The following is a 49,968-nucleotide window of genomic DNA, read 5'->3' as shown; positions in this document are numbered from 1 at the left end:
GAAAAGGATATCCCGTGTCAATGTCCGCAAACGAAGGAATGCAGAGCATTCAGGAAATGGTAGACAGCACGGGGACGCGTCGCGGCCAAGTGCTTTTGCTGATTATGTGCGCGCTTTGTCTTATGTGTGATGGGTTCGATATCCAGGCCATGGGCTATGCCGCACCGGCCATTCGGGATGCCTGGTCGCTGGAAACTGCGGTGTTGGGCCCGGTGTTCAGCGCCGGATTGGCCGGCATTGCCATCGGTGCCTTTGCTCTGGGCTGGCTTGCCGATCGCATTGGGCGCAGGCCGTCCATCATTTCTGCCACGCTCATTTTTGGCGTATTCACCCTGTGTTCTGCCTTCGCCCAGAATGTTAACCAACTGATGGCGTTCCGTTTCCTTGCGGGTATAGCCTTAGGCGGCGTGATGCCCAACTGCATTGCGTTGGTTGTCGAATACAGCCCCTTACGCCAGCGAGCGACCTATATCACTGCGATTACCTGTTTTTTTGCGATCGGCGGCGGTTTGGGTGGCGTTACCGCGGCTTTGCTGATCCCGCTCGTCGGCTGGCAGGCTATTTTTATTCTCGGGGGGCTTTTGCCGATTATCCTGGCGATTTCTATGTGGGCCTACCTGCCGGAGTCGGCACAATGGATGTTGAGATGCGGAAAGGGAGAAGCGGCAATTCGTTCAACCTTGCGAAAAGTGTTTCCGGAGCAGCAGGCCATGAGCGTCGATCTTTCCAACAGCCATGTTGGCATGCAGCGCGCCAAAGCCACGGTGGTTGATCTCTTTCGAGATAACCGCGCCGTGTTCACCTTGCTGCTTTGGCTGGTGAATTTTATGAATCTTATCGATCTCTATTTTTTGGCAAATTGGCTGCCAACCCTGATCAAGGACGCGGGGTTGTCGCTGGAAATCGCTAATTTGGCCACTGGAGCATTACAGTTTGGCGGGGTTCTAGGTACCCTGGCGCTTGGCCGCCTGATTGATAAATTCGGGGCTTACAGCGTGCTTATCACGGGCTTTTCAATCGCGGCCATTTCAATAGCCGCGATAGGTTTTGAGCCGCAAAATCTGCTGATGCTTTTCAGCTCGGTTTTTGTCACGGGCGTTTTCGTCGTCGGGGGCATGCCGGGGGTAAATGCGCTGGCTGCCGGCGGTTACCCGACATTTTTGCGTTCAACCGGATTAGGCTGGGGATTGGGTATCGGGCGGGGCGCTTCGATGCTCGGGCCTCTGTTGGGCGCTGCGTTGATTGCCCGCCATTGGATGGCATCCGATCTGTTGCTGCTTGCGGCTGTGCCGGCGGTGGTGTCTGCGCTGGCCGTATGGGCGATGTGGCTGCAAAAACGCGAAAGTCATTATGATTGATCGGGCGTGATAACCTGATTTCATTGACGTCAGGGAGAGGGCGTTGTTGGCTGGAGTAAAATCGGGATTGGCGGATTTCAGATACAAAAAAACACCCGTTAAGGTGCTTGTCTGTGGTCATTAAGATTGGTTGCGGAGGCCGGATTTGAACCGACGACCTTCGGGTTATGAGCCCGACGAGCTACCAGGCTGCTCCACCCCGCGTCCGTCTTAATGCTTGTATTATCGTAAACCAACTTTCATAAGATACCGCTGGTACAGTATCGGTTGGTTGCGGGGGCCGGATTTGAACCGACGACCTTCGGGTTATGAGCCCGACGAGCTACCAGGCTGCTCCACCCCGCGTCCGTATAATACCTTTTTTTTCATCGAATCCAACCTTTTACTTGATACTGCTGTTGCAGTATCGGTTGGTTGCGGAGGCCGGATTTGAACCGACGACCTTCGGGTTATGAGCCCGACGAGCTACCAGGCTGCTCCACCCCGCGTCCGATGGAAGCGCACTATACTCTCCGTGCGTTTTGTTGCAACCCTTTTTGCATTTTATTGAACTAAAACGGCCTTTCTGACGAATTAGCCCGCAATTTGCGTTCTTTTTCACCATTATCTGACCAGGGGCTTTTTTTATAGGCGGCGATTCCTTTATCTATGGGCGTTTGTTATCGTTCGGCGGGAGATCATATCAGTTGAGAGTGTGCGCGATGAAAGGACGTTGGGGCAAATACCTGCTGGGCGGGTTAATGGTGGCGATACTGGCAGGCTGTTCGTCTAAGCCGACCGATCGGGGACAGCAATATAAGGATGGACGTCTGGATCAGTCGCTGGAGTTGGTGAACCAACCCAACGCGAAAGGGGTTCCGGTTAATGCCAAGGATTATTCAGATCAGCTGATGGAGATCAAATACGCTTCTCCTTCACTTTTTAATCGCAACAACACTACCTATCAGGCAGTACAGAGCTGGATGGCCTCCGGCGCCGATACGCGCAACCTGACCCAGTACGGCCTCAGCGCTTACCAGATGGAAGGCGTAGACAACTACGGCAACGTTCAGTTTACCGGTTACTACACGCCGGTAGTACAGGCGCGCTATACCCAGCAGGGTGAGTTCCGTTATCCGCTGTACCGCATGCCGCCAAAAGGAAAAGGCCGCCTGCCCGATCGCGCGGGCATTTACTCAGGCGCGCTGGATGACCGTTATATCGTGGCGTACACCAACTCCCTGATGGACAACTTTATGATGGAAGTCCAGGGCAGTGGCTATGTGGATTACGGCAACGGCCAGCCGTTGGTGTTCTTCGGCTACGGCGGCAAAAACGGCCATGCTTATCGCAGCATTGGCAAAGTGCTGATCGATCGCGGTGAAGTGGCCAAGGCGGATATGTCGATGCAGGCGATTCGTCAGTGGGCGGATACCCACAGCGCGGCAGAAGTGCGTGAGCTGCTGGAACAGAACCCTTCCTTTGTCTTCTTCCGTCCTGAAGCCTTTGCGCCGGTTCGCGGGGCCAGTGCGGTGCCGTTGATCGCCAAAGCCTCGGTGGCCTCCGACCGTTCACTGATCCCGGCGGGCACCACGCTGCTGGCGGAGGTACCGCTGCTGGACAACAAGGGTAAATTCACGGGAAAATATGAGATGCGTCTGATGGTGGCGCTGGACGTGGGTGGGGCGATCAAAGGCCAGCACTTCGATATGTACCAGGGCATCGGGGCTGACGCCGGCCACTCGGCGGGTTATTACAACCACTATGGCCGCGTTTGGGTGCTCAAAGGCGCCAACGTAAACGCGCCGCTGTTTACCAGCCAGACCCGCTCCGCCTCCGGCGGTTCGCTGCTGGTCACCCGTTAACGGCATCAGGTTTTACCCGATGAATTTCAGTCTGGTCGTCTGATTGTGGCTTGAAAGGCGACGGGTATACCGAAATTGACCCGCAAGGGCCGGGTTTTCCGGTCCTTGCGACTGCTGACAAACTTATAATGTTTGGCGGCAGGCGCTAAAGATTTTGAAAATAAATCTGGAAAATCAATTTATTGATTTTCGGCTGATAACACAAAGGGGGAAAAACCACGCTTTTATCCCCCTTTGTCAATAATCTGAAGGGCCGGATCCTCCGGCCCTTATCATTTGCAAAGTTAAGGTAATAAAAGCGTTATGAGCACAGCCTATTCTGAAGCCTATCTGCAGCGTTTTGGCGGCACGGCACGTTTATACGGTCAGCAGGCGTTGGCGTTGTTTGCCCAGGCGCACATTTGCGTGATTGGCATCGGCGGCGTGGGCTCCTGGGCGGCAGAAGCGCTGGCGCGTACCGGCATCGGCGCTATCACGCTGATTGATATGGACGATGTCTGCGTCACCAACACCAATCGCCAAATCCATGCGCTGCGCCAGCATGTCGGGCAGTCAAAAACGGAAGTGATGGCGGAGCGCATTCTGGCGATCAACCCTGAGTGTCGGGTGACCTGCATTGACGATTTTATTACGGCGGACAACGTTGCCGAGCTGCTCGATAACAATTTCAGCTACGTCATCGACGCGATTGACAGCGTGCGACCGAAGGCGGCACTGCTGGCCTATTGCCGTCGCTACAAGATACCTGTGGTCACCACCGGCGGTGCCGGTGGACAGATAGACCCAACCCAGATTGCGGTGGTGGATTTGGCGAAAACCATTCAGGATCCGCTGGCGGCCAAGCTGCGTGAACGGCTGAAAAATGATTTCAACGTGGTGAAGAACAGCAAGGGCAAGCTGGGCATCGACTGCGTGTTTTCCAGCGAACCCCTGGTTTACCCGCAGCCGGATGGCAGCGTTTGCGCGTCGCGCAGCACTGCTGAAGGGCCAAAAAGAATGGATTGCAGTGCGGGATTCGGTGCGGCAACCATGGTTACCGCGACCTTTGGCTTTGTTGCCGTTTCCCACGCGCTGAAAAAGATGGTGGCGAAAGCCGCGCGTCAGGCGTAGCGGGCGCTTATCGCCTTCACTGCGGCAGCCAGCGCTTCCAGTCCACTGGCTCGGGTGGCGCTGAGCTGGGCGCGTAGCGCCAACCGATCGAACAACCCCAAGGGGTCCATCGCCGCGATTTCTTGCGGCGTTTTTCCTTCTACCGCCGTCAGCAGCACCGCCAACAGCCCGCGTACGATGCGACCTTCGCTGTCACCATAAAAATGCAGCGTCCCGTCCTCCTGCAACTGATGCCCCAGCCAGACCCGGTTTTCACAGCCGCTCAATTCCATTTCCGCTGCGCGTAATGCTTCCGGCAACGGGGGCAGCTGCTTTGCCAGCATGATCAGTTGGCGATAGCGATCTTCCCACTGCTTCAGGGCGGTAAATTTTTCGATTAGCGCCCCGGCGGTGATTTCACGGCCAAAGGGGTGGGGGGCAAGCATAGCGTCTCCGGTGTTCATTCAGTCTAGTCGGCCAGCAGATCGATAGCGTTGATCAGGGCTGTGACCAAAGCATCGACATCTTCCTGGGTGTTATAAGGTGCGAAGGAGGCGCGCAGTGTACCACTGACCCCGAGCGCCGCCATCAGCGGTTGGGCGCAGTGCTGGCCGGCACGCACTGCGATGCCTTGTTCTGCCAGCAGGGTCACGATGTCGCTGTGGTGGATGCCGGCAATATCGAATGCCAGCAGGCTGGAGCCTGAGCAACGGAAGCTGCGAAAGCCCGACAGTGACTCCAACCTTTGCTCGGCGTTATCGGCCAGGTCACGGCTGTAGCGTTCGGCAGCCAACATGTCCTGATTGCCAAGCCACTCCAGTGCGGCGGCTAACCCCAACACGCCGGCGATATTGGGCGTGCCTGCTTCAAAGCAGTGAGGAGGCTTTTGCGGCGTGAACCCCTCGAACGATGCCTGGGTCAGCATCTTGCCGCCGCCCTGCCATGGTGCCATTTGCGCCAATAACTCGCTCTTGCCGTACAGCGCCCCTATGCCGGTTGGGCCATAGAGTTTGTGGCCGGAGAACGCGTAGAAATCAATATCAAGCCGCTGAACATCAGCGGGGCAGTGCACTATGCCCTGCGCACCGTCAATCATCACGCGTGCGCCGGCGCTGTGGGCCAGGCTGATGGCGTGCGCCAAATCCGGGCAACCGCCGGTGACGTTGGACATCTGCCCCAGCGCCAGCAGACGGGTTTTAGCATTGAGCAGCCCTGGCAACAGGGTCAGGTCCGGCAGGCGATCTGCGCCAAGGGGCAGTTTTACCACCCGGGCGCCGGTTTGCTCCGCCACCATCAACCAGGGGATCAGATTGGCGTGATGCTCTGCTTCACTCACCAGGATTTCGTCACCCGGTTGCAGCAGGGGACGAGCATAGCTTTGCGCAACCAGGTTGATCGCTTCGGTGGTACCGCGGGTCCAGATAATGTCATCGGCTGAAGGGGCGTTGATCAGTGTCGCGACCTGTTGGCGCGCCTGCTCGAAACGGACGGTCAGGTCCTGTGCGGCCCTATGCTGGCTACGATGCACCGTAGCCGCATCGTCACGATAAAACTGCTGCGTAGCAGCAATGACCGCCAGAGGTTTTAATGCGGTTGCGGCGCTGTCGAGATAAATGCCCGCCTGCTGCAATGCAGGAAACTGATTACGGAAGTCGATGGGATTAAAAGGTGTCATACCCTGATTGTCACTGGCTGGAGTCAATCATTGATCCTGTCTTATTTTACGGCTGGAGACAAGCTATCCCGACCATTAGGACTTATCGCCTGGAAATCTCGGGAAAGTTTGTTATGCTAATAAGTACGCGCTAAATAATGGCGTTGAATAATAGAAAGGGTTTTTACAGCATTTAAAACTACAAGGAGTCCACAATGAAGAAGACAGCCGCAGTTATCTCTGCTCTGATGCTTACGTTCACCCTGGCAGCTTGCTCCAGCAATTACGTGATGCACACCAATGATGGGCGCACTATTGTCGCCGACGGCAAGCCAAAAGTGGACAACGACACCGGTATGATCAGCTATAAAGATGCCAACGGCGTTGAGCAGCAGATCAACCGTTCCGACGTGAAAGAAATGGTTGAAAGCAACCAGTAAACGTCAGGCAAAAAAAAGCACCGCAAAGCTTGCGGTGCTGCATAAAATCACTATGGACAGACAGGGTAAATGTACAGGAAGTGAAAAAACAGTAGCTTAGCTACCACGTCTGGATTGCCAGACAATTTGCAAACACAACATCACAACCACAAGCCAAAAGTTCATCGGCGTCCTCGACACCCAATCCCTTTTCGTTCCGGCCCGGGAAGTGCCGCCACTATAGGTATTTGCTGGCGCATGCTCAACGGACAATTTATAATGGCTCGGATTAAAAAAACTAATGGTAGTGCTTTGTTGTTCTGTGCCTATAGCACGGCACACAACGCCGCCTGATTTTTTATGCCGAATCACTCGGAATATTGTTACACAAAAGTAGCTAATAAATGTCTAAACGCTTACCACCTCTGAATGCACTGCGGGTCTTTGACGCGGCTGCCCGTCACCTGAGTTTTACCAAAGCGGCTGAAGAACTGTTTGTCACCCAGGCCGCGGTGAGCCACCAGATCAAGTCGCTGGAGGACTTCCTTGGCCTGAAGCTGTTTCGGCGCCGCAACCGCTCGCTGTTGTTGACGGAAGAAGGGCAAAGTTATTATCTGGATATCAAGGAAATCTTCTCCTCGATCAATGAGGCTACGCGCAAGTTACAGGCACGCAGCGCCAAGGGGGCATTGACCGTCAGTTTGCCCCCGAGTTTTGCCATTCAGTGGTTGGTGCCTCGTCTGTCCGGCTTTAACTCAGCTTATCCGGGAATTGACGTGCGTATCCAGGCGGTGGACCGTGAAGAAGACAAGCTGGCGGATGACGTTGACGTGGCTATTTTCTATGGCCGCGGCAACTGGACAGGGTTGCGCGCAGAACGTTTATACGCGGAATACCTGCTGCCGGTATGTTCTCCCAGCCTGCTTACCGGCGAACATGCGTTAAAAATGACGAGCGATCTGGCTTATCACACGCTGCTGCATGATACTTCACGCCGCGACTGGCTGGCCTACACGCGCCAGTTGGGGTTGCAGCACATCAATGTGCAGCAGGGGCCGATTTTCAGCCACAGCGCCATGGTGGTTCAGGCTGCAGTGCATGGACAGGGGATTGCACTGGTCAATAACGTGATGGCGCAGACCGAGATCGAGGCCGGGCGATTGGTATGCCCGTTCAACGACGTCCTGGTCAGTAAAAATGCTTTTTATCTGGTATGTCATGACAGTCAGGCAGAACTGGGTAAAATAGCCGCCTTTCGTCAGTGGATCCTGGCGCGGGCAGCCAGCGAGCAAGAAAAGTTCCGCTTTCGCTACGAACAATGAGGCCGGTCGCCGTTTTGTCGCCGCCGGTTTTTTTCAATAAAGGTAAATAACGATGAGCAGTCGTTCAATGCTGATTTTTGCCGCTATCAGTGGTTTTGTATTTGTTGCTCTGGGCGCGTTTGGCGCACACGTATTAAGTGGCACGCTGGGCGCTAACGAGATGGCCTGGATCCGTACCGGGCTGGACTATCAGGGCTTTCATACCCTGACGATCCTGGCGCTGGCGGTGGCGATGCAACGCCGTGTCAGCCTGTGGTTTTACTGGAGCGGGGCGTTATTGGCGCTCGGCACCGTACTGTTCAGCGGCAGCCTGTACTGTCTGGCGCTGTCGCACCTGAAGGTCTGGGTCTATATCACGCCGATTGGCGGCGTGTGTTTCCTGGCCGGTTGGGTATTGATGTTGATTGGCGCTTTGCGTCTGAGGAAAAAGGCCGAGCGCCATGAATAAGATTGCGTTGTATTGCCGCCAGGGTTTTGAAAAAGAGTGTGCGGCGGAAATTACCGCCAAGGCTGCCGAACTGGAAGTGTTTGGTTTCGCCAGAGTGAAGGACAACAGCGGCTACGTGCTTTTCGAGTGCTATCAGCCGGACGATGCCGATCGCCTGGCGCGGGAAATTCCGTTCCGTGAACTGATTTTTGCCCGCCAGATGTTGGTGGTGGGTGAGCTGCTGCGCGATTTACCGCCGGAAGATCGCGTATCGCCGATCGTCGGCATGCTGATTGGCGTGGTCGACCGTGGTGGTGAGCTGCGAGTAGAAGTGCCGGACACCAACGAAAGCAAAGAGCTGATGAAGTTCTGTCGCAAACTGACGGTGCCGTTGCGCGCTGCGATGCGTGAGCAGAAAGTGTTGATGGCGCGTGAGAATGCAACCCGTCCAGTGGTGCACGTGTTCTTTATCGCGCCGGGTTGCTGTTATGTCGGTTACTCCTTCAGCAACAACAACTCGCCGTTCTATATGGGCATTCCGCGTCTTAAGTTCCCTTCCGACGCGCCAAGCCGTTCTACGCTGAAGCTGGAAGAGGCATTCCACGTGTTTATCCCTGCCGACGAGTGGGACGAGCGTTTGGCCAGCGGCATGCATGCGGTCGATCTGGGCGCCTGTCCTGGAGGTTGGACCTACCAACTGGTGCAACGCAGCATGATGGTGCACGCGGTGGACAATGGCCCGATGGCGCCAAGCCTGATGGATACCGGACAGGTAACCCATCACCGTGCCGACGGTTTCAGGTATGAACCTTCCAGCAGCAAGATTTACTGGCTGGTGTGTGACATGGTGGAAAAACCTGCCAAGGTGACCAGTTTGATGATCCAGTGGTTGGTGAAAGGCTGGTGCCGCGAGGCGATCTTCAACCTGAAGCTGCCGATGAAAAAACGCTACGAAGAGGTTTCGCAGAACCTGCAGTCGATCAAGGAAGCCTTGGATGCGGCGGGTATCAGCTCACAAATTCATGCCAAGCAGCTGTATCACGATCGTGAAGAAGTTACCGTACACGTCCGCCGCATGTGGTCGGCCGTGGGTGGGCGTCGCGACGAGCGTGACTGATTGACAGGGCGCAACCGCGCCCTGGTTTAAGCCGGTAACCGCAGCTGCTGCAGGTTACCGGTTAACGTCAGGTCGGTGCGCAAGGTGGCGACCTTTTTACTGACATAGGCCATGTCGCGGTGTTGTTGAAGTTTGCCGCGCCATTTCTCCGGCACCTGCTCCAGGGCCTGGTAGAGCCCGTCCAGTGAACCTGCCTGCTGCAACAGCAGCACCGCCGTTTTCGGTCCGATGCCGGCTACGCCAGGGATCTTGCTGCTGCTGATCCCCGCCAATCCCCAATAGTCCGCCAACTGCTGTGGCGATACCCCAAACTCCTGCTGCACAAACGGCATATCCAGCCAGCGCTTTTGAAAGTAATCGCGGATTTGTACGCTGGGTGCCAACAACTGGCAGTAACCTTTGTCGGTGGACACGATAGTGACCTGATGGCCGCCGCCTGCAATTTTGGCCGTCAGCGTTGCCGCCAGATCGTCCGCTTCATTGCCTGGCGAATGCCAACAGGCAACGCCAAGAGCTTCGAACGCCTGGCGAAGCTGGGGCATTTCCTGCTGTAAATTCTCCGGCATCGGCGAACGTCCGGCCTTGTAGTCGGGCAGGATCTGGTGACGCCAGCTTTCGCTGCGATCGTCCTCGTCGAATACCGCCACCGCATGCGTTGGGCGGCTATGCTGGATCAACTGTTGCAGTGCGTGCTGGCAGGCGTTGACACAGGGCGATCCCTGCACGGCGTGAATGCGGCGGATAAGGTTGAGGGCGTCGACAATCAGTAGGTGTATAGGCATGAACTCGTCGTCTTTCAAGCTGCAGCGTTGTTGACTTCACGTACTCTCCCCTAAGTAAGAGCCGGGGGATGAACACGCTTTCCGCCTGGCTGCAACTTGAAATCCATAGAGAGTAAAGGCGAAAAAGTCAGGTAAAAGAAGGGCGGCTATCAGGCCGCCCCGGATGGCTAATTAAGCGACTATTTCGTAGCAGGGCACATAGGCGCTGCCCGGCAGCTTCATACGGTGTTGAGCGACGAAGCCCTGCAACAGGCTGTCCATCTGTTTCATCATCTGCGGCTCGCCGTGCAGCTTGTACGGGCCGAACTGCTCGATGGCATGAATGCCATTTTCCTTCACGTTGCCGGCGACGATGCCGGAAAACGCGCGGCGCAGCGCAGCGGCCAACTGTTCGGCCGGCTGGTCCGGATACAGGTTGAGATTCGCCATATTTTCATGGCTCGGCTCGAACGGCAATTGCAGATCCGGCGCGATGCGAATAGACCAGTTGAAGCTGTAAGCATCGCCGGTATTGCGACGGTTTTCTTTCACCAGCGGCATGGCCTTTTTCATCTGACGCGCCACTTCCGCCGGATCGTCGATGATGATGGTGTAATGGCGACGCGCTTCGTCCCCCAGCGTGTTCATGATGAACTCGTCCAGCACGCGGAAATAGTCGGCGCTCTCTTTTGGCCCGGTGAGGATCAGCGGCAAGACCTGTTCGCTGTTTTCCGGGTTCATCAGAATACCCAGCAGATACAGCAGTTCCTCCGCCGTGCCGACGCCGCCAGGGAAGATGATGATCCCGTGGGCGATACGGACGAAGGCCTCCAGGCGTTTTTCGATGTCCGGCATGATCACCAGCTCATTGACCAGCGGGTTTGGCGGTTCTGCGGCAATGATTGAAGGTTCGGTCATGCCGATAAAACGGCTGTTGCGGTAGCGCTGTTGGGCGTGGCCCACGGCGGCGCCTTTCATCGGCGCTTCCATGGCGCCCGGTCCGCAACCGGTACAGATATTCAGCTCGCGCAGGCCCAGCTGACTGCCGACCTTGCGGGCATAGAGATATTCGTTTTCATTGATCGAATGGCCGCCCCAGCACACCACCAGGTTAGGGTCTTCATCGAGGTGCAATGCACGGGCGTTGCGCAGGATAGAGAACACCAGGTTGGTAATGTGGGCCGAGTTTTCCAGGTTCAGATGCTGGAAACGACCGGCGCTGTCAATCTGTCCGTGAACGAACAGAATATCGCGCAGCACGGCGAACAGGTTGGCCTGCAGCGAGCGGATTATTCTACCGTCGACAAAGGCGTCTTCCGGCGGGTTAACCAGTTCGAGTTTGACACCACGCTCACGGCGCAGCACGTTGATATCAAAGGTTTCGTAGCGTGACAGCAGCTGTTTGCTGTTGTCGGTCTGGCTGCCGGAGTTCAAAACGGCCAGCGAACAGTTGCGGAACAAACGGTATAGATCACTGCTGGCGGTACGCTTCAGCATGTCTACTTCCAGCTGCGACAGCAAATCCATAGAGCCAAGCGGGCTGATGTGTGTAATCAAGGTAACTCCTTTGCACCCGGAACGGGGCAGTAGCAATCCATACGCAGCAGAACAGCATCTCGTTATTGTCAGGGCACGGCGGCAAAACCCGACCGGAATGCCCGGCGCTCCTGATTTAACCTTACCGCCGTCCCCAGATTTTTACCAACACAAACCACTCGTTAGCTCAGTTGTTGAGCAATGTTTCGCATTATTGGCATGCCAGGCAATCTGGTGACAGGACAAAGTCTGTTTTGCTGCTGCAGGGATTGATGTCCAAAACCCGACGCGACGGGGGCAACGTGCTATACCGTCAGGCTTTGCCCAGAGTCAATTCTGACAGGGAGGGGGGATAGGAGGACATCTGCTGTCACCTTGGTGAGAGATAGGTACAATGGTCGCCAGTTTACCGTATGCGAGAAAAAATATGGACCACGATGTACCGCACGCCCTGCGTGAATTCACCCAGCGTTATGTTGATCTTTGGCAGCAGGAGCGCGGTCATGCGCCGGCAAGTCAGGATCTGTACGGCGTGCCGTCGCCCTGCCTGGTCGAAAACCGCGATGACCAGGCGCTGTGGTTGCCGCAACCCTTCACCCCGGCAGCGACGTTGGAAAAGGTAGAAACTGCGCTTGAGCTTCGTCTGCAGCCCGACATCAACCTGTTTTACACCCAACAGTATGCGGGTGACATGGGCGCGCAGTTCGGCGAGCATCATCTCACCCTGCTGCAGGTGTGGAGCGAGGATGATTTTATTCGCCTGCAGGAAAACCTGATCGGCCATCTGGTGACGCAAAAACGGCTGAAACTGTCACCGACGTTGTTCCTGGCAACCACCGAATCAGAAATGACGCTGGTCTCGTTGTGCAACGTCAGCGGGAATGTGGTGCTGGAGCAATTTGGCAGCAATAAGCGCACCTTACTGGCGGCTTCGCTGGGTAATTTTCTCGATGCATTGCGCCCACGGATTGACGTTTGACGCTAATTTAACCACGGCCCGTGTGCGATATATCTCACACGGGCTGTGAGAGATCGCTTTTAATTTTCACCGCATTGCCGGTGATATGGGTTTTATTGTTATCCAGATCAATTGGTTAGTTTTTCTTTAGGATAACTCTTAGCATTAATTTCCTGTCAGCCTACCAGTAAGCTCTTGTGAACCCGGGATAATTAAGCGATCTTATGTTCACCGGAAGGGATACGGCGGAGCTGGAAAGCATCAGGATGATGCAGCTTCAGGAAGAAGAAGTGGATGCGCTCAGTGAAGAGCGGAGGACGGCGTCAGGAGATGCCAGGATGTTTCAGGATTGAAACCAGGGACACCTCCAGGATGGAGATTGAGAGCCGGCAAAGGACCGTTGGCGGGTCATGAAGACTGAGGAACCGCATCAGGACGATGCTACGGGACAACGCCAGGATGGTTTGGTCAGGATGGCCGCAGGAAAAGTTTTCAAGGACTGAGCAGGGAGCACACTGTGTAGCGGGACTGCTATAAAACGAACCGAGGGCACTGTTAGCGCAGTGCCCTCAACTTTTTATACGGATTTATGCTTTAAGCCGTCAACGGGCTTAACCCTGCTCGAATTCATCTCAGTTGTTAACCAATCGCCCCCAGCGTATCGCCATCGACCTGTTTTTTAGGCAGCAGGAACAGCGTGGCATAAATATCCAGCAGATAAATAGCCGCCAGCAGGCTGATTGCCGCAGCGAAGGATACCTGTGTCACCAGTGCGCCGATCACCAATGGCCCCAGGCCACCGACGCCGCGCCCAAGATTGAACAGAATGTTTTGCGCGGTAGCACGCGCCTGTACCGGGTAAGTATCGGAAATCAACGCGCCGTAGCCGCCAATCATCCCATTCACGAACATTCCCATCAGCGCGCCGGCAAACAGCATTAACGTCGGGTCGCTAAGCTGTGCATAGACCACCACCATCACCACCGCACCGATCTGATAGCTGATAAAAATCTTCCAGCGGCTGAAGCGGTCGGCCAAGACGCCAAACAGCCAGATGCCGAACGTCATGCCTATCACCGTAACCGCAGTCCACAGGCCTGACTTGGTTAATGAGAAACCGAAGTTTTTGGCCAGGTAGGTCGGCATCCAAATCATCAGCCCGTAATAGCCGAAGTTCTGCACCGAGCACAAAATAAAAATACCGATACTGGCCTTGCTGGTGGCGCGGTCTTTGAACAGCAGCCTGATACGCTGGGCAAAAGAAAGCTGTTCGCCGGTGCTTTGTTGGCGTACGAACGCTTCCGGTTCTCCCAAGGTGCGGCGGATCAGGAACGACGCCAGTGCGGGCAACAAGCCCACTAGGAACATGCCACGCCAGCCGATATGCGTCAGCAGGAGCGGGGTGAGAAACGCCGCCGCCAATACGCCAAGCTGCCAGCCCATGCCCACGTAGGCAGAGGCTCGATTGCGTTTTTCAGCCGGCCAGGCTTCGGCGATCAGCGCCATGCCGATACCGAACTCACCCCCCAACCCGATGCCCGCCAGCGTGCGGTAGGCGAGCAAATCCCAATAGCCTTGTGCCAGAGCGCAAAGGCCGGTAAACAACGAGAACATCAGGATGGTGATGGTCAATACCCGGATACGCCCAAAGCGATCGCTGAGGTGACCGAAAATCACCCCGCCCAGTACGGCGCCGATCAGCGTCCAGGTGACCAGCGAACCGGCGGCGGAAGAGCTCAATCCCATTTCGATACTGATGGCCGGCAGCATAAAGCCGAGGATCAGCAAGTCAAAGCCGTCCATGGCGTAGCCGGTGACCGAAGCCAGCATGGCTTTGCCGGGCGTGGCGTGGTTTTTTGTCGGTGTGATTGCAGGCATGTGTCTAATCTGTTTGGTTTAGTCGGTGGGCCTATTGTGCCGTGGGGCGCTGGACGCCACCAGATAAAAACGGCTGCGCTAGTCAAGTCAGCCGAATTTGGGCTATAAAAATGCTATGCTTTGCCGCTTTTCAGCCACGCGGCTGAATCATCATCATGAAAATAGATCGGGAATGCAGATGAGTATAAATAATCAGGTTCGCCACAGTTTGCAGGCGATTGAACAGTCAATGCGCGATCTGGCTCTGTGGCAGGCCGCGCCGCCTGAACCTGAGGCCTTCACCAGTACTGAACCTTTCTGCGTAGACAGCATGTCGGCCGAAGCCTGGCTGCAATGGGTGTTTCTGCCGCGTATGTACGCGCTGCTGGATGCGGATGCGCCTTTACCTACGCGCTTTGCCATCACGCCTTATTTTGAAGAGGCGCTGAAAGACAATGAGCCCAACTGCATGCCGCTGCTGGTTGTGCTGCAGAAATTGGATAACATGCTGAATAAAGAGTCGTAATTATATTCCGACGTGGCCGCTGATTTTCGCCAGGCGGCAGATGGATGTATTAGCGCAGACGCCAGGACAGGGTATTTGGCGGCGTCTTTCGAACCCGATAAAACCTGGCCGTTTATCCGGGGATCTGCAAAGGATTATAAGGTGCTGCAATAATGGATTTATTAAAGTTTATCCTTCGTCTGCCTTTTACGTTAATCAAGGGTGCATTCCGCCTGTTGGCATTGAGCCTGGCGTTACTGGGGCGGTTATTCAGGCCGCTGATCGGTAATCTTGCCTGGAGTGCGCCTGCCTGGTGGACTGCGCTGTCTGGCGGTGTGAAACGGGCGTTTTTGCGGCTGGAAAGCGGCGTAAACAAATACCCGAAAGCCATCAGTCTGGCGTTGCTGATTTTGTTGTGCATCGCCGGTGGCGCTGTCTACGGCTGGCACTGGTGGCTGAACCGACCGCAACCGATCGAACCGGCACCCATGGTGTATCAGCAAACCGACGTGCAGGCCGCTGGCCCTGAAGCGATAAACTACGCCGTTCAGAAGCCGACACCGCAGAAGCTAAGCCTGACGTTCAGTCACTCGGCGGCGCCTTTGACCGACGTAGGCAAGACGGTGACCAAGGGCGTGACGCTTAAGCCGCAGGCCGAAGGCCAGTGGGTCTGGAACGACGCTTCAACCCTGGTCTTTACGCCGAAAAAACCGCTGCCGATGGGCACGCAATACCAGGTTAACCTCGATCCTGCCACGTTACTGGCGCCGCAGATCAAGCTCGCCAACACCCGTTACACCTTTAACGTGCCCGCTTTTAATTACCAGCTTGGGCAGGCCGAGTATTACCAGGACCCGCAGGATCCGAAGAAGCGCAGCGCTATCTTTAATCTGAAGTTCAATGCGCCGTTGGACGTCACCAGCTTTGAAAAACAGGTCTCGCTGGGATTGAAGGAAGGCAACGCCAAGTCGGAGAAAAAGCTCAACTTCTCGCTGGTCTACGATGAGAAAAAACTCAACGCCTGGATCCACTCAGAGCCGCTGCAGGCGCTGGATCAGGGCGGTGTGGTGCACCTGACCGTCGGTAAGGGCATCAAAACGACGGTGCCCGCCAACGCCATCGATGAGGTGAAAAGCAACCGGGTCACGGTGCCGACGCTGTACAGCCTGGCGCTGAGCGATGCCAGCGCCCAGGTGGTCGACGCCGAGGGTGCCAAGGGGCAGCGGGCCCTGATTGTCGCTTTCAGCGACGCCGTCAAGGATAAAGAGCTGGTGCGCGCGACCAAGGCCTGGTTGCTGCCACAGCACGATCCCAGCGATGCTGAAGCCGCTAAAGACCCGAATGATTTTTATCAGTGGGATACTGACAGCGTCGCCAAGAATGTGCTGGCGCAGTCAACGCCGCTGACTCTGACGCTCAACGAAGCTGAAGAGAGCTACCAGCCGCAGTTCAGCTTCAAATTCGATGCCCCGGCGCATCGCTTCATGCTGCTTGAGATCGACAATCAGCTGGTCTCCAACGGCGGTTACAAAATGCCGAAAAAGGCCTACCGGGTGATTGAGGTGCCGGAGTTCCCGAAATCCCTGCAGTTCATGTCGCAAGGGTCGCTCCTATCGGTAAACGGCGATAAGCAGATCAGCGTTGCCGCGCGCAACGTGGCGGGCCTGCGCCTGGATATCAAACGGGTGATCCCAAGCCAATTGCAGCACATCGTTTCTTTCAAAAGCCGGGAATACTCTTCCGCCGAGTTTAACCGGCTGGATGACGAATATTTTACCGAGCATTTTAAATACCAGACCGCGCTCAATAATGACCAGCCGGGGGTGGTGAATTATCAGGGCATCGATCTTTCCCGCTACTTGTCCACCAATCCTGATTCTCACCGCGGCGTGTTTCTGCTGACGCTGTCCGAATGGCAGCCGAACCAGAAACCGGCGGAGGAAGAGGCAGGAGCCGATGAACCTCAGGAAGAAAGCGACGATCAGGACAGGGTCGGTGATTCACGTTTTGTGGTTGTGACCGACCTGGGCATTGTCGCCAAAAGCTCTCAGGACAAAACGCGCGATGTGTTTGTGCAATCGATCCACAGCGGCGCACCGGTCGGCAGCGCGAAAGTGTCGGTGATCGCGAAAAACGGCGTAACCTTGCTCAGTCAAATCACCGATGCCAACGGTCACGTGCGCTTCCCGGCGCTTGACGTTTACACCAATGAGCGCCAGCCGGTGATGTTCCTGGTGGAAAAAGAGGGGGATGTTTCCTTCTTGCCGACCGGCAGCTATAACGATCGCGGGTTGGATTTCTCGCGCTTCGACATTGCCGGTGAACAGACCCCCACCGATCCGCGTGCGCTCAGCAGCTACCTGTTCTCCGATCGGGGCGTTTATCGGCCGGGAGACACCTTTAATATCGGCCTGATCACCCGCGCCGCCGATTGGGGCGTGGGGCTGGCCGGCGTGCCGGTACGTGCTGAAATCCGCGATCCGCGCGATAAGCTGATGACCACGGTGCCGCTGACGTTGGGCGCCAGCGGATTCAATGAGCTGAGTTACACCACCGATGAGAATTCACCCACCGGTGAGTGGAACGTCTATCTGTACCTGGTGGGGAAAAATCACGACACCTCAACGCTGCTCGGTCATACCTCCGTCAATGTGAAAGAGTTTGAGCCGGATCAGTTGAAGGTGAAGCTGGAACTGACGCCAAACCGTCAACAGGGCTGGGTGAAACCTTCGGAATTACAGGCCAATATTGATGTGCAGAATCTGTTTGGCACGCCGGCGCAAGATCGTCGCGTCACCTCACGATTGACCCTGCGACCCATGTACCCGAGCTTTGACCGCTTCCCGGACTACGCCTTCTACGAAAACCGGCAAAACAGCGACGGCTTCGAAACCGAGTTGGAAGAGCGCACTACCGACGAGCAGGGCGCGGCTAATATTCCGCTGGATCTCAAAGGCTATGCCGATGCCACTTATCAGCTGCAGCTGTTGTCGGAAGCCTTCGTCGCCGGCGGTGGGCGTTCGGTGGCGGCTACCGCCAGAGCCCTGGTATCGCCATATGACTATCTGGTTGGCGTGAAGGCAGATGGAGATCTTGGCTATATCAACCGCGATGCGGTGCGTCAGCTGAATGTGATCGCCGTAGATCCGTCGCTCAAACAGATTGCCCTGGCGGATCTGAGGCTGGTGCTGATCGAGCAGAAATACATTTCCGTGCTGACCAAGCAGGATTCCGGCGCTTACAAATATCAATCGAAAATGAAGGAAGTGTCGCTGTCGGAGCAGCCGTTGGCACTGAGTGAACAGGGGAATGATCTGCGGCTGGCGACCGACAAGCCGGGTGACTTTGTGCTGGTGATTGAAGACGCGCAGGGCAAGGTGCTTAACCGCGTTGCCTACAGCGTGGCCGGGAATGCCAACCTTAGCCGTTCGCTGGATCGCAATGCGGAACTGAAATTGAAGCTGAACCAGGCGGAATATCAGCCTGGCGAAGAGATAGAGGTGTCGATCAACGCGCCTTACACCGGTAGCGGTCTGATCACCATCGAGAAAGATCGGGTTTACGCCTGGCAGTGGTTCCATAGCGACACCACCAGCTCGGTACAGAAAATTCGCCTGCCGGCCGGCATGGAGGGCAACGGTTACATCAACGTGCAGTTTGTGCGCGACGTCAACTCCAGCGAAATCTTTATGAGCCCGCTGAGTTACGGCGTTATGCCTTTCAAAATCAGCACCCGCGCACGGCAAAATGGGCTGCAAGTGACGGCACCGACGGTGATTAAGCCCGGTGAAGATCTGACCATGTCGGTGAAAACCGACGGCCCGCAGCAGGTGGCGTTGTTTGCCGTCGATGAAGGGATCCTGCAGGTGGCTCGCTACCGGTTAAAAGATCCGCTGGAGTTCTTCTTCAGCAAGCGTGAACTGAGCGTCACCAGCTCGCAAATTCTTGACCTGATCCTGCCGGAGTTCAGCAAGCTGATGGCGCTGACGGCGGCCCCGGGCGGCGACGCAGGGGAAGGGTTGGATCTCAACCTGAACCCGTTCAAACGCAAGCGCGATAAGCCGGTCGCCTACTGGTCCGGCATCACCGAGGTGAACGGCGAGAAGTCATTCGTCTATCCGGTGCCGGATTACTTCAACGGTAAAATCCGGGTCATGGCTATCTCGGTCACGCCGGATAAAATCGGCAAGGCGCAAACCGCCGCGACGGTACGGGACAACTTCATCATGACGCCAAACGTGCCGGCGATGGTGGCACCGGGCGATGAGTTTGACGTCAGCGTGGGCGTCAGTAACAACCTCGAAGGATTGAACGGTCAACCGGTGGCGGTGAGCGTGCACTTGACGCCACCTCCTCAGTTGGAAGTGGTGGGCAACGCAGTACAAGGTCTGTCGCTGGCGGAAAAACGCGAGGGTGTGGTTAATTTCCGACTGCGTGCCAAATCTGCGTTGGGGGATGCACCTTTGGTGTTTGACGCCAGCTATGGCGACAAGAGCAGCCGCCGCACGGTCAGCACCTCGGTGCGCCCGGCAATGCCGTACCGCACCCAAACGGTGATGGGACGGATGAGCGGCAGCAGCCAAAACGTCGAAGGCCTGCGTCAGATGTTTGACGCCTATGCACAGCGCCAGGCGGCGGTTTCCCATTCGCCGCTGGTGCTGACCAACGGGCTGGCTCAATACCTGGCAGACTACCCTTATTACTGTTCTGAGCAGATCGTCAGCCGCTCCATTCCGCTGATCCTGCAGAGCCGTCATCCGGAAATGGCGGGGGGCCTGAGCCAGGCAGAGGTTAGCAAACAGCTACGCAACCTGCTAGGCGTGTTGCGTTCTCGCCAGAATGACAGCGGGGCCATCGGCGCCTGGCGGTCATCGCCGGATGCCGATCCTTTCGTTACGCCGTATGTGGTCCAGTATCTGTTGGAGGCCGAAGAAGCCGGGTATGCGCTGCCGGAGGGCATGCTTGAGGAAGCCAACGGCGCACTGCGTGAACTGGCGGCCAGCGGCTTTGACGACCTGTATCTGCTGCGTTTGCGCAGCTGGGCTATCTATCTGCTGACGCGGCAAGGCGAGGTGACCACCAATGCGCTGGCAATGGTTCAGGATACGCTGCAAAAACGCTATCCGGACAGTTGGAAAACCGATCTGAGCGCGCTGTATCTGGCATCTTCTTATCAATTGCTGAAGATGGATGACGAGGCCGCCGCACTGTTGCAGCCAAGCTGGCAGCAGTTGAGCAAAGCCTATGACAACGCCTGGTGGACGCAGAATTACTTTGATCCGCTGGTGCAGGATGCGACGCGGCTGTATTTGATTACCCGCCATTTCCCGGAAAAGGTGGCATCGATTCCGCCGCAGGTGCTGGAGAACATGGTGAAGGCGCTGAAAGAAGAGCGTTACACCACCTACTCTTCCGCGATGAGCATACTGGCGCTGGAGAGCTATTCGGCTCAGGTGGCGCAGTCTGTCAACGCGGGTGCGCTAGAGATTACACAGATCGGTAAAGGCGGCAATGCGGCACCACAGCGGATAGCCGAGCTGCAGGGGCTGTTTGCCAAAGGGCAGTTTACCGCTGATGCCGCCGCTGTCCGCTTCACCAACAGCGGCGATGCGCCGGCCTGGTACTCGGTGACTCAGGCAGGTTATGACCTTGCTGCGCCACAGAAAGCCCTGGCACGCGGGCTGGAAATCACCCGCGATTACACCGATGAGCAGGGTAAACCGGTCACGCAGGTAACGCTGGGCCAGAAGGTCAATGTACATCTGAAAATCCGCGCTAACGCTAAAGAGGGGTTGAGCAATCTGGCGATTGTCGATCTGTTGCCGGGCGGGTTCGAAGTGGTGCAGCAAACGCCGCCGGAACCAGCCGCTGAAGAAGGCAGCGAGGAGGAAGCGCAAAGCAGCGGTTGGCAGTCACCGCTGTCGGCTTCAGGATCCAGCTGGGCGCCGGATTACAGCGATATTCGTGAAGATCGGGTGATCATTTACGGCGGTGCCAGCACCGAGGTGCAGACGTTCGTTTACCAGATCAAAGCGACCAATACCGGCAGCTTTGTCATCCCACCGGCCTATGGTGAAGCCATGTATGACCGTGAAGTACAGGCCATGTCGGTCGGCAACGGTAAGCTGGTGGTGGTGCCGGCGGAAAATAAATAAGCTGTGGCTGACGTCGGGCTAATCTCTGCAGCCCGACGTCAGCGCGTTGAGACCTGATGAAAATCCTGAAAACACCCTGGCTGCAGAACAGCCTGATGGCGGTCTTTCTGCTCGCGCTGGTGCTTGGCGCCATTCGGCTATGGCCGCACCCGCCGTTGGCGCAAGAATTACCGCTGTCCTCCACCTACTATGATCGTCAAGGTACGCTGATGCGCATCACGCTGGCCAATGACGATCGTTACAGGCTGTGGACCCCGCTGGAAGACATTTCACCTTTGGCGGTGCGTGGTCTGCTGCTGCATGAGGATCGGTGGTTTTACTACAATCCCGGTTTTAACCCCGTTAGCCTGGCGCGCGGCTTCTGGCGCAGCTATGTTTCCGGTGGCAGGATGCAGGGCGGTTCGACCATCAGCATGCAACTGGCGCGCATGCGCTGGCATCTCAACACCCGTACGCCGGGTGGCAAACTGCTGCAGGTCGCGCGTGCGATACAGCTTGAGCTGAGCTACTCCAAGCACGATATTTTGGAAGCTTATCTGAACTATGCCCCTTACGGTCGCAATATTGAAAGCATCGGTGCCGCCAGCCTGATCTATTTCGCCAAGCCACCGCGAGACCTGACCCTGCCGGAAGCGTTAACCCTGGCCGTGTTGCCGCAGTCACCCAGTTACCGCCTGGAACCGAAAACGGGCGTGCTGGGCGTTGCCCTGATGCAGGCGCGCGACCGCTTGTTCCAGCGCTGGCAGCAAGTCTACGCGACCGACAGCAGCCAACAGGCCCTGTTTCGCCTTCCCCTGGCGCTGCGTCAACCCGAGCAGATGCCCTATATAGCACCGCACTTTATCGAGCAACTGCGCCAGCAAACTCCGCAGTGGGTGAAGCGAAACAGCCGCGTCGACACCACGCTGGACGTCGGGCTGCAACGTTTGGTCGAACGCCAGGTAAACGCCTTTATTGCCCGCAATCAGAGCCGTGGGATCCACAATGCCGCAGTGCTGCTGGTGGACAGCCGCGATATGGGGGTCAGGGCGCTGGTGGGGTCGGCAGACTATTACAACCGCCAGATTCAAGGGCAGGTGAACGGGACCCATGCCAAGCGTTCGCCCGGTTCGACTCTGAAGCCCTTTATCTATGCTCTGGGCATGGAGCAGGGCGTGCTGCATCCGATGACCATTCTGAAAGATGTACCTTCCTCATTTGGTGCCTACGCGCCGGAGAATTTTGACCGGCGTTTTCTCGGGCCGGTAACGGCCACCGATGCGCTGAATTTTAGCCGCAATATTCCCGCTGTGTACGTGGCGTCGCAGCTGCGGCAGCCGACGTTCTACCAGTTCTTGCGCCTGAGCGGCGTCGAGAATATGGCCAGCGAGAACCACTATGGTTTGTCGCTGGTATTGGGGGGCGGTGAGGTTACCGCTCAGGAACTGGCGAAACTCTATGCTTTGTTGGCGAATCGCGGCGCATTGCGCCCATTGCGCATGCTGAGTAGCGATGTGGAGACGCCGGCGGTGCGCTTGCTCAGCGAAGAGGCCAGTTTTATTACTCTGGATATGCTGCGACAACACCGACGGCCGGGAGACACGTTGGCGCAGCGCTCATCGTCGCTGCCGGTCTATTGGAAAACCGGGACTTCATGGGGATTTCGCGATGCCTGGAGCGTAGGGATTTTCGGGCCCTACGTGCTGGTGGTGTGGGAAGGGAACTTCGACAGTCGCGGCAATAATGCCCTGGTGGGCGCCGATGCAGCGGCACCGTTATTCTTCAATATTATCGACAGTGTGCATGCCAGCTATCCCGCGCTGCGGGAGCCCCGACAGCCATTCCCGAAGCGGTTGCGGCGGGTGGATATTTGCCTGGCCAGCGGCGATTTACCTACCCCCTGGTGCCAGCAAAAGGGCAGAACCTGGTTTATTCCCGGCAAGTCACCGATCAAGGTCGACAGCGTTTATCGGCCGGTGGTGCTGGATATTCACAGCGGTGAGGTGGCCTGTCCGCCCTATGACCAGGCGCAAACCCGCACTGAAGTGTTTGAGTTCTGGCCTTCCGATCTGGCCAACGTGTTCGCTCAGGCCGGGTTGCCTAAGCGCTCGCCGCCGATAAATCGCTGCAAGGATAACGGCATTGCCGTCGGGGGTAATGCGCCGCGCATCACCTCGCCGCTCAAGAACACCACCTATACTTTGCGGCAATCGCAGCAGGGACGCGATAAAATTGCCTTCAACGCAGTGACCGATGCCGACAGCAAAACGGTGTACTGGTTTGTTGACGACATTTATCTCGGCAGCAGCGCCAGCAAAAAGGCCATCGACTGGCGGCCGATCAACAACGGGCAGTACCGCATTCGGGCGGTAGACGATCGCGGCCGGGCCGATAGTCGTCTGGTGACCATCGAATGGGTTAACTAGCCCTGACGCACTCCTGTATACTCGCGCCGGAATTTGGGCTTTTACGTAGGAAAAGAGATTGTGATTGAGGTTTTGTATCAGGACGAGCACCTGGTGGCGGTAAACAAGCCGTCCGGTTGGCTGGTGCACCGCAGCTGGCTGGATCGCCATGAAACCCGGTTTGTGATGCAGACCGTGCGCGATCAGATTGGCCAGCATGTGTTTACCGTGCATCGCCTCGATCGTCCTACATCCGGCGTGTTGCTGATGGCGCTGTCCAGCGAGGTGGCGCGGCTGTTGTCGCAGCAGCTTGAACAGCACCAAATGCAGAAAACCTATCATGCGGTGGTGCGCGGTTACGTGCTGGAAGGCGATACCCTCGATTACCCGTTGACGGAAGAACTGGACAAAATCGCCGATAAGTTTGCCACGGCGGACAAAGGCCCGCAGCCGGCGATCACCCATTATCGGCCGCTGGCGCAGGCAGAAATGCCGGTGGCGATTGGCCGTTACGACAGCGCACGCTACAGCCTGGTTGAGCTGAAACCGGAACATGGCCGCAAGCACCAGCTGCGGCGTCATATGGTGCATATTCGCCATCCCATCATCGGTGACAGCAAGCACGGCGACCTGCGCCAGAACCGCGGCATGGCCGAGCATTTCGGTTGCTCGCGCCTGATGCTGCACGCCAGCCATCTGCAGCTGACTCATCCGGTGACCGGCAAACCACTGCAGATTTCCGCTCGCTGGGACCAGTCCTGGCAGGGCGTTATGTCACAGTTTGGCTGGGCGGAGAGTATCCCTGAGCTTGCCGGGGTTGAGTTTCCCTCGGCTAGCGGTCAGGATAACTGATCATTTCTAAAGGTATTTAAGGGAGTAGGAGCAATGGCTCAGGTTGGAATCTTCGTGGGAACGGTTTACGGCAACTCACTGCTGGTGGCGGAAGAAGCGGAAAATATCCTCAGCGAACAGGGACATGAGGTCAAACTGTTCGAGGAGGGCACGCTGGAAGCCTGGCAGTTTTACCGTCAGCATTACGCGTTGGTGATTACCTCCACCACCGGTCAGGGCGATTTGCCGGACAGCATTGCACCGCTGTTCCATGCCATTCGCGATCAGGTCGGCTACCAACCGGAGCTGCGCTATGGTCTGATCGCCTTGGGTGACAGTAGCTACGATAACTTCTGCGGCGCAGGGCGCGCATTTGACGCATTGCTGCAAGAGCAAGGGGCGACCCGCGTGGGTGAAATGCTGGAAATCGATGCGATGGAACAGCCGGAGCCGGAAGTGGTTTCCTGTCCGTGGGTCGAGCAGTGGGCCACATTGCTGAAATAATTTACCCTGCGCCTGTAGGAGGCGAATATATTCGCCCCGATGAATGCGGGCGCAGCATGCTGCGCCCCTACAATCTGTAGTATCAGTTCGCTAAACCCTTACTTCCCGCGGGTCAGCTTTTCCAGATCGGATTCGATCTCGGCAATCTTGTGGGAAACCACGCCTTCCAGATGACGCAGGTCATCAAGAATTTTGCGTTTCAGATCCACTTCGACCTGGTCACGCTGGCACAGCTGATCCAGTTCATCGATGACGTAGCGCAGGTTCGGGTTAATTTCGTGGATTTCTTTGTAACCCTGGCCGGCATTGTCCGCGACCACGGTCTTGCGTTGGCGCGGATATTTGAATTTCACGCTTTTGGCAAAGAACTCGCCTTTATCCTTGCGGAAATAAATCTTAAGAATGTCGTTATTGGCCTCCTGACGCAGGCTATAGCGATCGACATCTTCCGGTTGATTGATTCCTAAGCTTTTCAGGTTGTCATACATAATAGCGCCACCTTATAAATAAACTTTATTCCACGGTCTGGGATTATGGCGAATAACCGCGCCAGAGACTGTGACTGCTCACGTAATGAAGACAAAAAAATAGCGGGTGATTCACCCGCTATCTTCAGCTTAGTCGATGGTGCGTAATAACTCATTAATGCCGACTTTACCGCGCGTCTTGGCATCGACTTTTTTGACGATCACCGCGCAATACAGGCTGTAAGAGCCATCTTTGGACGGCAGGTTACCGGAAACCACCACCGAGCCGGCAGGCACGCGGCCGTAGTGCACTTCGCCGGTTTCGCGGTCGTAAATGCGGGTGCTCTGGCCCAGGTATACGCCCATGGAAATCACTGAACCTTCTTCGACGATTACGCCTTCAACCACTTCTGAACGCGCGCCGATGAAGCAGTTGTCTTCAATGATGGTCGGGTTGGCCTGCAGAGGCTCCAGTACGCCACCGATGCCGACGCCGCCGGACAGGTGAACGTTCTTGCCGATTTGCGCGCAAGAGCCGACGGTAGCCCAGGTGTCAACCATGCTGCCTTCGTCAACGTAAGCACCGATGTTCACATAGGATGGCATCAGAACCGTGTTGCGGGCGATGAATGCGCCCTGGCGAACGGTAGCCGGAGGCACTACGCGGAAGCCTTCTTTCTGGAAGCGCGCTTCGTCGTAGTCGGCGAACTTCATCGGAACCTTGTCGTAATAACGGGTTTCGGCACCGTCCATCACTTTGTTGTCGTTGATGCGGAAAGAAAGCAGCACGGCCTTTTTCAGCCACTGATGCGTTACCCACTGACCGTCAATCTTCTCGGCAACGCGCAGGGCGCCGCTGTCCAGCAGGCCGATCACCTGGTTTACCGCTTCGCGCGTTACGGTGTCTACGTTCGCCGGGGTGATTTCCGCGCGGCGTTCGAAGGCGTTTTCAATAACGTTTTGTAATTGCTGCATGCTGTTCTCTGTCCTGATGTTGTCTACGAAAAAGTTACTTGTATCACATTTTATCGTTTGGATTGAGGGCCTCTGTCAACCGTTGTTCCAACTTTCTGCGCGTTTCCGGGTTAAGGGCGCGTCGATCGCTGTCGGCCAGAATAAATAAATCCTCGACCCGTTCGCCGATGGTGGAGATACGCGCGCCGTGCAGTGACAACCCGAGATCGGCGAACACTTCGCCCACCCGGGCCAGCAGGCCTGGCTGATCGAGCGCGGTCAGTTCCAGATAGCTGCGGCGGTCGGTATGGGTCGGCAGGAAGCTGACTTCCGTCGGTACGCTGAAATGACGCAGCTTGGAGGACGGCCTGCGTACGCGCGGCGGCTGATATTCCCGCTGGGTAATGGCCTGCACCAACGCATGACGGATCGCCGCATGGCGGTCCTGCGCCAGCGGGCTGCCATCCGGCTCCAGTACGATAAAGGTATCCATTGCCATGCCGTCGCGGTTGGTGAAGATTTGCGCGTCATGCACGCTCAGGTTACGGCGATCCATTTCGCCGGCCACGGCGGCAAACAGGTACGGGCGATCCGGACTCCAGATGAAAATCTCGGTGCCGCCGCGCGTCGCCTGACGGCTGACCAGCACCAGCGGCTTGGTGGAGTCATGGGCCAGCAGATGGCGTGCGTGCCAGGCCAATTGGTTCGGCGAATGGCGCAGGAAGTAATCGGCGCGACAGCGGCTCCAGATACGGTGCAGCGCCTCTTCGTCGATATTGTCCATGCGCAGCAGCGCCAGTGCTTGCAGGCGGTGGTGACGCACGCGTTCGCGCAAATCCGGGCTGTTCTGCATGCCGCGGCGCAGCTGTTTTTCGGTGGCGAAATAGAGTTCCCGCAACAGGCTCTGTTTCCAGCTGTTCCACAGGGTCTCGTTGGTGGCGCAGATATCCGCTACGGTCAGGCAGACCAGATAGCGCAGACGGGTTTCACTCTGCACTTCGGCGCTGAACTGCTGAATCACCGTCGGATCCTGAATGTCGCGCCGCTGGGCGGTGACCGACATCAATAAATGGCAGCGTACCAGCCAGGCCACCAGTTGCGACTCACGGGAATTCAAACCATGCAGCTCGGCGAACTCCAATGCATCCTGCGCGCCGAGGATCGAGTGGTCGCCGCCGCGGCCTTTGGCGATATCGTGGAACAGCGCCGCCAGCAGCAGAAGTTCCGGATTCGGCAAGCGCGGATACAGCTCAACGCATAACGGATGGCGTGGCCGCGTTTCGGCATCGGCAAAGCTTTCCAGCTTTTGCAGGACGCGAATGGTGTGTTCGTCTACGGTGTAGGCGTGAAACAGGTCGAATTGCATTTGCCCGACGATCTTGCCCCATTGCGGCATATAGGCCCACAGCACGCTGTGGCGGTGCATCGGCACCAGCGCCCGAGAGACGGCGCCCGGATGGCGCAGAATGGCCATAAACAGATCGCGCGCTTCCGGAATGGTGCACAGCGGCTGTTTCAGGTGGCGGCGCGCATGGCGCAGTTGGCGTACGGTGGTGGAGTAAATACCTTTGATTTCGCGGTTGCGCACCATCAGGTAGAACATCCGCATGATCGATTCCGGCTGGCGGATAAACAGCGTTTCGTCACGCAGGTCGATCAAATCACCGCGCAGTTGGAAATCTTCGTTCAACGGCCGGGGTTTTTCCGTGGCGTCCAACGCCAGAATGGCCTCATCGAACAGTTGCAGCAGCATGTGGTTCAGTTCGCCGACGCGGCGCGTCATGCGATAAAAATCTTTCATCATGCGCTCGACCGGCTCGTTGCCTTCCCCCTCATAACGCAGCAGCTGCGCCACGTTGAGCTGGCGATCGAACAGCAATCGGTTATCGTAGCGGGGCAACACCAGATGCAGCGCGAAGCGAATGCGCCACAGGAAGCTTTGGCATTCGTTAAGCTCGTTGCGTTCGGCCTGGGTCAGAAAACCGAATCCGACCATTTCGTCCAGCGAAGTGGCACCGAAATGACGGCGTGCTACCCACAGCAGGGTGTGAATGTCCCGCAGGCCGCCGGGGCTGCTTTTGATGTCCGGTTCCAGATTGTAGCTGGTACCGTGGTAGCGTTGGTGGCGCTCTTGCTGTTCGACCACCTTGGCGTGGAAAAATTGGGGGGAGGGCCAGAAGCCGTCGCTGAAAATGTGCTTTTGCATTTGCAGGAACAGGGCCACATCGCCGCAGATCATACGCGATTCAATCAGGTTAGTAGCGACGGTCAGATCCGCCAGGCCCTCCAGCAGGCACTCTTCCAGCGTGCGTACGCTGTGACCCACTTCCAGCTTAAGATCCCACAGCAGGGTGATAAATTCTCCCACGCGCTGGGACTGCTGTTCATTCAGGCGGCGCTGACTCAGTACCAGTACGTCAATGTCCGAAAGCGGGTGCAATTCGCCACGGCCATAGCCGCCGACCGCCACCAAGGCGGTTTCCGGAATATCTTCGAAACCGTAGAACACCCACAGGCGGCGCAGCAGGCGATCGATAAAGTCGCTGCGGGCGGCGACCAGGCTTTCGGCGCTGGAGCCGGCGTTGAATGCCGCCGCCAGCCACAGTTGGAACTGCTCAAGGCGCTGCTTCAGCGCGATGCAGTTGAGCTCCTCATCGCCATAGGCGTTGGGATATTCAGGCTGCTCCGGTACGGCCTGCCGTGGAATGACCGAGGTGTCTTGTTGGCGAAAGTTTTCAGACATAGTACGCAGCCCATAAAAAAGGCCGGCAAAAGCCGGCCTGTGACATCATGCATCGCGGCAATACGCCGCGGCGCTTACATCTCGTGCGTAATGATGTTGGGGATGGTGTCATCCTTGCGCAACGTCATTATCTCGCAGCCGTTATCTGTGACCACAATAGTATGCTCATACTGCGCCGACAAGCTGCGATCCTTAGTTTTTACCGTCCAGCCGTCTTTCATGGTGCGGATGCGGTAATCACCGGCATTGACCATTGGCTCGATGGTGAAGGCCATACCGGGTTGCAGTACCACGCCGCCGTCGTCGGCATCATAGTGCAGCACCTGCGGTTCTTCGTGGAACACTTCGCCAATGCCGTGGCCGCAGTATTCGCGCACCACGGAAAAGTTCTCGGCTTCAACGAATTTCTGGATCTCTTTGCCCAGCGTGCGCAGGCGGATGCCCGGCTTCACCATTTTCAGCGACAGGTAAAGGCTTTCCTGCGTGATGCGGCACAGACGCTCGCCCAGAATGGTCGGTTTGCCGACGATAAACATCTTGGATGTGTCGCCGTGGAAACCGTCTTTGATCACGGTAACGTCGATATTCACGATGTCGCCGTCCTTCAGGACCTTGTCATCGCTCGGGATGCCGTGGCAAACCACTTCATTAACCGAGATGCACACGGATTTCGGGAAACCGTGGTAGCCCAGACAGGCGGAAATTGCCTGCTGCTGGTTGGTGATGTGATCGTGACAGATACGATCCAGTTCGCCGGTGGTCACGCCAGGCTTGACGTGCGGCTCGATGATTTCCAGCACTTCGGCAGCCAGGCGGCCGGCCACGCGCATTTTTTGGATGTCATCAGGTGTTTTAATTGAGATTGCCATGAAATTCGTCCGCAGGTGTCGTGCTCGCCGACAACAGAAAGAAATAATAAGAAGCAGTCTCTTATGGTATCAGCCCCGCCTGAGGCTGCCAAATTTGATTTCTCGGCGACGACGACAGTGACAACAAAAGTTGGTGTCCGGGGTGGGTTTATGGTATAAAGCGCGCCGGCAGATCCGCGTCTTGGTCCTTGCGATAAGGACGGGAAAGGCCGAAAATACTTTAACTGCACTCACATTGTGTAAATAACACACACGTATCGGCACATCCGCCGGGGTGCCCTGAGGTGATTTATCACCGCCAGGGTCGGCGTTATGGGATACGTGGAGGCATAACCCCAACTCACTCTATAGAGGTTTAATCATGGCAACTGTTTCCATGCGCGACATGCTCCAGGCTGGTGTACACTTCGGTCACCAGACCCGTTACTGGAACCCGAAAATGAAGCCTTTCATCTTCGGCGCACGTAACAAGGTTCACATCATCAACCTGGAAAAAACTGTACCAATGGCCAACGCAGCACTGGCTGAACTGACCAAGATCTCTTCCCGTAAAGGTAAGATCCTGTTCGTTGGTACTAAGCGCGCAGCAAGCGAAGCGGTAAAAGAATATGCTATCGGCTGCGATCAGTTCTTCGTGAACCATCGCTGGTTGGGCGGCATGCTGACTAACTGGAAAACCGTTCGTCAGTCAATCAAACGTTTGAAAGATCTGGAAATCCAGTCTCAAGATGGCACCTTCGACAAGCTGACCAAGAAAGAGGCGCTGATGCGTACTCGCGAACTGGCCAAGCTGGAAAACTCCCTGGGTGGTATCAAAGACATGGGTGGTCTGCCTGACGCTCTGTTCGTTATCGATGCCGATCACGAACACATCGCGATCAAAGAAGCCAACAACCTGGGTATCCCGGTATTCTCTATCGTTGATACCAACTCCGATCCAGACGGCGTTGACTTCATCATCCCTGGTAACGACGATGCAATCCGTGCAATCAAATTGTACCTGACTGCCGTTGCTGCCGCCGTCCGTGAAGGTCGTTCTCAAGATCTGGCCGTTCAAGCGGAAGAAAGCTTCGTAGAAGCTGAATAATAAGGCAAGCTCGTCACTGAGCCCTTATTAACCAGGTATTGAATATGTTGGTTAGGGGGGCCTTTATTGGCCCCCTTTGCTTATCTGAATGAGAACTGTCTCTACGTGAGATAACCGAGGAAAAAGAAATGGCTGATATTACCGCTGCTCTGGTAAAAGAACTGCGCGAGCGTACTGGCGCTGGCATGATGGATTGCAAAAAAGCTCTGGTCGAATCTAACGGCGACATCGAGCTGGCAATCGAAAACATGCGTAAATCTGGCGCGATCAAAGCGGCGAAAAAAGCAGGCAACGTAGCTGCTGACGGCGTGATCAAAACCAAGATCGAAGGCAACTACGGCGTGATCCTGGAAGTAAACTGCCAGACTGACTTCGTTGCTAAAGATGCCGGTTTCCAGGCATTCGCTGACAAAGTGCTGGACGCTGCTGTTGCAGGCAAAATCACTGATGTTGAAGTGTTGAAAGCACAGTTCGAAGAAGAACGTGTAGCGCTGGTTGCCAAAATCGGTGAAAACATCAACATCCGTCGCGTGGCTTCCCTGGAAGGCGAAGTGCTGGGCAGCTACCTGCACGGCGCACGTATCGGCGTTCTGATCGCGGCTAAAGGCGCTGACGAAGAGCTGGTTAAGCAAATCGCCATGCACGTTGCGGCGAGCAAGCCAGAATTCGTTAAGCCTGAAGACGTGTCTGCTGAAGTGGTAGAAAAAGAGTACCAGGTTCAGCTGGACATCGCCATGCAGTCTGGCAAGCCGAAAGAAATCGCTGAGAAAATGGTTGAAGGCCGCATGAAGAAATTCACCGGCGAAGTTTCTCTGACCGGTCAGCCTTTCGTTATCGAACCAAGCAAAACCGTTGGCCAGGTGCTGAAAGAGCACAACGCTGACGTCGTTAACTTCATCCGCTTCGAAGTGGGCGAAGGCATCGAAAAAGCGGCAAATGACTTTGCTGCTGAAGTTGCTGCAATGAGCAAGCAGTCTTAATGACTGTTAATGGAGCCGCCGTCTGGCGGTTCCATTTTATCCAGCCAGAATTACACCGGTGGCAGGCCCTGTGGCATGATACTCAGCACAGGCGCACTTCATCGGCTGAAATCCCCAATACTAATACTGCTTCTTAGGACAGAACACCATGGCAACCAATGCAAAACCCGTATATCAGCGTATTCTGCTCAAACTGAGTGGCGAAGCCCTGCAAGGCGCAGAAGGTTTTGGTATCGACGCTAGCGTTTTGGATCGCATGGCTCAGGAAGTTAAAGAGCTGGTCGAACTGGGAATTCAGGTCGGTGTAGTTATTGGCGGCGGTAACCTGTTCCGCGGCGCGGGCCTGGCGCAGGCCGGCATGAACCGCGTAGTGGGCGACCACATGGGAATGCTGGCTACCGTGATGAACGGCCTGGCTATGCGTGATGCACTGCACCGTGCCTATGTGAACGCCCGCCTGATGTCCGCCATTCCGTTGAACGGCGTGTGCGACAACTACAGCTGGGCCGAGGCGATCAGCCTGCTGCGTAATAACCGCGTGGTGATCTTCTCCGCCGGTACCGGCAACCCGTTCTTCACCACCGATTCTGCAGCATGCCTGCGCGGGATTGAGATCGAAGCGGACGTGGTATTGAAAGCGACTAAAGTGGATGGTGTATACTCCGCTGATCCGGTTAAAAATCCGGATGCAACGCTGTACGAACATATCACCTATCAAGATGTACTGGAGCGCGAGCTGAAAGTGATGGATCTGGCGGCGTTTACGCTGGCCCGCGATCACGGTCTGCCGATTCGCGTATTCAACATGAACAAGCCGGGTGCGCTGCGCCGGGTGGTGATGGGTGAGAATGAAGGCACGCTGATCAGCAAATAAGGCTGTTCTGCCCGATTTAGCGGGAGCGGGTAACGTTGTGCGTTATGCGCTCTCCTTGAGTAAAATTCACGGGCTATACTGTGGTATGGCCTGCCAAGTCTCCAGCTTCCAAGGGTTTGCAACGTGATTAATGAAATCAGAAAAGATGCTGATTCACGCATGGAAAAAAGCGTAGAAGCATTCAAAAACCAAATCAGCAAGATCCGTACCGGCCGTGCTTCGCCAAGCATCCTGGACGGCATCATGGTGGAATACTACGGTTCTGCGACGCCGCTGCGTCAGCTGGCTAACGTGACCGTAGAAGACTCCCGTACCCTGGCAATCAACCTGTTTGATCGCTCCCTGGGTTCAGCGGTAGAAAAGGCCATCATGGCGTCTGATCTGGGCCTGAACCCAAGTTCAGCCGGCAGCGTGATCCGTGTTCCACTGCCACCTCTGACCGAAGAGCGCCGTAAAGACCTGATCAAGGTCGTGCGCAATGAAGCGGAGCAGGGCCGTGTGGCAGTACGTAACGTACGCCGTGACGCCAACGACAAAGTTAAGGCGCTGCTGAAGGACAAAGAAATCAGCGAAGACGAAGATCGTCGCTCGCAAGACGATGTGCAGAAGCTGACCGATGCTTACATCAAACTTCTGGATGCCGCTCTGGCGGATAAAGAAAAAGAGCTGATGGAATTCTAATCAGCATCGCGCAGAAAAAAAGCGTCGCCTGGGCGGCGCTTTGTTTTTTGTGGCGCAGATCCCGTTTCATCGTGCTGATTGATCATGGACAAGCGGTGGCGAAGGTTACACACTGGAGCACCTCCGATTTCATCAGACAGTTATTCAGAGTGAGCTCATGAAGCAACTGACTATTCTTGGCTCCACCGGCTCAGTGGGGACCAGTACCCTGGCCGTGGTCAGGGAAAACCCCGACCTTTTTGCGATTAAAGCGCTGGTTGCCGGCCACAACGTAGCGGTTATGGCGCAGCAATGCATGGAATTTCGTCCGGCCTATGCCGCGATGGCGGACGAAGGCGCCGCGCGTGAACTGCGCATTCTGCTGGCGGAAAATGGCATTGCCACCGAGGTGATGGCAGGCGAGCAGGCCGCTTGTGAACTGGCGGCGTTGGATGACGTCGATCAGGTTACCGCCGCCATCGTCGGCGCTGCCGGGCTGCTACCCACGCTGGCGGCAATTCGCGCAGGCAAGCAGGTGCTGCTGGCGAACAAAGAATCGCTGGTGACCTGTGGGCGCCTGTTTATGGACGCGGTGCAAAAAAGTCAGACGCAGTTGCTGCCGTTGGACAGCGAGCATAACGCCATTTTTCAGAGTTTGCCTGAGAGCATTCAGCGTCAGTTGGGATACTCTTCATTAGACAGTCATGGTGTGTCGCGCATCGTGCTCACCGGTTCCGGCGGCCCGTTCCGCACTACGCCACTGGAACAGTTTGCCACGATGACGCCGGATCAGGCCTGCGCCCATCCCAATTGGTCGATGGGGCGCAAGATCTCGGTGGATTCCGCCACCATGATGAACAAAGGACTGGAATATATTGAGGCCCGCTGGCTGTTTAACGCCTCGGCTGAACAAATGGAAGTGATTCTGCATCCGCAGTCGGTGATCCACTCGATGGTGCGCTACACCGATGGCAGCGTACTGGCCCAGTTGGGCACGCCGGATATGCGCACGCCGATCGCCCATGCTATGGCTTACCCGCAGCGGGTCAGCTCTGGCGTGGAAGCGTTGGATTTTTGTCGCATCGGATCGCTGACCTTTGCCGAACCTGAACGGGAACGTTATCCCTGCCTGTATCTGGCCATCGAGGCCTTTGACGCCGGGCAGGCGGCAACCACCGCACTGAATGCGGCTAACGAAGTGGCGGTGGCGGCTTTCCTGCAGGAGCAGATTCGCTTTACCGATATTGCGGCGGTGAACCAAAAAGTAGTCGAACGGCTATCACTGCAGGAACCGTCCTGCATTGATGCGGTCTTAGAAATAGATCGCCAGGCTCGTGAGGTTGCTGTTGGGTTAGTTAAATCACTGCGCAACTGATAACGGCATTTATCTTATTTTGTTCGCAAATTACGCGTGCCGCAGTGGGGCCGTTTGTTCAGGCCCAGCTGAGGTGATATAGTCTGCGCCACTTGTCAGCGGTTATACCGTTGAATTTTGGCCCGATTGATATCTCGAACGCCAACGGCGCAGCGGAAATTACCGACTGCCGCCGGGCAGACTGAAAAGCCGTGTCGGGCACACGGCTTTTTTTGCGCGTAAGGGCCTGATGTTCCGGAAGGGCAGTTGTATTTCTATTGAGGAAATAAGTACGAGTTATGTCGTCCGCAAATCAACAAGAGGCTAATCCGTCCACTCTGGGGCCACGGCATGTTGCCATTATCATGGACGGTAACGGGCGCTGGGCTAAACGTCAGGGTAAGTTACGTGTCTTCGGTCATAAAGCAGGGGTGAAATCGGTTCGTCGCGCGGTCAGTTTTGCCGCCAACAACCATTTAGATGCGCTCACGCTTTATGCCTTCAGCAGCGAGAACTGGAACCGTCCGGTGCAGGAAGTCTCCGCCCTCATGGAGCTTTTCGTCCGTGCCTTGGACAGCGAAGTAAAAAGCCTGCATAAACATAACGTCAGACTGCGGGTGATCGGCGATATCAGCCGTTTCAGCGCGCGTTTGCAAGAGCGGATCCGTCGCTCCGAGCAACTGACTGAAAATAACGATGGCCTGACGCTCAACATTGCTGCCAACTACGGCGGCCGTTGGGATATTATTCAGGGAGTAAGGGAACTGGCTGAGCAGGTGAAGGACGGTTCGCTGCGTCCGGATCAAATTAGCGAAGAATTACTGGGTGAGCGGGTCTGCATGAGCGATCTGTCACCGGTGGATCTGGTGATCCGCACGGGCGGTGAACACCGCATCAGTAACTTCTTGCTGTGGCAAATTGCTTATGCCGAACTTTACTTTACTGATGTACTCTGGCCTGATTTTGATGAACTTGTCTTTGAAGGTGCGCTGAATGCATTTGCACAACGCGAGCGTCGCTTCGGGGGAACAACACCTATCGGCGCCAATGCGTCCTAGGGGGAACTTTTGCTGAAGTATCGCCTCATAACGGCTCTGATTTTAATCCCGATTGTTATCGCGGCGTTGTTCTTGCTGCCGCCGGTGGGCTTTGCCCTGGTCACGCTGGCTGTGTGCATGCTGGCAGCCTGGGAGTGGGGCCAACTGGCCGGTTTTACCTCCCGCTCGCAGCGCATCTGGCTGGCGATATTGTGCGGCCTCCTGCTGGCGTTGATGATGCTCAGCATTCCGGCCTATCACCAGTCGGTTCACCTGCCTCAGGTAGGCGGGCCGCTGTGGCTGTCATTGGCCTGGTGGTTGGCGGCGCTGCTGCTGGTGCTGTTTTATCCGGGGTCTGCCGCGCTGTGGCGTAATTCGCGTCCAATACGTCTGATTTTTGGCTTGCTAACCATAGTGCCGTTCTTCTGGGGCATGCTGTCGTTGCGTCAGTTCGGCTATGAGCAAAACCACTTCACCGGCGCATGGTGGCTGCTGTATGTGATGTTGCTGGTTTGGGGCGCGGATTCCGGCGCCTACATGTTCGGCAAACTGTTCGGCAAGCATAAGCTGGCGCCAAAAGTTTCACCGGGGAAAACCTGGGAAGGGCTCATCGGTGGTCTGATTACCTCGGCCCTGATATCCTGGTTGTTTGGCCGTTATGCCCCGTTGAATATCGTGCCGACCACCTTACTGATTTGTTCGGTGATTGCCGCACTGGCTTCCGTGCTGGGCGATCTTACCGAGAGCATGTTCAAACGCGAAGCGGGTATCAAAGACAGTGGTCATTTGATACCGGGTCATGGCGGTATACTGGATCGTATCGACAGCCTGACCGCAGCAGTGCCTGTATTTGCCTGCCTGATGCTGTTAGTGTTTTAATCCGTCAACGACGGGGAGTGAAGGGATTATGGGTAGCGTGCTCTGGAACTTAGTCGCATTTCTTATTGCACTCGGTGTTTTGATCACCGTGCACGAGTTCGGGCACTTTTGGGTCGCTCGTCGTTGCGGCGTCCGTGTAGAACGCTTTTCCATCGGTTTTGGTCGCGCCTTATGGCGCCGTACTGACCGCCAGGGGACGGAGTACGTGATTGCCCTGATCCCGCTGGGCGGCTACGTGAAGATGCTCGATGAGCGGGTTGATTCGGTTGCGCCGGAATTCCGCCATCAGGCATTTAACAACAAAACCGTGTGGCAACGCGCCGCTATCGTCAGTGCCGGCCCTATCGCCAACTTCCTGTTTGCTATCCTTGCTTACTGGCTGGTCTTTATTATCGGCGTTCCCAGCTTCCGCCCGGTAATTGGTGAAATATCCCCACAGTCGATAGCCGCCCACGCTGAAATTTCGCCTGGAATGGAACTTAAGTCCGTTGATGGCATCGAAACGCCTGATTGGGAATCAGTTCGTCTGGCGCTGGTGGCGAAGATCGGCGACGCGGAAACCGAAGTGGGTATTGCGCCGTTTGGCTCTTCTCAGGTGGTGACCAAAACTCTGGATTTGCGCCAGTGGAATTTTGAGCCGGACAAACAGGATCCCGTGGTTGCGCTGGGTATTATTCCGCGCGGCCCACAGATAGAATCTGTCCTTGCCGAAGTGCAGCCGGGGTCGGCGGCACAAAAGGCGGGTTTGCAAGCGGGGGACAGGATCGTTAAAGTCGACGGTCAGCTATTGGGTCGTTGGCAAACGTTGGTTAAACGGATCCACAACGGCCCTGGGCAACCGCTGGTTTTAGAGGTTGAAAGAAACGGCGCCCCCTTGTCTTTGACGCTGATACCGGATACAAAGCCGGTGGGAAAAGACAAATCGGTGGGTTTTGCAGGCATCATTCCGAAGGTGTTGCCGCTGCCGGACGAGTACAAAACGATTCGCCAGTATGGACCTTTCCCGGCGCTGTATCAGGCTGGGGACAAGACCTGGCAGCTGATGAGCCTTACGGTCAAAATGCTGGGTAAATTAATAACCGGTGATGTGAAGCTGAACAACCTGAGTGGCCCGATTTCGATTGCACAGGGAGCAGGGGCGTCAGCCGGGGTCGGGTTAGTGTATTATTTGATGTTCCTGGCGTTGATCAGTGTCAACCTGGGCATCATCAACCTGTTCCCATTACCGGTGTTAGATGGTGGGCATCTCCTCTTCCTGGCGATAGAAAAGCTGAAGGGTGGGCCGGTTTCCGAGCGAGTACAGGACTACAGTTACCGCATAGGTTCGATCGTGTTGGTGCTTTTAATGGGTCTTGCACTTTTCAATGATTTTTCTCGCCTTTAGGGGCGGGGATAGGTTAGGAAGAACGCATAACAACGATGGCGATGAAAAAGTTGCTCATAGCGTCGCTGCTGTTTGGCAGCGCCACCGTATACGGTGCAGACGGGTTCGTAGTGAAAGATATTCATTTCGAAGGCCTGCAGCGAGTCGCCGTCGGTGCGGCGTTACTCAACATGCCGGTTCGCGTAGGCGATACCGTCTCTGACGATGATATCAGTAATACCATCCGTGCCTTGTTTGCCACTGGCAACTTCGAGGACGTTCGCGTGCTGCGCGATGGTAATACGCTGATTGTTCAGGTTAAGGAACGCCCTACCATTGCCAGCATCACTTTCTCCGGCAACAAGTCGGTGAAGGATGACATGCTCAAGCAAAACCTGGAGGCCTCTGGCGTTCGGGTTGGCGAAGCGCTCGACCGCACCACGATATCCAGCATTGAAAAAGGGCTGGAAGACTTCTATTACAGCGTCGGTAAATACAGCGCCTCGGTGAAAGCCGTTGTCACGCCGTTGCCGCGTAACCGTGTCGACCTGAAACTGGTGTTCACGGAAGGGGTTTCCGCCAAGATTCAACAAATCAACATTGTCGGCAACCATGCCTTCACTAACGATGAGCTGATTTCACGCTTCCAACTGCGTGATGAAGTGCCGTGGTGGAACCTGGTTGGCGATCGCAAATACCAGAAACAAAAGCTGGCGGGTGACCTTGAAACCCTGCGCAGCTTCTATCTGGATCGCGGCTACGCGCGCTTTAATATCGATTCGACTCAGGTCAGCCTGACGCCGGACAAAAAAGGCATCTACATCACCATCAACATCACTGAAGGCGAGCAGTACAAGCTCACCGGCGTGATGGTGAACGGCAATCTGGCCGGCCACTCGGCGGAAGTCGCCCAGTTGACCAAGATTGAACCGGGTGAACTGTATAACGGCAGCAAAGTCACCAAAATGGAAGATAACATCAAAACGATGTTGGGCCGTTATGGTTATGCCTACCCGCGTGTATCTACTCAGCCTGAAATCAACGACGCGGATAAAACCGTGAAGCTGCACGTAAACATCGATGCGGGCAACCGTTTCTATGTGCGTCGCATCAAGTTCGAAGGCAACGACACCAGTAAAGACTCCGTACTGCGCCGTGAAATGCGTCAGATGGAAGGTGCGTGGCTGGGCAACGCTCAGGTCGAGCAGGGTAAAGAACGTCTGAACCGTTTGGGCTATTTTGAAACGGTAGATGTGGAAACCCAGCGCGTGCCTGGCACTGCGGATCAGGTAGACGTCACTTACAAAGTGAAAGAGCGTAACACCGGTACCTTCAACTTCGGCGTCGGCTACGGCACCGAGAGCGGCGTGAGCTTCCAGGCGGGGGTCCAGCAGGACAACTGGCTGGGTACCGGCTACTCCGTCGGTATCAGCGGCACCAAGAACGACTACCAGACCTACACCGAGCTGTCGGTTACCAACCCGTACTTCACCGTTGACGGTGTGAGTTTGGGCGGGCGTATCTTCTACAACGACTTTAAAGCGGACGATGCGGACCTGTCCGACTATACCAACAAGAGTTACGGTATAGACGGCACCCTGGGCTTCCCAATCAACGAAAACAACTCGTTGCGTACCGGTTTGGGTTACGTGCATAACGGCCTGTCCAACATGCAGCCGCAGGTTGCCATGTGGCGTTATCTGGACTCGATGGGTCTGGATCCGAACAAGACCGACCGCGCCAGCTACTCTGCGGATGACTTCACGCTGAACCTGGGTTGGACCTACAACAACCTGGACCGTGGTTATTTCCCAACTTCGGGTAACCGCACTACGCTGAATGGTAAAGTGACCATTCCGGGGTCGGATAACGAATACTACAAGCTGACGCTGGACAGTGTGCAATACGTCCCAATCAACGACGATCGCACCTGGGTGCTGTTGGGTCGTGGTCGTCTGGGTTATGCAGATGGTCTGGGCGGCAAAGAAATGCCGTTCTACGAGAACTTCTACGCCGGCGGCTCCAGCACCGTGCGTGGTTTCGGTTCGAACACCATCGGTCCAAAAGCGGCGTACTACAATTCCAACTCGTATAGCTGCAGCAATGGCGCAACGATTTGTAATTCGGACGATGCGGTCGGCGGTAACGCTATGGCCGTCGCCAGTATGGAGCTGATTACGCCAACGCCATTCATCAGCGAGAAATACGCCAACTCAGTGCGTACTTCCCTGTTCATGGATGCGGGTACCGTATGGGATACCAACTGGCAGAATTCTCAGACCAGCATGTACGATATTCCGGACTACAGTAAAGCGAGCAATATCCGCGTTTCTGCCGGTATCGCCTTGCAGTGGATGTCACCTTTGGGGCCATTGGTGTTCTCTTATGCCAACCCGATCAAGAAATACGAAGGCGACAAGTCCGAACAGTTCCAATTTAACATTGGTAAGACCTGGTAACGGGTCGAGCTTCTGGGCATAAGCAGTTATTAAGAATCGCAAATGCCAGGCGCCCGCCGGAACACAGAGATGATTCTCATTGTTTTGCGGGATAAGTCTGGCAGATTGTGTACTTCAAGTGTCATATGGCACAAATGGGTGATGGTAAGGAGTTTATAGTGAAAAAGTGGTTGTGTGCCGCAGGCCTCGGTTTAGCAATGGCTGCTTCAGCTGGCGTTCAGGCAGCAGATAAGATCGCTGTAGTTAACGTCTCCAGCATTTTCCAACAGTTGCCGGCTCGTGAAACCGTAGCTAAACAGCTGGAAAACGAGTTCAAAGGCCGTGCGGGTGAGCTTCAGAACATGGAGCGTAGCCTTCAGACCAAAATGCAACGTCTGCAGCGTGATGGCGCTACCATGAAAGCCAGCGATCGCAGCAAGCTCGAAAAAGACGTGATGGCACAGCGCGAGCAGTTCTCTCAGAAAGCTCAGGCTTTTGAGCAGGACAACCGTCGCCGCCAGATGGAAGAGCGTAACAAAATCCTGAGCCGTATTCAGGACGCTGTGAAATCTGTTGCCAGCAAAGAAGGCTACGACGTAGTGATCGATGCTAACGCCGTTGCCTACGCAGGTTCTTCTAAAGACATCACTGCTGACGTGCTGAAACAGGTTAAATAACAACATGCCTTCTATTCGACTGGCTGATTTAGCGCAGCAGTTGGATGCACAATTGCACGGTGATGGCGATCTCGTCATCACCGGCATTGCTTCTATGCATTCGGCACAGGCTGGCCAAATCACGTTTTTGTCAAACAGCCGCTATCAAGAGCAGCTGGCTTCCTGCCAGGCAAGCGCAGTGGTGCTTACCGAGGCGGATTTACCACACTGCCGTTCTGCGGCGCTGGTGGTTAAAAACCCTTACCTGACCTACGCGCGCATGGCGCAACTGATGGACACCACCCCGTCTCCGGCCCAGGATATTGCCCCTAGCGCAGTAATCTCACCTGAAGCCACTTTGGGGCAGCATGTTGCCATCGGTGCGAATGCGGTGATCGAGTCGGGTGCCATACTTGGCGATAACGTGGTTATCGGCCCGGGCTGTTTTATCGGCAAACGTGCACGCATTGGCGCAGGTACGCGTCTGTGGGCGAACGTAACGATTTATCATGAAGTCGAGATCGGTCAGCACTGTCTGATCCAATCGGGCACCGTGATTGGTGCTGATGGTTTCGGCTATGCCAACGAACGCGGCAACTGGATTAAAATTCCTCAGTTGGGCACGGTGATTATCGGCGATCGCGTCGAAATCGGCGCTTGCACCACCATTGACCGCGGCGCGTTGGATAACACCCAGATCGGGAATGGTGTTATCATCGACAACCAATGTCAGATTGCACATAACGTTGTGATTGGCGACAATACTGCCGTTGCCGGCGGTGTTATCATGGCGGGCAGCCTGAAAATCGGCCGCTACTGCCAGATCGGTGGAGCCAGCGTGATCAATGGTCACATGGAGATCGCCGACAAGGTTGTTGTCACCGGAATGGGAATGGTTATGCGACCAATCACCGAACCTGGGGTATACTCTTCGGGCATTCCGTTACAACCCAACAAAGTTTGGCGTAAAACCGCTGCGTTGGTGATGAATATCGATGAGATTAGCAAGCGCTTAAAAGCTGTCGAACGAAAAGTCGGAAAGGACTAATCACTACCGCCCGCCTGACTGGGTACAAAACGAAACGCGTTGGTCATGAGACCAAAAGCGCAAAGAGTTGTTAATTTGCGGCCTGCATGATGATCTCCTTTTGGGGTCAGCGCAGGCCGTGTTGTTGATGCCATCAGTTTTTAGAGACAGGAAGAGTATTTTGACTACTGACACTCATACTCTGGATATTGCAGAAATTTTAGAGTTGCTTCCTCACCGTTACCCGTTCTTGCTGGTTGATCGCGTCCTCGAGTTTGAGGAGCACAAATTCCTGCGTGCGGTGAAGAACGTATCTGTAAATGAGCCGTTTTTCCAGGGACACTTCCCTGGTAAGCCGATTTTTCCAGGCGTATTGATTCTGGAAGCCATGGCGCAGGCCACCGGTATTTTGGCGTTCAAAAGCGTCGGCAAACTGGAACCGGGCGAGCTGTATTACTTCGCCGGTATCGATGAAGCCCGTTTCAAACGCCCGGTAGTGCCTGGTGATCAGATGATCATGGAAGTCACCTTTGAGAAAACACGTCGTGGTCTGACGCGCTTTAAAGGCGTGGCAACCGTCGACGGCAAAATTGTCTGCGAAGCAACCATGATGTGTGCGCGCAGCCGGGAGGCTTAATCCGTGATCGACAAAACCGCCTTTATCCATCCTAGCGCGATTATCGAAGAAGGTGCCGTTATCGGCGCTGGCGCGCACATCGGTCCCTTCTGTTACGTCGGCTCCCAGGTGGAAATCGGCGAAGGCACGGTACTGAAGTCCCACATTGTGGTGAATGGTCTGACCAAAATCGGTCGCGATAACCAGATCTATCAATTCGCCTCTATTGGTGAAGTGAATCAGGATCTGAAATACGCGGGCGAACCTACGCGTGTCGAGATTGGCGATCGCAATCGCATTCGCGAAAGCGTGACCATTCATCGCGGCACAGCGCAGGGCACAGGGTTGACCAAGGTAGGTAATGACAACCTGCTGATGGTTAACGTGCACGTTGCGCACGACTGTGTGGTGGGTAATTTCTGTATCTTGGCGAACAATGCTACGCTTGCCGGGCATGTGGAAATTGACGACCATGCCATTATTGGTGGCATGACGGCTATCCACCAGTTCTGCATCATCGGCACCCACGTGATGGTGGGCGGTTGTTCCGGTGTTGCCCAAGACGTGCCTCCTTTTGTCATCGCGCAGGGTAACCACGCCACGCCATTCGGCGTTAACGCCGTGGGCCTGAAACGTCGTGGTTTCGATAAAGATCAAATGCAGGCAATCCGTAACGCCTACAAGATCCTTTATCGCAGCGAGAAAACGCTGGATGAAGCGAAAACAGAAATCGAAACCCTGGCAAAAGAGCAGCCGGTGGTGCAGCAGTTCCTGGATTTCTTTGGCCGCTCAACCCGCGGTATCATTCGCTGACCTATGCAAAATCGCCCATTGACTATCGGATTGGTCGCCGGAGAAACTTCCGGTGATATTCTTGGCGCCGGATTGATCCGCGCGCTTAAGGCGCAAGTCCCCGACGCGCGTTTTGTTGGCGTCGCCGGCCCGCTGATGCAGGCTGAAGGCTGTGAAACCTGGTACGAAATGGAAGAGCTGGCGGTAATGGGCGTGGTGGAGGTGCTTGAGCGCCTGCCACGCCTGTTAAAGATCCGCAAGGATCTTACCCGCCGGTTCAGCGAACTGAAGCCGGACGTGTTTGTGGGTATCGACGCGCCTGACTTCAATATCACCCTGGAAGGCCGTCTGAAACAACGCGGCATTCGCACCATTCACTATGTCAGCCCGTCCGTCTGGGCCTGGCGTCAAAAGCGCGTTTTCAAAATTGGCAAAGCCACCGATCTGGTGCTGGCGTTTCTCCCTTTCGAAAAAGCGTTTTACGATCGTTTTAACGTTCCCTGCCGGTTTATCGGCCACACCATGGCTGATGCCATGCCGCTGCAGGCGGACAAATTGGCTGCGCGCGCTACGCTGGGTATCGCACCCGATGCACGTTGTCTGGCCCTGTTGCCGGGCAGCCGCAGCGCAGAAGTTGAGATGCTGAGCGCCGACTTCCTGAAAACGGCGCAGTTGCTGCGTACCCGTTATCCCGACCTTGAGCTGGTGGTGCCGCTGGTTAACGCCAAACGTCGCGAACAGTTTGAGCGGATCAAAGCTGAAGTGGCGCCCGAGCTGCGGGTGCATCTGCTGAACGGTCAAGGGCGTGAGGCGATGGTTGCCAGCGATGCGGCATTACTGGCTTCAGGCACCGCCGCGCTGGAGTGCATGCTGGCCAAATGTCCGATGGTGGTGGGCTACCGTATGAAACCCTTTACCTTCTGGCTGGCGCAGCGGTTAGTGAAGACGCCGTATGTCTCGCTGCCCAATCTGTTGGCAGGCCGTGAAATCGTCACCGAACTGCTGCAGCATGACTGCGTGCCGGACAAGCTGGCGGCGGCGGTGATGCCGCTGCTGGAAGACGGCCCGCAAACCGACGAACTGAAACAAACCTTCCTTACTTTGCACCAAAGCATCCGTTGCGGTGCTGATGAACAGGCCGCTCAGGCTGTGTTGGAGCTGGCAAAAGCATGATTGAACCTTTCATCTATCCTGTCGCCACGCTGATTGCCGGCGTGGACGAAGTGGGGCGTGGCCCTTTGGTTGGCGCAGTGGTTACCGCTGCGGTGATCCTCGATCCCGCCCGGCCGATCGTGGGCCTGGCGGACTCGAAAAAGCTCAGTGAAAAGCGCCGCCTGGCGCTGTATGACGAAATCGTCGAGAAAGCGCTGTCCTGGAGCCTGGGCCGCGCTGAGCCAGAAGAGATCGACCAACTTAACATTCTGCATGCCACTATGCTGGCGATGCAGCGTGCGGTTGCCGGGTTGCATATCGCACCGGACATGGTATTGATCGACGGTAACCGCTGCCCGAAATTGCCGATGCGTTCACAGGCGGTGGTGAAGGGAGACAGCCGCGTGGCGGAAATCAGCGCGGCATCCATTCTGGCTAAGGTAACGCGTGACCGCGAAATGGCCGAATTGGATCTTGTGTTCCCCGACTACGGTTTTGCGCAGCATAAGGGCTACCCGACCGCCTTCCATCTGGAGCGGCTGGCCGCGCTGGGTGCGACCGAGCATCACCGCCGCAGTTTTGCCCCGGTAAGAAGGGCGCTGGGGCTGTAATCTGCAGGCCTGGTTATCCGGGCCAGACAAGCGATAGCGTTAACCCGGGTTCAGTCCGCTGAGCCCCTAGATTCAGGTATCTGGATATGGCCGAACCTCGTTTTATTCACCTGCGCGTTCATAGCGACTACTCCATGATTGATGGATTAGCCAAGATCGGGCCGTTGGTGAAGAGAGCCGCCGCGTTAGCCATGCCTGCTTTGGCAATTACCGACTTTACCAACCTGTGTGGTCTGGTGAAGTTCTATGGCAGCGCGCACGGCGCCGGGATCAAACCGATCATCGGCGCGGATTTTCATGTGCAAAGCGAAGTGCTGGGCGATGAGCTGGCGCAGCTCACCGTGCTGGCCGCCAATAACGAAGGCTACCAAAACCTGACGTTGCTGATTTCCCGCGCTTATCAGCGTGGTTACGGTGCCGCCGGCCCGACCATTGATCGCGACTGGTTGATTGAGCACCGTGAAGGGCTGATTTTGCTTTCTGGCGCGCGCCAGGGGGACGTCGGCAAGTTTCTGCTGCGCGGCAACCAGCCGCAGGTGGAGCAGTGCCTGGATTTCTATCAGCAATACTTCCCGGACAGTTATTACCTCGAACTGATCCGCACCGGTCGGCCGGACGAAGAAAACTATCTGCACGCCGCAGTGGCGCTGGCCACCGAACGCGGATTGCCGGTGGTGGCCACTAACGATGTGCGCTTTCTGGTCGAGGACGACTTTGACGCCCACGAAATTCGCGTCGCCATTCATGATGGTTTCACGCTGGACGATCCCAAGCGTCCACGCAACTATACGGCGCAACAATACATGCGCAACGAAGATGAGATGTGCGAGCTGTTTGCCGACATCCCGGAAGCGTTGCTCAACAGCGTAGAGATCGCCAAGCGTTGTAACGTGACGATTCGCCTCGGCGAGTATTTCCTGCCGCAGTTCCCGACCGGTGATATGAGCACCGAAGACTTCCTGATCCTCAAGTCGAAGGAAGGGCTGGAAGAACGCCTGGAGTTCCTGTTCCCCGACCCGGAAGTACGCGCTCAACGTCGCCCTGAATACGATGAACGTCTGGATATTGAACTGAACGTGATCAACCAGATGGGCTTCCCGGGTTACTTCCTGATCGTGATGGAATTCATCCAGTGGTCGAAGGATAACAACGTACCGGTAGGCCCGGGGCGTGGTTCTGGTGCCGGTTCGTTAGTAGCCTATGCACTGAAAATCACCGATCTTGACCCGTTGGAGTTTGACCTGCTGTTTGAACGTTTCCTGAACCCGGAACGTGTTTCGATGCCCGACTTTGACGTCGACTTCTGCATGGAAAAACGCGATCTGGTGATTGAGCACGTGGCGGACATGTACGGTCGTCAGGCGGTATCGCAAATCATCACCTTCGGTACCATGGCGGCGAAAGCGGTTATTCGCGACGTAGGCCGCGTGCTGGGCCACCCCTATGGCTTCGTCGACCGCATCTCCAAACTGGTGCCGCCCGATCCGGGCATGACGCTGGAAAAAGCCTTTGCCGCCGAACCCCAACTGCCGGAAATTTACGAGGCCGATGAGGAAGTTAAGGCGCTGATCGACATGGCGCGCAAGCTGGAAGGGGTAACGCGTAACGCCGGTAAGCACGCCGGGGGCGTGGTGATCGCGCCGACCAAAATCACTGACTTCGCGCCGATCTATTGTGACGCCGAGGGGCAGCATCCGGTTACCCAGTTCGACAAGAACGACGTGGAATATGCAGGGCTGGTGAAGTTCGACTTCCTCGGCCTGCGTACCCTGACCATCATCGACTGGGCGTTGGAGATGATCAACGCCCGGCGCGCCAAAACCGGGCTGGAGCCGATTGATATCGCCGCCATCCCGCTCGAAGACAAGAAAAGCTTCGATATGCTGCAGCGTTCGGAGACCACTGCGGTCTTCCAGCTTGAATCGCGCGGCATGAAGGATTTGATCAAACGTCTGAAGCCCGACTGTTTCGAAGACATGATCGCACTGGTGGCGCTGTTCCGCCCTGGGCCTCTGCAGTCAGGCATGGTGGATAACTTTATCGACCGTAAGCACGGCCGTGAAGAAATTTCCTACCCGGATATCCAGTGGCAGCATGAGTCGCTCAAGCCGGTGCTGGAGCCGACCTACGGCATTATCCTGTATCAAGAACAGGTTATGCAGATTGCCCAGGTCCTGGCCGGGTATTCGCTGGGTGGCGCGGACATGCTGCGCCGTGCGATGGGTAAAAAGAACCCGGTTGAAATGGCCAAGCAGCGCGGCGGTTTCGAGGATGGGGCAAAAGCACGCGGCATCGACGGCGAACTGTCGGTAAAAATCTTCGATCTGGTGGAGAAATTCGCCGGTTATGGCTTCAACAAGTCACACTCCGCCGCCTATGCGCTGGTGTCCTACCAGACGCTGTGGTTGAAGGCACACTACCCGGCCGAGTTTATGGCGGCGGTGATGACCGCCGATATGGACAACACCGATAAGGTGGTGGGGCTGGTGGATGAGTGCTGGCGCATGGGGCTGAAAATCCTGCCGCCGGACATCAACAGCGGTCAGTACCATTTCCACGTTAACGATGAAGGTGAGATCGTTTACGGTATCGGCGCTATTAAAGGCGTTGGGGAAGGGCCGATTGAAGCCATTCTGGAAGCGCGTAACAGCGGTGAGCAGGGCTACTTTAAAGACCTGTTTGATCTGTGCGCGCGCTCTGACATCAAAAAAATTAACCGCCGCATTCTGGAAAAGCTGATCATGTCCGGGGCGTTCGACCGCCTTGGGCCGCACCGCGCCGCATTGATGAACTCATTGCCCGATGCGTTGAAAGCGGCTGATCAGCATGCCAAAGCCGAAGCGATCGGCCAGGTGGACATGTTTGGCGTACTGGCGGAAGCGCCGGAGCAAGTGGAGCAATCCTACGCCAACGTGCCCCGCTGGCAGGAGCAGGTGGTACTGGACGGTGAACGGGAAACGCTGGGGTTGTACCTCACCGGACACCCGATCACCCAGTACCTTAAGGAGATCGAACGCTACGCCGGTGGCCAGCGTTTGAAAGATATGCACCCGACGGATCGGGGCAAAATGACCACCGCCGTTGGGCTGGTGATCGCCTCGCGGGTTATGGTCACCAAGCGCGGTAACCGCATCGGGATCTGTACTCTGGATGACCGCTCTGGCCGTCTGGAGGTGATGTTATTCACCGATGCGTTAGAAAAATACCAGCATTTATTGGAAAAAGACCGTATCCTGATCGCCAGTGGACAGGTCAGCTTTGATGACTTTAGCGGCGGGCTTAAAATGACCGCCCGTGAGCTAATGGATATCAGTGAAGCCCGTGAAAAATACGCTCGCGGACTTGCTATCTCGCTGACGGACAGGCAAATTGATGACCAGCTTTTGAACCGTCTCCGTCAGTCTTTGGAACCCCATCGCTCGGGGACGATTCCAGTGCATCTTTACTATCAACGGGAAGATGCGCGGGCCAAGCTGCGTTTTGGCGCAACCTGGCGCGTGACGCCCACCGACCGCTTATTGATAGATTTGCGGACTTTGGTAGGTAATGAGCAGGTGGAACTGGAATTTGACTAAAATAGGAATGCTATGAGTCTGAATTTTCTTGATTTTGAACAGCCGATTGCAGAGCTGGAAGCGAAAATTGACTCGCTGACTGCAGTCAGCCGTCAAGACGAAAAATTAGATATTAATCTGGACGAAGAGGTTCAGCGCCTTCGTGAAAAGAGCGTTGAGCTGACGCGCAAGATTTTTTCCGATCTTGGGGCCTGGCAAGTTGCCCAATTGGCACGCCACCCGCGCCGTCCTTATACCCTGGATTATATCAAACACATCTTTACCGATTTCGAAGAGCTGGCGGGTGATCGCACCTATGCCGATGACAAAGCGATTGTCGGTGGTATTGCGCGCCTGGATGGCCGTCCGGTGATGATCATCGGGCATCAGAAAGGCCGCGAGACCAAAGAGAAAATCCGCCGTAACTTCGGCATGCCGGCACCGGAAGGCTATCGCAAAGCGCTGCGCCTGATGGAAATGGCTTCTCGCTTCAAGATGCCGCTGATCACTTTCATCGACACCCCTGGCGCCTATCCGGGCGTGGGCGCGGAAGAGCGTGGCCAGTCAGAAGCGATTGCCCATAACCTGCGTGAAATGTCTCGCCTGAAAATTCCGGTGATCTGTACGGTGATCGGCGAAGGCGGTTCCGGTGGTGCATTGGCCATTGGTGTGGGCGACAAAGTGAACATGCTGCAGTACAGCACCTATTCGGTGATCTCACCGGAAGGTTGTGCTTCCATTCTGTGGAAAAGCGCCGACAAAGCGCCTATTGCCGCAGAAGCCATGGGCATTACCGCACCGCGCCTGAAAGAGCTGAAGCTGATCGACTCGGTGATCCCGGAACCGCTGGGCTCTGCTCACCGCGATGTGCCGGCGATGGCGGAAGCGTTGAAAGCGCAGCTGCTGGCCGATCTGAAAGATCTCGACGGCCTGAACACCGAAGAGCTGCTTAACCGCCGCTACCAGCGCCTGATGAACTACGGCTATTGCTGAGTGCTGTCACGCGTTGCAAGAAACCGCCTTCGTGAAGTGAACCCCATTTATTGGACACTTTGCGTGGCGGCTAACATGGCCTGAGTCCGGTACTGTACCGGGCTTAGACCGTTTAGTTTTACCTTGATGCGTTCGTTGTTG

At 56.0% G+C, this 49,968-nt stretch carries 40 protein-coding genes and 3 tRNA genes; 30 read left to right on the top strand and 13 right to left on the bottom strand.

The features are described from left to right. A partial coding sequence (locus H5P17_RS22690; protein WP_220496945.1) for an MFS transporter occupies nt 1–1,358 on the top strand: 1,358 nt, incomplete at its 5' end. A gap of 127 nt (nt 1,359–1,485) precedes the next feature. On the opposite strand, the gene H5P17_RS22685 is transcribed toward H5P17_RS22690, so the two are convergent. The 3 genes from H5P17_RS22685 to H5P17_RS22675 form a co-directional block, all read right to left on the bottom strand. Continuing rightward, nucleotides 1,486–1,562 (bottom strand) — tRNA-Met (locus H5P17_RS22685). 64 nt (nt 1,563–1,626) lie between these two features. Continuing rightward, nucleotides 1,627–1,703 (bottom strand) — tRNA-Met (locus tag H5P17_RS22680). Between the two features lie 66 nt (nt 1,704–1,769). Beyond that, a tRNA-Met gene (locus H5P17_RS22675) sits at nt 1,770–1,846 on the bottom strand. Nucleotides 1,847–2,059: 213 nt separating this feature from the next. Here H5P17_RS22675 and mltA point away from each other — a divergent pair. Continuing rightward, a complete protein-coding gene (mltA, locus tag H5P17_RS22670; RefSeq protein WP_182825353.1) occupies nt 2,060–3,202 on the top strand; it encodes a murein transglycosylase A in 1,143 nt (380 codons plus the stop codon). A 303-nt stretch (nt 3,203–3,505) separates the two neighbouring features. Then, nucleotides 3,506–4,312, top strand: a complete 807-nt coding sequence (gene tcdA, locus H5P17_RS22665) for a tRNA cyclic N6-threonylcarbamoyladenosine(37) synthase TcdA (RefSeq protein WP_020828384.1) — start codon at nt 3,506–3,508, stop codon at nt 4,310–4,312. Here tcdA and csdE read toward each other — a convergent pair. Both csdE and csdA read right to left on the bottom strand, forming a co-directional pair. After that, nucleotides 4,303–4,737 (bottom strand): cysteine desulfurase sulfur acceptor subunit CsdE, encoded by a 435-nt coding sequence (gene csdE / locus H5P17_RS22660; RefSeq protein ID WP_182825351.1) that lies wholly within the window; start codon nt 4,735–4,737, stop codon nt 4,303–4,305. The two genes, tcdA and csdE, sit on opposite strands and share 10 nt — an antisense overlap. 23 nt (nt 4,738–4,760) lie before the next feature. Beyond that, nucleotides 4,761–5,966: a cysteine desulfurase CsdA gene (csdA, locus tag H5P17_RS22655; protein ID WP_182825355.1), complete on the bottom strand. Its 1,206-nt coding sequence runs from the start codon at nt 5,964–5,966 to the stop codon at nt 4,761–4,763. A 194-nt stretch (nt 5,967–6,160) separates the two neighbouring features. Here csdA and H5P17_RS22650 point away from each other — a divergent pair, with 194 nt between their 5' ends. The 4 genes from H5P17_RS22650 to rlmM all read left to right on the top strand — a co-directional run bounded on the left by H5P17_RS22650 (nt 6,161) and on the right by rlmM (nt 9,230). Beyond that, nucleotides 6,161–6,385, top strand: coding sequence for a YgdI/YgdR family lipoprotein (locus tag H5P17_RS22650; RefSeq protein WP_004952250.1), 225 nt, complete (start codon nt 6,161–6,163; stop codon nt 6,383–6,385). 383 nt (nt 6,386–6,768) lie between these two features. Then, nucleotides 6,769–7,686 (top strand): transcriptional regulator GcvA, encoded by a 918-nt coding sequence (locus H5P17_RS22645; RefSeq protein ID WP_044553150.1) that lies wholly within the window; start codon nt 6,769–6,771, stop codon nt 7,684–7,686. A gap of 52 nt (nt 7,687–7,738) precedes the next feature. After that, on the top strand, nt 7,739–8,134 hold the full coding sequence (locus H5P17_RS22640; RefSeq protein WP_156033854.1) for a DUF423 domain-containing protein: 396 nt from the start codon (nt 7,739–7,741) through the stop codon (nt 8,132–8,134). Continuing rightward, nucleotides 8,127–9,230: a 23S rRNA (cytidine(2498)-2'-O)-methyltransferase RlmM gene (gene rlmM / locus H5P17_RS22635; RefSeq protein ID WP_044553149.1), complete on the top strand. Its 1,104-nt coding sequence runs from the start codon at nt 8,127–8,129 to the stop codon at nt 9,228–9,230. The genes H5P17_RS22640 and rlmM overlap by 8 nt, the downstream gene beginning before the upstream one ends. Nucleotides 9,231–9,256: 26 nt before the next feature. Here rlmM and xni read toward each other — a convergent pair whose 3' ends face one another. Beyond that, on the bottom strand, nt 9,257–10,012 hold the full coding sequence (xni, locus tag H5P17_RS22630) for a flap endonuclease Xni (RefSeq protein ID WP_182825349.1): 756 nt from the start codon (nt 10,010–10,012) through the stop codon (nt 9,257–9,259). Nucleotides 10,013–10,183: 171 nt separating this feature from the next. Beyond that, nucleotides 10,184–11,548, bottom strand: coding sequence for a nucleotide 5'-monophosphate nucleosidase PpnN (gene ppnN, locus H5P17_RS22625; RefSeq protein ID WP_004952240.1), 1,365 nt, complete (start codon nt 11,546–11,548; stop codon nt 10,184–10,186). A 406-nt stretch (nt 11,549–11,954) separates the two neighbouring features. On the opposite strand from ppnN, the gene syd reads away from it, so the two are divergent. Continuing rightward, nucleotides 11,955–12,506 carry a SecY-interacting protein gene (gene syd, locus H5P17_RS22620; RefSeq protein WP_044553144.1) on the top strand — a complete coding sequence of 184 codons (552 nt, stop codon included), beginning with the start codon at nt 11,955–11,957 and terminating at the stop codon, nt 12,504–12,506. Between the two features lie 618 nt (nt 12,507–13,124). Here syd and H5P17_RS22615 read toward each other — a convergent pair. After that, nucleotides 13,125–14,363, bottom strand: coding sequence for an MFS transporter (locus tag H5P17_RS22615; RefSeq protein WP_182825347.1), 1,239 nt, complete (start codon nt 14,361–14,363; stop codon nt 13,125–13,127). A gap of 178 nt (nt 14,364–14,541) precedes the next feature. Here H5P17_RS22615 and H5P17_RS22610 point away from each other — a divergent pair, with 178 nt between their 5' ends. The 5 genes from H5P17_RS22610 (at nt 14,542) to H5P17_RS22590 (ending at nt 24,721) form a co-directional block, all read left to right on the top strand. Further along, entirely contained in the window at nt 14,542–14,868 is a 327-nt protein-coding gene (locus tag H5P17_RS22610; protein WP_044553864.1) for a YqcC family protein, read from the top strand. 152 nt (nt 14,869–15,020) lie between these two features. Next, complete coding sequence (locus H5P17_RS22605; RefSeq protein WP_182825345.1) at nt 15,021–21,002, top strand: alpha-2-macroglobulin; 5,982 nt, start codon at nt 15,021–15,023, stop codon at nt 21,000–21,002. A 56-nt stretch (nt 21,003–21,058) separates the two neighbouring features. After that, entirely contained in the window at nt 21,059–23,407 is a 2,349-nt protein-coding gene (gene pbpC, locus H5P17_RS22600; protein WP_182825343.1) for a penicillin-binding protein 1C, read from the top strand. A 60-nt stretch (nt 23,408–23,467) separates the two neighbouring features. Continuing rightward, complete coding sequence (truC, locus tag H5P17_RS22595) at nt 23,468–24,238, top strand: tRNA pseudouridine(65) synthase TruC (protein ID WP_182825341.1); 771 nt, start codon at nt 23,468–23,470, stop codon at nt 24,236–24,238. 33 nt (nt 24,239–24,271) lie between these two features. Further along, entirely contained in the window at nt 24,272–24,721 is a 450-nt protein-coding gene (locus tag H5P17_RS22590; RefSeq protein ID WP_182825340.1) for a flavodoxin, read from the top strand. A 98-nt stretch (nt 24,722–24,819) separates the two neighbouring features. On the opposite strand, the gene H5P17_RS22585 is transcribed toward H5P17_RS22590, so the two are convergent. The 4 genes from H5P17_RS22585 to map form a co-directional block, all read right to left on the bottom strand. Then, on the bottom strand, nt 24,820–25,209 hold the full coding sequence (locus H5P17_RS22585) for a DUF3461 family protein (RefSeq protein ID WP_006318690.1): 390 nt from the start codon (nt 25,207–25,209) through the stop codon (nt 24,820–24,822). A gap of 129 nt (nt 25,210–25,338) precedes the next feature. Then, nucleotides 25,339–26,163: a 2,3,4,5-tetrahydropyridine-2,6-dicarboxylate N-succinyltransferase gene (dapD, locus tag H5P17_RS22580; RefSeq protein WP_020828368.1), complete on the bottom strand. Its 825-nt coding sequence runs from the start codon at nt 26,161–26,163 to the stop codon at nt 25,339–25,341. A 43-nt stretch (nt 26,164–26,206) separates the two neighbouring features. Then, a complete protein-coding gene (glnD, locus tag H5P17_RS22575) occupies nt 26,207–28,885 on the bottom strand; it encodes a bifunctional uridylyltransferase/uridylyl-removing protein GlnD (protein WP_182825339.1) in 2,679 nt (892 codons plus the stop codon). A 74-nt stretch (nt 28,886–28,959) separates the two neighbouring features. After that, nucleotides 28,960–29,754, bottom strand: coding sequence for a type I methionyl aminopeptidase (map, locus tag H5P17_RS22570; protein ID WP_037418856.1), 795 nt, complete (start codon nt 29,752–29,754; stop codon nt 28,960–28,962). Nucleotides 29,755–30,115: 361 nt separating this feature from the next. Between map and rpsB the strand changes: the two genes are divergently transcribed. The 17 genes from rpsB to accA all read left to right on the top strand — a co-directional run bounded on the left by rpsB (nt 30,116) and on the right by accA (nt 49,827). After that, nucleotides 30,116–30,841 carry a 30S ribosomal protein S2 gene (gene rpsB, locus H5P17_RS22565; RefSeq protein WP_044553131.1) on the top strand — a complete coding sequence of 242 codons (726 nt, stop codon included), beginning with the start codon at nt 30,116–30,118 and terminating at the stop codon, nt 30,839–30,841. Nucleotides 30,842–30,969: 128 nt separating this feature from the next. Beyond that, nucleotides 30,970–31,821, top strand: a complete 852-nt coding sequence (gene tsf, locus H5P17_RS22560) for a translation elongation factor Ts (protein ID WP_020828364.1) — start codon at nt 30,970–30,972, stop codon at nt 31,819–31,821. 148 nt (nt 31,822–31,969) lie between these two features. Next, nucleotides 31,970–32,695, top strand: a complete 726-nt coding sequence (gene pyrH, locus H5P17_RS22555; protein ID WP_004952223.1) for a UMP kinase — start codon at nt 31,970–31,972, stop codon at nt 32,693–32,695. Nucleotides 32,696–32,818: 123 nt separating this feature from the next. Continuing rightward, entirely contained in the window at nt 32,819–33,376 is a 558-nt protein-coding gene (gene frr, locus H5P17_RS22550; protein ID WP_044553128.1) for a ribosome recycling factor, read from the top strand. Nucleotides 33,377–33,533: 157 nt separating this feature from the next. Continuing rightward, entirely contained in the window at nt 33,534–34,730 is a 1,197-nt protein-coding gene (ispC, locus tag H5P17_RS22545; RefSeq protein ID WP_182825338.1) for a 1-deoxy-D-xylulose-5-phosphate reductoisomerase, read from the top strand. Between the two features lie 278 nt (nt 34,731–35,008). Next, entirely contained in the window at nt 35,009–35,767 is a 759-nt protein-coding gene (ispU, locus tag H5P17_RS22540) for a (2E,6E)-farnesyl-diphosphate-specific ditrans,polycis-undecaprenyl-diphosphate synthase (protein ID WP_020828361.1), read from the top strand. A 9-nt stretch (nt 35,768–35,776) separates the two neighbouring features. Next, nucleotides 35,777–36,625, top strand: a complete 849-nt coding sequence (gene cdsA / locus H5P17_RS22535) for a phosphatidate cytidylyltransferase (protein ID WP_044553125.1) — start codon at nt 35,777–35,779, stop codon at nt 36,623–36,625. Between the two features lie 28 nt (nt 36,626–36,653). Beyond that, entirely contained in the window at nt 36,654–38,009 is a 1,356-nt protein-coding gene (rseP, locus tag H5P17_RS22530; RefSeq protein ID WP_044553124.1) for a sigma E protease regulator RseP, read from the top strand. Between the two features lie 35 nt (nt 38,010–38,044). Next, nucleotides 38,045–40,447 (top strand): outer membrane protein assembly factor BamA, encoded by a 2,403-nt coding sequence (bamA, locus tag H5P17_RS22525; protein WP_044553122.1) that lies wholly within the window; start codon nt 38,045–38,047, stop codon nt 40,445–40,447. A 158-nt stretch (nt 40,448–40,605) separates the two neighbouring features. After that, nucleotides 40,606–41,103, top strand: coding sequence for a molecular chaperone Skp (skp, locus tag H5P17_RS22520; RefSeq protein ID WP_020828357.1), 498 nt, complete (start codon nt 40,606–40,608; stop codon nt 41,101–41,103). Between the two features lie 4 nt (nt 41,104–41,107). Beyond that, nucleotides 41,108–42,130, top strand: coding sequence for a UDP-3-O-(3-hydroxymyristoyl)glucosamine N-acyltransferase (gene lpxD, locus H5P17_RS22515; protein WP_182825336.1), 1,023 nt, complete (start codon nt 41,108–41,110; stop codon nt 42,128–42,130). 160 nt (nt 42,131–42,290) lie between these two features. Then, nucleotides 42,291–42,746, top strand: coding sequence for a 3-hydroxyacyl-ACP dehydratase FabZ (gene fabZ, locus H5P17_RS22510; protein WP_017893789.1), 456 nt, complete (start codon nt 42,291–42,293; stop codon nt 42,744–42,746). A 3-nt stretch (nt 42,747–42,749) separates the two neighbouring features. Then, nucleotides 42,750–43,538: an acyl-ACP--UDP-N-acetylglucosamine O-acyltransferase gene (gene lpxA / locus H5P17_RS22505; RefSeq protein ID WP_182825334.1), complete on the top strand. Its 789-nt coding sequence runs from the start codon at nt 42,750–42,752 to the stop codon at nt 43,536–43,538. Between the two features lie 3 nt (nt 43,539–43,541). Then, nucleotides 43,542–44,690 carry a lipid-A-disaccharide synthase gene (gene lpxB / locus H5P17_RS22500; protein ID WP_182825332.1) on the top strand — a complete coding sequence of 383 codons (1,149 nt, stop codon included), beginning with the start codon at nt 43,542–43,544 and terminating at the stop codon, nt 44,688–44,690. Then, nucleotides 44,687–45,280 (top strand): ribonuclease HII, encoded by a 594-nt coding sequence (gene rnhB / locus H5P17_RS22495; protein ID WP_020828353.1) that lies wholly within the window; start codon nt 44,687–44,689, stop codon nt 45,278–45,280. Before lpxB ends, rnhB begins: the two co-directional genes overlap by 4 nt. A gap of 86 nt (nt 45,281–45,366) precedes the next feature. Further along, nucleotides 45,367–48,855: a DNA polymerase III subunit alpha gene (dnaE, locus tag H5P17_RS22490; protein WP_182825330.1), complete on the top strand. Its 3,489-nt coding sequence runs from the start codon at nt 45,367–45,369 to the stop codon at nt 48,853–48,855. 12 nt (nt 48,856–48,867) lie between these two features. Beyond that, the gene (gene accA / locus H5P17_RS22485; protein ID WP_020828351.1) at nt 48,868–49,827 is read left to right on the top strand and encodes an acetyl-CoA carboxylase carboxyl transferase subunit alpha; all 960 of its coding nucleotides are present in this window, start codon (nt 48,868–48,870) and stop codon (nt 49,825–49,827) included. A 47-nt stretch (nt 49,828–49,874) separates the two neighbouring features. Here accA and H5P17_RS22480 read toward each other — a convergent pair. Beyond that, nucleotides 49,875–49,968: IS3 family transposase (locus tag H5P17_RS22480; RefSeq protein WP_182825102.1), on the bottom strand; the 94-nt coding region annotated here is incomplete at its 5' end.

It is taken from the genome of Serratia sp. OS31, assembly GCF_014164835.1.
Classification (GTDB): Bacteria; Pseudomonadota; Gammaproteobacteria; order Enterobacterales; family Enterobacteriaceae; genus Serratia; species Serratia liquefaciens_A.
The sequence above is the reverse complement of the archived record's forward strand: the minus strand, read 5'-3'. Positions and strand labels throughout refer to the sequence as shown.

Coding starts and splice junctions, on each gene's coding strand:
- map (WP_037418856.1), bottom strand. CDS start 29,754: ATGGCAATCTCAATTAAAACACCTGATGACATCCAAAAAATGCGCGTG.
- pyrH (WP_004952223.1), top strand. CDS start 31,970: ATGGCAACCAATGCAAAACCCGTATATCAGCGTATTCTGCTCAAACTG.
- lpxB (WP_182825332.1), top strand. CDS start 43,542: ATGCAAAATCGCCCATTGACTATCGGATTGGTCGCCGGAGAAACTTCC.
- mltA (WP_182825353.1), top strand. CDS start 2,060: ATGAAAGGACGTTGGGGCAAATACCTGCTGGGCGGGTTAATGGTGGCG.
- accA (WP_020828351.1), top strand. CDS start 48,868: ATGAGTCTGAATTTTCTTGATTTTGAACAGCCGATTGCAGAGCTGGAA.
- ispU (WP_020828361.1), top strand. CDS start 35,009: ATGTCGTCCGCAAATCAACAAGAGGCTAATCCGTCCACTCTGGGGCCA.
- tsf (WP_020828364.1), top strand. CDS start 30,970: ATGGCTGATATTACCGCTGCTCTGGTAAAAGAACTGCGCGAGCGTACT.
- xni (WP_182825349.1), bottom strand. CDS start 10,012: ATGCCTATACACCTACTGATTGTCGACGCCCTCAACCTTATCCGCCGC.
- rpsB (WP_044553131.1), top strand. CDS start 30,116: ATGGCAACTGTTTCCATGCGCGACATGCTCCAGGCTGGTGTACACTTC.
- H5P17_RS22640 (WP_156033854.1), top strand. CDS start 7,739: ATGAGCAGTCGTTCAATGCTGATTTTTGCCGCTATCAGTGGTTTTGTA.
- glnD (WP_182825339.1), bottom strand. CDS start 28,885: ATGTCTGAAAACTTTCGCCAACAAGACACCTCGGTCATTCCACGGCAG.
- dnaE (WP_182825330.1), top strand. CDS start 45,367: ATGGCCGAACCTCGTTTTATTCACCTGCGCGTTCATAGCGACTACTCC.
- H5P17_RS22650 (WP_004952250.1), top strand. CDS start 6,161: ATGAAGAAGACAGCCGCAGTTATCTCTGCTCTGATGCTTACGTTCACC.
- rseP (WP_044553124.1), top strand. CDS start 36,654: ATGGGTAGCGTGCTCTGGAACTTAGTCGCATTTCTTATTGCACTCGGT.
- syd (WP_044553144.1), top strand. CDS start 11,955: ATGGACCACGATGTACCGCACGCCCTGCGTGAATTCACCCAGCGTTAT.
- H5P17_RS22615 (WP_182825347.1), bottom strand. CDS start 14,363: ATGCCTGCAATCACACCGACAAAAAACCACGCCACGCCCGGCAAAGCC.
- csdA (WP_182825355.1), bottom strand. CDS start 5,966: ATGACACCTTTTAATCCCATCGACTTCCGTAATCAGTTTCCTGCATTG.
- H5P17_RS22610 (WP_044553864.1), top strand. CDS start 14,542: ATGAGTATAAATAATCAGGTTCGCCACAGTTTGCAGGCGATTGAACAG.
- rlmM (WP_044553149.1), top strand. CDS start 8,127: ATGAATAAGATTGCGTTGTATTGCCGCCAGGGTTTTGAAAAAGAGTGT.
- dapD (WP_020828368.1), bottom strand. CDS start 26,163: ATGCAGCAATTACAAAACGTTATTGAAAACGCCTTCGAACGCCGCGCG.
- bamA (WP_044553122.1), top strand. CDS start 38,045: ATGGCGATGAAAAAGTTGCTCATAGCGTCGCTGCTGTTTGGCAGCGCC.
- H5P17_RS22645 (WP_044553150.1), top strand. CDS start 6,769: ATGTCTAAACGCTTACCACCTCTGAATGCACTGCGGGTCTTTGACGCG.
- ispC (WP_182825338.1), top strand. CDS start 33,534: ATGAAGCAACTGACTATTCTTGGCTCCACCGGCTCAGTGGGGACCAGT.
- lpxD (WP_182825336.1), top strand. CDS start 41,108: ATGCCTTCTATTCGACTGGCTGATTTAGCGCAGCAGTTGGATGCACAA.
- csdE (WP_182825351.1), bottom strand. CDS start 4,737: ATGCTTGCCCCCCACCCCTTTGGCCGTGAAATCACCGCCGGGGCGCTA.
- pbpC (WP_182825343.1), top strand. CDS start 21,059: ATGAAAATCCTGAAAACACCCTGGCTGCAGAACAGCCTGATGGCGGTC.
- H5P17_RS22585 (WP_006318690.1), bottom strand. CDS start 25,209: ATGTATGACAACCTGAAAAGCTTAGGAATCAATCAACCGGAAGATGTC.
- H5P17_RS22605 (WP_182825345.1), top strand. CDS start 15,021: ATGGATTTATTAAAGTTTATCCTTCGTCTGCCTTTTACGTTAATCAAG.
- tcdA (WP_020828384.1), top strand. CDS start 3,506: ATGAGCACAGCCTATTCTGAAGCCTATCTGCAGCGTTTTGGCGGCACG.
- H5P17_RS22590 (WP_182825340.1), top strand. CDS start 24,272: ATGGCTCAGGTTGGAATCTTCGTGGGAACGGTTTACGGCAACTCACTG.
- rnhB (WP_020828353.1), top strand. CDS start 44,687: ATGATTGAACCTTTCATCTATCCTGTCGCCACGCTGATTGCCGGCGTG.